General features: G+C 62.2%; 49 protein-coding genes and 2 pseudogenes (2 of these 51 cut by a window edge). 23 read left to right on the top strand and 28 right to left on the bottom strand.

The window, feature by feature from the left end:
- From pta to pdxR, 5 genes are all read left to right on the top strand, one after another.
- On the top strand, nt 1–122 hold the final stretch of the coding sequence (gene pta, locus AWB83_RS13740) for a phosphate acetyltransferase (RefSeq protein WP_087046104.1). Its footprint begins 892 nt before the window's first position; only the last 122 of its 1014 coding nucleotides appear in the window; its start codon lies beyond the left edge, outside the window; the stop codon is at nt 120–122.
- 8 nt (nt 123–130) lie between these two features.
- Nucleotides 131–961, top strand: a complete 831-nt coding sequence (locus tag AWB83_RS13735) for an IclR family transcriptional regulator (RefSeq protein ID WP_087046103.1) — start codon at nt 131–133, stop codon at nt 959–961.
- A 218-nt stretch (nt 962–1179) separates the two neighbouring features.
- A complete protein-coding gene (locus tag AWB83_RS13730; RefSeq protein ID WP_087046102.1) occupies nt 1180–2853 on the top strand; it encodes a GMC family oxidoreductase in 1674 nt (557 codons plus the stop codon).
- Between the two features lie 41 nt (nt 2854–2894).
- Nucleotides 2895–4217 (top strand): MFS transporter, encoded by a 1323-nt coding sequence (locus AWB83_RS13725; RefSeq protein ID WP_087046101.1) that lies wholly within the window; start codon nt 2895–2897, stop codon nt 4215–4217.
- 133 nt (nt 4218–4350) lie between these two features.
- Complete coding sequence (gene pdxR / locus AWB83_RS13720) at nt 4351–5868, top strand: MocR-like pyridoxine biosynthesis transcription factor PdxR (protein WP_087046100.1); 1518 nt, start codon at nt 4351–4353, stop codon at nt 5866–5868.
- Nucleotides 5869–5878: 10 nt separating this feature from the next.
- Here pdxR and AWB83_RS13715 read toward each other — a convergent pair whose 3' ends face one another.
- Complete coding sequence (locus tag AWB83_RS13715) at nt 5879–6412, bottom strand: cytochrome b (RefSeq protein WP_087046099.1); 534 nt, start codon at nt 6410–6412, stop codon at nt 5879–5881.
- Nucleotides 6409–7470, bottom strand: coding sequence for a catalase family peroxidase (locus AWB83_RS13710; RefSeq protein WP_087046098.1), 1062 nt, complete (start codon nt 7468–7470; stop codon nt 6409–6411). Before AWB83_RS13710 ends, AWB83_RS13715 begins: the two co-directional genes overlap by 4 nt.
- 110 nt (nt 7471–7580) lie before the next feature.
- Between AWB83_RS13710 and AWB83_RS13705 the strand changes: the two genes are divergently transcribed.
- A complete protein-coding gene (locus tag AWB83_RS13705; RefSeq protein ID WP_087046097.1) occupies nt 7581–8309 on the top strand; it encodes a class I SAM-dependent methyltransferase in 729 nt (242 codons plus the stop codon).
- A gap of 297 nt (nt 8310–8606) precedes the next feature.
- Here AWB83_RS13705 and AWB83_RS13695 read toward each other — a convergent pair whose 3' ends face one another.
- Entirely contained in the window at nt 8607–9896 is a 1290-nt protein-coding gene (locus AWB83_RS13695; protein WP_087046095.1) for an aminotransferase class V-fold PLP-dependent enzyme, read from the bottom strand.
- 35 nt (nt 9897–9931) lie between these two features.
- The gene (locus AWB83_RS13690; RefSeq protein ID WP_087046094.1) at nt 9932–11257 is read right to left on the bottom strand and encodes a cation:dicarboxylate symporter family transporter; all 1326 of its coding nucleotides are present in this window, start codon (nt 11255–11257) and stop codon (nt 9932–9934) included.
- Between the two features lie 172 nt (nt 11258–11429).
- Here AWB83_RS13690 and AWB83_RS13685 point away from each other — a divergent pair, with 172 nt between their 5' ends.
- Together AWB83_RS13685 and AWB83_RS13680 are read left to right on the top strand one after the other, a co-directional pair.
- Complete coding sequence (locus tag AWB83_RS13685) at nt 11430–12350, top strand: LysR family transcriptional regulator (RefSeq protein WP_087046093.1); 921 nt, start codon at nt 11430–11432, stop codon at nt 12348–12350.
- Nucleotides 12351–12409: 59 nt separating this feature from the next.
- Nucleotides 12410–13663, top strand: a complete 1254-nt coding sequence (locus tag AWB83_RS13680; protein ID WP_087046092.1) for a cation:proton antiporter — start codon at nt 12410–12412, stop codon at nt 13661–13663.
- Nucleotides 13664–13707: 44 nt separating this feature from the next.
- Here AWB83_RS13680 and AWB83_RS13675 read toward each other — a convergent pair whose 3' ends face one another.
- The 3 genes from AWB83_RS13675 to AWB83_RS13665 form a co-directional block, all read right to left on the bottom strand.
- A complete protein-coding gene (locus tag AWB83_RS13675; RefSeq protein WP_087046091.1) occupies nt 13708–14619 on the bottom strand; it encodes a LysR family transcriptional regulator in 912 nt (303 codons plus the stop codon).
- Between the two features lie 68 nt (nt 14620–14687).
- Nucleotides 14688–16022 carry an MFS transporter gene (locus AWB83_RS13670; protein ID WP_087046090.1) on the bottom strand — a complete coding sequence of 445 codons (1335 nt, stop codon included), beginning with the start codon at nt 16020–16022 and terminating at the stop codon, nt 14688–14690.
- 123 nt (nt 16023–16145) lie between these two features.
- Entirely contained in the window at nt 16146–16832 is a 687-nt protein-coding gene (locus AWB83_RS13665) for an isochorismatase family protein (protein WP_087046089.1), read from the bottom strand.
- 247 nt (nt 16833–17079) lie between these two features.
- Between AWB83_RS13665 and AWB83_RS13660 the strand changes: the two genes are divergently transcribed.
- The 4 genes and pseudogenes from AWB83_RS13660 to dld all read left to right on the top strand — a co-directional run bounded on the left by AWB83_RS13660 (nt 17080) and on the right by dld (nt 20187).
- Entirely contained in the window at nt 17080–17691 is a 612-nt protein-coding gene (locus tag AWB83_RS13660; RefSeq protein WP_087046088.1) for a helix-turn-helix domain-containing protein, read from the top strand.
- A gap of 62 nt (nt 17692–17753) precedes the next feature.
- Nucleotides 17754–18302 (top strand): GNAT family N-acetyltransferase, encoded by a 549-nt coding sequence (locus AWB83_RS13655; protein ID WP_087046086.1) that lies wholly within the window; start codon nt 17754–17756, stop codon nt 18300–18302.
- A gap of 98 nt (nt 18303–18400) precedes the next feature.
- Nucleotides 18401–18703 (top strand): hypothetical protein, encoded by a 303-nt coding sequence (locus AWB83_RS13650; RefSeq protein ID WP_374729112.1) that lies wholly within the window; start codon nt 18401–18403, stop codon nt 18701–18703.
- A gap of 7 nt (nt 18704–18710) precedes the next feature.
- Nucleotides 18711–20187, top strand: a pseudogene (gene dld / locus AWB83_RS13645) (D-lactate dehydrogenase).
- 29 nt (nt 20188–20216) lie between these two features.
- Here dld and AWB83_RS13640 read toward each other — a convergent pair.
- From AWB83_RS13640 to AWB83_RS13595, 10 genes are all read right to left on the bottom strand, one after another.
- The gene (locus tag AWB83_RS13640; RefSeq protein WP_087046083.1) at nt 20217–21278 is read right to left on the bottom strand and encodes a maleylacetate reductase; all 1062 of its coding nucleotides are present in this window, start codon (nt 21276–21278) and stop codon (nt 20217–20219) included.
- 38 nt (nt 21279–21316) lie between these two features.
- Nucleotides 21317–21613 (bottom strand): Dabb family protein, encoded by a 297-nt coding sequence (locus tag AWB83_RS13635; protein WP_087046199.1) that lies wholly within the window; start codon nt 21611–21613, stop codon nt 21317–21319.
- Between the two features lie 138 nt (nt 21614–21751).
- On the bottom strand, nt 21752–22960 hold the full coding sequence (gene mmsB / locus AWB83_RS13630) for a multiple monosaccharide ABC transporter permease (protein WP_087046081.1): 1209 nt from the start codon (nt 22958–22960) through the stop codon (nt 21752–21754).
- Nucleotides 22953–24491, bottom strand: coding sequence for a multiple monosaccharide ABC transporter ATP-binding protein (mmsA, locus tag AWB83_RS13625; protein WP_087046079.1), 1539 nt, complete (start codon nt 24489–24491; stop codon nt 22953–22955). Before mmsA ends, mmsB begins: the two co-directional genes overlap by 8 nt.
- A gap of 90 nt (nt 24492–24581) precedes the next feature.
- A complete protein-coding gene (chvE, locus tag AWB83_RS13620; RefSeq protein WP_087046077.1) occupies nt 24582–25652 on the bottom strand; it encodes a multiple monosaccharide ABC transporter substrate-binding protein in 1071 nt (356 codons plus the stop codon).
- A gap of 96 nt (nt 25653–25748) precedes the next feature.
- Nucleotides 25749–26837 carry a Gfo/Idh/MocA family protein gene (locus AWB83_RS13615; protein WP_087046075.1) on the bottom strand — a complete coding sequence of 363 codons (1089 nt, stop codon included), beginning with the start codon at nt 26835–26837 and terminating at the stop codon, nt 25749–25751.
- A gap of 24 nt (nt 26838–26861) precedes the next feature.
- A complete protein-coding gene (gene iolG, locus AWB83_RS13610) occupies nt 26862–27854 on the bottom strand; it encodes an inositol 2-dehydrogenase (RefSeq protein ID WP_087046198.1) in 993 nt (330 codons plus the stop codon).
- A 41-nt stretch (nt 27855–27895) separates the two neighbouring features.
- Nucleotides 27896–28777: a sugar phosphate isomerase/epimerase family protein gene (locus AWB83_RS13605; RefSeq protein ID WP_087046073.1), complete on the bottom strand. Its 882-nt coding sequence runs from the start codon at nt 28775–28777 to the stop codon at nt 27896–27898.
- A 68-nt stretch (nt 28778–28845) separates the two neighbouring features.
- Nucleotides 28846–29766 (bottom strand): intradiol ring-cleavage dioxygenase, encoded by a 921-nt coding sequence (locus AWB83_RS13600; protein ID WP_087046071.1) that lies wholly within the window; start codon nt 29764–29766, stop codon nt 28846–28848.
- Between the two features lie 132 nt (nt 29767–29898).
- Nucleotides 29899–30813 (bottom strand): LysR family transcriptional regulator, encoded by a 915-nt coding sequence (locus AWB83_RS13595; RefSeq protein WP_087046069.1) that lies wholly within the window; start codon nt 30811–30813, stop codon nt 29899–29901.
- Nucleotides 30814–31195: 382 nt separating this feature from the next.
- Here AWB83_RS13595 and AWB83_RS13590 point away from each other — a divergent pair, with 382 nt between their 5' ends.
- Complete coding sequence (locus tag AWB83_RS13590) at nt 31196–32239, top strand: LacI family DNA-binding transcriptional regulator (protein WP_087046067.1); 1044 nt, start codon at nt 31196–31198, stop codon at nt 32237–32239.
- Between the two features lie 148 nt (nt 32240–32387).
- Here AWB83_RS13590 and AWB83_RS13585 read toward each other — a convergent pair whose 3' ends face one another.
- Nucleotides 32388–33572, bottom strand: a complete 1185-nt coding sequence (locus AWB83_RS13585) for a porin (protein ID WP_087046197.1) — start codon at nt 33570–33572, stop codon at nt 32388–32390.
- Nucleotides 33573–34061: 489 nt separating this feature from the next.
- Here AWB83_RS13585 and AWB83_RS13580 point away from each other — a divergent pair.
- Nucleotides 34062–34241 (top strand): annotated as a pseudogene (locus AWB83_RS13580) (methyl-accepting chemotaxis protein); the annotation flags it as partial.
- Nucleotides 34242–34394: 153 nt separating this feature from the next.
- Here AWB83_RS13580 and AWB83_RS13575 read toward each other — a convergent pair.
- On the bottom strand, nt 34395–36218 hold the full coding sequence (locus AWB83_RS13575) for an alpha/beta fold hydrolase (protein WP_087046065.1): 1824 nt from the start codon (nt 36216–36218) through the stop codon (nt 34395–34397).
- Between the two features lie 388 nt (nt 36219–36606).
- The gene (locus tag AWB83_RS13570; RefSeq protein ID WP_208636751.1) at nt 36607–38859 is read right to left on the bottom strand and encodes a beta-glucosidase; all 2253 of its coding nucleotides are present in this window, start codon (nt 38857–38859) and stop codon (nt 36607–36609) included.
- A gap of 207 nt (nt 38860–39066) precedes the next feature.
- Between AWB83_RS13570 and AWB83_RS13565 the strand changes: the two genes are divergently transcribed.
- On the top strand, nt 39067–40074 hold the full coding sequence (locus AWB83_RS13565) for a LacI family DNA-binding transcriptional regulator (RefSeq protein WP_087046064.1): 1008 nt from the start codon (nt 39067–39069) through the stop codon (nt 40072–40074).
- Between the two features lie 877 nt (nt 40075–40951).
- On the opposite strand, the gene AWB83_RS13555 is transcribed toward AWB83_RS13565, so the two are convergent.
- Nucleotides 40952–42190: an MFS transporter gene (locus AWB83_RS13555; protein ID WP_087046060.1), complete on the bottom strand. Its 1239-nt coding sequence runs from the start codon at nt 42188–42190 to the stop codon at nt 40952–40954.
- Between the two features lie 344 nt (nt 42191–42534).
- Entirely contained in the window at nt 42535–44097 is a 1563-nt protein-coding gene (locus AWB83_RS13550) for a glycerol-3-phosphate dehydrogenase/oxidase (RefSeq protein ID WP_087046195.1), read from the bottom strand.
- 260 nt (nt 44098–44357) lie between these two features.
- Between AWB83_RS13550 and AWB83_RS13545 the strand changes: the two genes are divergently transcribed.
- Nucleotides 44358–45131, top strand: a complete 774-nt coding sequence (locus tag AWB83_RS13545) for a DeoR/GlpR family DNA-binding transcription regulator (protein ID WP_087046058.1) — start codon at nt 44358–44360, stop codon at nt 45129–45131.
- A 116-nt stretch (nt 45132–45247) separates the two neighbouring features.
- Here AWB83_RS13545 and AWB83_RS13540 read toward each other — a convergent pair whose 3' ends face one another.
- A complete protein-coding gene (locus tag AWB83_RS13540; RefSeq protein ID WP_087046056.1) occupies nt 45248–46108 on the bottom strand; it encodes a class I SAM-dependent methyltransferase in 861 nt (286 codons plus the stop codon).
- A 189-nt stretch (nt 46109–46297) separates the two neighbouring features.
- On the opposite strand from AWB83_RS13540, the gene AWB83_RS13535 reads away from it, so the two are divergent.
- The gene (locus AWB83_RS13535; protein ID WP_087046054.1) at nt 46298–47224 is read left to right on the top strand and encodes a DMT family transporter; all 927 of its coding nucleotides are present in this window, start codon (nt 46298–46300) and stop codon (nt 47222–47224) included.
- Nucleotides 47225–47226: 2 nt separating this feature from the next.
- On the opposite strand, the gene AWB83_RS13530 is transcribed toward AWB83_RS13535, so the two are convergent.
- Nucleotides 47227–48969, bottom strand: a complete 1743-nt coding sequence (locus AWB83_RS13530; protein WP_087046052.1) for an IlvD/Edd family dehydratase — start codon at nt 48967–48969, stop codon at nt 47227–47229.
- A 328-nt stretch (nt 48970–49297) separates the two neighbouring features.
- Between AWB83_RS13530 and AWB83_RS13525 the strand changes: the two genes are divergently transcribed.
- The 6 genes from AWB83_RS13525 to AWB83_RS36485 all read left to right on the top strand — a co-directional run bounded on the left by AWB83_RS13525 (nt 49298) and on the right by AWB83_RS36485 (nt 54995).
- Nucleotides 49298–50407 (top strand): sugar ABC transporter substrate-binding protein, encoded by a 1110-nt coding sequence (locus AWB83_RS13525; protein WP_087046194.1) that lies wholly within the window; start codon nt 49298–49300, stop codon nt 50405–50407.
- Complete coding sequence (locus AWB83_RS13520) at nt 50407–51417, top strand: ABC transporter permease (RefSeq protein ID WP_087046050.1); 1011 nt, start codon at nt 50407–50409, stop codon at nt 51415–51417. The genes AWB83_RS13525 and AWB83_RS13520 overlap by 1 nt, the downstream gene beginning before the upstream one ends.
- Complete coding sequence (locus tag AWB83_RS13515; RefSeq protein WP_087046048.1) at nt 51417–52205, top strand: ATP-binding cassette domain-containing protein; 789 nt, start codon at nt 51417–51419, stop codon at nt 52203–52205. The genes AWB83_RS13520 and AWB83_RS13515 overlap by 1 nt, the downstream gene beginning before the upstream one ends.
- A 48-nt stretch (nt 52206–52253) precedes the next feature.
- Nucleotides 52254–52997, top strand: coding sequence for a FadR/GntR family transcriptional regulator (locus AWB83_RS13510; RefSeq protein WP_087046046.1), 744 nt, complete (start codon nt 52254–52256; stop codon nt 52995–52997).
- A 306-nt stretch (nt 52998–53303) separates the two neighbouring features.
- Entirely contained in the window at nt 53304–54683 is a 1380-nt protein-coding gene (locus AWB83_RS13500) for a glycoside hydrolase family protein (protein ID WP_244197720.1), read from the top strand.
- Nucleotides 54684–54842: 159 nt separating this feature from the next.
- On the top strand, nt 54843–54995 hold the full coding sequence (locus AWB83_RS36485) for a hypothetical protein (RefSeq protein ID WP_159463052.1): 153 nt from the start codon (nt 54843–54845) through the stop codon (nt 54993–54995).
- Nucleotides 54996–55025: 30 nt separating this feature from the next.
- On the opposite strand, the gene AWB83_RS13495 is transcribed toward AWB83_RS36485, so the two are convergent.
- The 4 genes in view from AWB83_RS13495 to AWB83_RS13480 are tightly spaced (at most 13 nt apart) and all read right to left on the bottom strand, a layout consistent with a single transcriptional unit that may run on beyond the window.
- Entirely contained in the window at nt 55026–55346 is a 321-nt protein-coding gene (locus AWB83_RS13495; protein WP_087046041.1) for a Rieske (2Fe-2S) protein, read from the bottom strand.
- 8 nt (nt 55347–55354) lie between these two features.
- Nucleotides 55355–56185 carry an intradiol ring-cleavage dioxygenase gene (locus AWB83_RS13490; RefSeq protein ID WP_087046193.1) on the bottom strand — a complete coding sequence of 277 codons (831 nt, stop codon included), beginning with the start codon at nt 56183–56185 and terminating at the stop codon, nt 55355–55357.
- A gap of 5 nt (nt 56186–56190) precedes the next feature.
- The gene (locus AWB83_RS13485) at nt 56191–57255 is read right to left on the bottom strand and encodes a maleylacetate reductase (protein ID WP_087046039.1); all 1065 of its coding nucleotides are present in this window, start codon (nt 57253–57255) and stop codon (nt 56191–56193) included.
- A 13-nt stretch (nt 57256–57268) separates the two neighbouring features.
- On the bottom strand, nt 57269–57671 hold the 3' portion of the coding sequence (locus tag AWB83_RS13480) for an aldehyde dehydrogenase family protein (protein WP_087046037.1). Its footprint extends 1061 nt past the window's final position; the window shows 403 of its 1464 coding nt (coding positions 1062–1464); its start codon lies beyond the right edge, outside the window; its stop codon occupies nt 57269–57271.

Here is a 57671-nt window from a genome sequence, read left to right as displayed (position 1 = left end):
TGCTGCAGGGGCTCGCGAAGCCCGCCAACGATCTGTCGCGCGGCTGCAGCGCCGACGACATCTACCACGTGATCGCCGTGACCTGCGTGCAGGCGCAGGCGGCGCGGCATCAGGTGGCGTGAGCCGCATCATGGATACGCGAGTCGAAACCGGAGCGCTCGTCCAGCCTGAACCGGCGGAAAGCGCGCCGCTCAGCGAAAGCGCCTCGTCCACACGCAGCGATACGCCCACGCTGCGCGCCTTCAGCGTGCTCGAACATCTGGTCGCGGCGAAGGGCGCGCTCTCGCTTGCGGATCTCGCGAGCATCATCGAGCAGCCGAAGGCCTCGCTGCACCGGATGCTGCAATCGCTCGAAGCGGGCGGCTTCGTCGCGCGCGAGCCGGGCCAGAAGAACGCCTACGTCATCGGCCCGCGGCTGGAGCGCCTCGGCGTCGACGTGATGATGCACAGCGGCGCGCGCCGCCAGCGCCATGCGATTCTGGAGCACCTCGTCGCCGATCTCGGCGAGACCTGCAATCTGAGCATGCTGCACGACACGCAGGTGCTCTATCTCGACCGCTGCGAATCGCCGTGGGCGTTGCGGCTCGAGCTCGAACCCGGCTCGCACGTGCCCGCGCATTGCAGCGCGAGCGGCAAGCTGCTTCTCGCGATGATGCCGCGCGACGAACGAGCGGCGCTGATCCGCGCGATGCGGCTCGAACGCTTCACGCCCAACACGCTCGCCGACCCCAGTCTGCTCGAAGGCGAGCTGGATCGCATCGCCCACAAGGGCATCGCCGTCGACAACGAGGAATTCGTGCTGGGCATCGCCTGCGTGGCCGTGCCGGTGCTCGACCCGCGCGGCAGGTGCATCGCGGCAATCGCCGTTCACGGGCCGGTGTCGCGCATGGCGCTGTCGCGCGCGCTGACTTTCGTACCGCGTCTTCAGCATGCGGCAGCCGAACTCGCGGCGACTTTCTGACGCATCGCAGCATATTTCATTCGGATGTCGAATCATATGACGCGGCGTCCGGAACAACCCGAACAGGCCTTCCACTTCTGAATCGGATTTCGCATTTTCCGTTTCATTTTCGCGAGCTTCCGCGCTTTTCTCTTGGCTTCCTTGGCCGCTTCTTTCACATTGAACGAAAGACAGGCGGAACGATTCGTTCCAGAAGAAGAATCCAGGAGACAAGTCTCATGCAGCAGGAAGTCGATTACGTCATCGTCGGTGCGGGCTCGGCAGGCTGCGTGCTCGCCAACCGCCTGAGCGCCGATCCGTCCAATACGGTGCTGCTGCTCGAAGCGGGCGGACCCGATGCGAGCCCGTGGATCCATATCCCCGTCGGTTACTTCAAGACGATGCACGACCCCAGGCTCGACTGGTGCTACCGCACCGAGCCCGACGATGCGGTCGCCGGACGCAGCATCGACTGGCCGCGCGGCAAGGTGCTGGGCGGCTCCAGTTCGCTCAACGGACTGCTCTACGTGCGCGGCCAGCACGAGGACTACGATCGCTGGGCCGAACTCGGGAATGCCGGATGGGCTTTCAAGGAGGTACTGCCCTACTTCAGGAAGTCGGAAGATCAGGAGCACGGCGCTAGCGAATATCACGGCGCCGGCGGTCCGCTCAAGGTGTCGGACCTGCGCCTGCGCCGCCCCATCGCCGAACACTTCATCGCGGCGGCGCAGGAAACCGGAATTCCGTTCAACGAGGACTACAACGGCGCGACGCAGGAAGGCGTCGGCTATTTTCAACAGACGGCCTACAAGGGCCTGCGCTGGAGCACGGCGAAGGGCTTTCTCAAGCCCGTGCGCGACCGCCGCAATCTGATCGTGCAGACGCGTGCGCAGACGCGCAAGGTGCTCCTCAGCGGCAAGGAAGCCGTCGGCATCGAATACATGCATGAAGGCACGGTGAAGACGGTTCGCGCGCGCGTCGAAGTGATCCTCGCGGCGGGTGCGATCGGATCGCCGCAGATTCTGCAGAATTCGGGCGTCGGCCCGTCCGACGTGCTCAGCAACGCGGGCGTGCAAGTGAGGCACGAACTGCCCGGCGTCGGCCGGAACCTGCAGGATCATCTGCAAGTGCGGCTCGTCTTCAAGACGCGCGAACGGACGCTGAACGACGAGATCAACAATCCGCTCAAGAAAGCGCTCATCGGCCTGCAATATGCGATCTCGCGTACGGGACCGCTGACGCTCGCGGCAAGCCAAGTCGTGATCTTCACGCGCTCGTCGCCGGAAGTCACGCGCCCCGACATCCAGTTTCACATGCAACCGCTTTCCGCCGACAAGCCCGGCCACGGCGCGCATCCGTTCTCGGCGTTCACGTCGTCGGTGTGCCAGCTGCGCCCGCACAGCCGCGGCAGCGTCGAGATCCGCTCGAACGATCCGCTGCAATACCCGGCGATTCACGCAAACTACTTGTCCGACGAACGCGATCACCCTGTCGTGATCGGCGGCATCAAGGTGGCGCGCCGCATCGCCGCCGCGCCGTCGCTCGCGAAGCACATCGTGTCGGAATTCATTCCCGGGCCCGAATATCGAACCGATGCCGATCTGCTCGAAGTCGCGCGCAAGTTCAGCCAGTCGATCTATCACCCGGCGGGCACGTGCAAGATGGGCGGCGATGCGCTCGCGGTCGTCGACGAACGCCTGAAGGTGCGCGGCATCGGACGCCTGCGCGTGGTCGATGCGTCGATCATGCCGGAGCTGGTGTCGGGCAATACGAATGCGCCCGTCATCATGATCGCCGAGAAGGCCGCCGACATGATCCTCGAAGACCAGCGCTATCAGCACGTCACGCGCGTGGAAGAGGTACCCGGAGCCGTTTTGAAAAAGCGCATGGCCCATGCAGGGCAAAGAGACTGAACACAAGTCTCACACACAGACCGAGACATACGGAGACAACCATGAACGCACTGCCCGGAACCGATGGCAAGCAGATGAGGAAAGTCGTCGTCGCCAGTTTGATTGGCGCGACGATCGAGTGGTACGACTTCTTTCTATACGGCGTGGTCGCCGGCATCGTCTTCAACAAGCTGTATTTCCCGAGCAGCGATCCGCTCATCTCGACGATGCTCGCCTACGGCACCTTCGCCGTCGGCTTCCTGAGCCGGCCGCTCGGCGGCGTGATCTTCGGCCACTTCGGTGATCGCATCGGCAGAAAGAGCATGCTCGTGATGACACTCACCATCATGGGCGTGGCGACCGTATTGATCGGCATGGTGCCCACCTACGCGCAGATCGGCATCTGGGCACCGTCGCTGCTGCTGTTCCTGCGCGTGCTGCAGGGCATCGGGCTCGGCGGCGAATGGGGCGGCGCGGTGCTGATGGCGTTCGAATACGCGCCCGCGAACAAGCGCGGCTACTACGCGAGCATTCCGCAGATCGGTCTCGCGCTCGGGCTGTGCCTGTCGTCGGGCGTGGTCGCGGCTCTGTCGCTCACCCTCACCGATGCGCAGTTCCTCGCGTGGGGCTGGCGCGTCGCGTTCTTCCTGTCGTTCGCGCTCGTCGCAATCGGCATGTATATCCGCCTGAACGTGATGGAGACGCCGGAGTTCGCGCGCATCCGGAAGACGGGCAGCGAGGCGCGCATGCCGATCGTCGACGTGCTCGTGAAGTATCCAGGCAACACGATCGCGGGCATGGGCGCACGCTTCATCGACGGTGTGTTCTTCAACGTGTTCGGCGTGTTCTCGATTTCGTATCTGACGGGCACGCTGCATCTGCAACGCACCGATGCGCTGCTGGGCGTCATGGTCGCCGCGTTCGTGATGATCTTCACGATTCCGTTCTTCGGGCGCCTTTCGGATCGCGTCGGCCGTGCGCGCATCTACTTCTGGGGCTCGCTCGCGACCGGGCTCTCGGCCTTCTTCGGCTTTTGGCTGATGAAGAACAGTGGCGGCAACACGATGCTCGCGTGGCTCGCGGTGGTGATTCCGCTCGGCGTAGTGTATGCGTCGGTCTACGGGCCGGAGGCCGCCCTCTTCTCCGAGCTCTTCGACGCGAAAGTGCGCTACTCGGGCATCTCGTTCGTGTATCAGTTCTCGGGCATCTTCGCGAGCGGCATCAGCCCGATCATCGCGACCTGGCTTTTGCAGCGCAACGGCGGCGATCCGTGGATGATCGCGGGGTATTGCCTTGCCGCGGGCATCATCAGCGCGCTGTCAGCCGCGTGGGTCGGATTGCGGCAGCGCCGTTCGCCCGCGTTTTCCGTAGGCGGCGCGAGTTGACCGCCGTATCCGCACGAAGAACCGGGAGCCGCCGCGCCGGACGTCCGGCGCGGCGGTTTTTTATCGCACTGGCCACGCGTGCAGGCCGCACGTAATATCTTGAGATCACCCATACTTTCGCAGGAGACATGCAATGCCGACCCGCCCAACTGCCACGCTTTGGGCGCAGCTCTTCGAGCGCTCGCGGGTCTCGGGGATGAGCTTGCAGAACCAGATCCGCCAGATGATCGTCAACGCGATCCTGAGCGGCCATATCGCGCCCGACACCGCGCTGCCTTCGAGCCGCGAGCTCGCGGATCAGCTGAACGTGTCGCGTAATACGGTGGTGCTCGCGTATCAGCAACTGGTCGAGGAAGGCTATCTCGTGTCGCGCGAACGCAGCGGCCATTTCGTCAATCCGGCAACCGAGGAATTGCAGCGCGGCTTTACCGCGGCGGGCGTGAGCGACGCGCCCGCCGTTCCGACGCAGCAAGACCATCCCGACTGGAGCGCGCGCATCAAGCACGCGCCTTCGAATCAGCGCAACATCGTCAAGCCGCCCAACTGGCAGAGCTACGAGTATCCGTTCATCTACGGGCAATTCGATACCGAGCTCTTTCCCACGAGCGACTGGCGCGAGAGCTGCATGCACGGCCTCTCGGTCATGGAGATACGCAACTGGGCACCCGATCTCATCGAGCGCGACGACGAGTCGCTCGTCGAGCAGATCCGCACGCGCGTGCTGCCGCGCCGCGGCGTGTTCGCCATGCCCGAAGAAATCGTCGTGACGAACGGCTGCCAGCAGGCGCTGTATCTGATCGCCGATCTGATGTGCGGTCCGCAGACGAATGTCGGCATGGAGAACCCCGGCTATCCGGATGCGCGCAACATCTTCCAGCATCACAACGCGCAGATTGTGCCGCTGAATGTCGATGACGAAGGCGCGGTCATCGACGACGAAAGCGTGATGTCGTCCTGCGACTACGTGTATGTGACGCCAAGCCATCAATGCCCGACCACGGTGACGATGCCGATCGAGCGGCGGCGCAAGCTGCTCGATCTGTCGGTAAAGCACGATTTCATCGTCATCGAGGACGACTACGAAAGCGAGAACACGTTTTCGGGCACGCCGCATCCGGCTTTGAAGAGCCTCGATACGGCGGAGCGCGTCGTGTATATCGGCTCATTGTCGAAGACGCTCGCGCCCGGCTTGCGACTGGGTTATATCGTCGCGCCGCGCACGCTGATCCGCGAATTGCGCGCGCTGCGCCGGCTGATGATCCGGCATCCGGCAGCGTACATTCAGCGCGCCTTCGCCACCTTCCTCGCGCTTGGTCACCATGACACGCTGTTGCGCAAGCTGGGGCGCGTCTACAAGGAGCGCGCCGAAGTGCTGATGGACGCGCTCGCGACGCATCTGCCGGAGCTGCGCGCATCGAAGGTGACGGGCGGCGCGTCCTGCTGGGTAGAAGGACCGCCATGGCTCGACGCCACGCGCCTCGCGAAGGACGCGCAGGCGCTCGGCGTGCTGATCGAACCCGGCAGCGTGTTCTTCGCCGATCCCGCCGATGGTCAGCGATGCTTTCGCATGGGCTTTTCAGCGATTCGCGCGGAACTGATCGAGCCGGGCGTGCGGGCGCTCGCGCAAGTCGTGCAGCAACGGCGGCCTTGAATCGCCTTGCCTATTTCCACGGCGCCATGGCGTGAAAAACGCCGTCGCGCCTGACGAGCGCATGAAACAGCGCCGCTGCCAGATGCACGACGATCAACGCGAAGAAGCACAAGGCAAGAAACCGGTGCGCATTCCACAGCAACGTGTGCAATGAATTGCTATGCGGCAGAAGCGAAGGCAGGCGCATGCCGCACAGCACGACCGGGTAGTCGGCCGCCGACAACATGCCATAGCCGAGCAGCGGCAGCGCGATCATCAATGCGTAGAACGCATAGTGCGACAGATAAGCCGCGAGCTTCATCGGCTGGGGCATGTTCGCAGGCAGCGGCGGCGCACCGCGCGTGATCCTCACGACGAGGCGAATCAGCGCCAGCACGAGTATCGTGACGCCGAGCGGCTTGTGGATCGACACGAGCGTCAGATAGTCGGGCTTGATCGTCGACACCATGCCGACGCCAATAAACAGCATCGCGAGGATGCATATGGCCATGATCCAGTGCAGGGCGCGTTGCAGCGGCGAGAACCGCTCGTTGATCGCGTTCATGGCCGGGCTCCTTGCGCTGGCGTGTGCGGGTAGTACTTGTCCTCCGCCGTGCGTCGATTGAACGACACCGAGTAGGCGGCCGAACGCGCGGCGGGGAACGGATCGTCGGACACGTGCATGCCCGATGGAAGCACGGTGGGGTCGAAGTTGAGGTCGCGGCATGGTCCATCGGGTTCGGGCTCGATGGCCTTGACCACGAGCGTGCCCACTTCGACCGTGCGGCGGTCTTCCGGCCAGGCCTTGCTCGGATCGGCGGTGGGGTCGCCCGGATTGGCGACGGTGACGACCATCGCCCAGCGCTGCGGTCCGCTCCGCACGCGCTGCGTGATGTCGGCATCGAGAAAATTCGCGCCGCGCTTCTTCAGTTCATCGGCGCTGACGTTGTCGGGCCCGGCCGCCGGAATGAAGGACCAGCGCACGGTCTGGTCCTGTCCTTCCGCATTCGTGAAGATGAAGCTGTTGAGACTGTTGTAGCGCTCCTCGGCGTAGGAAACCGTCCATGGCGCACTGCCCGCCCACGCGCCGAACGCCGCGATCTCCGGATGCGCGGCAGAGAACTTCTGCATCGACTCGGGATCGTCCTTGCTGGCGAGCGCGCGCTGCAGTTCATAGAAAGCCTGCGGCGTCGCGACGGGGAAGAACGGTGCATCGATCATCGCCGAGCGCCACTCGCTGCCGTCCGGCATGACGATGCGCAGGCTCAGGCCGCGCACGCGCGCCGTCGCATCCGATGCCTTCGGGTCCGGTGTGGCCAGATTGAAGCGGCCCGTGACGGGATAGGTACCGGGCGCGAACATTTTGGCTTTGGAGAGCATCGCGCCCGAGCCGTTGGATTCGAAATCGCCGGTGAAGCAGATGCCCTTCGCATGATTGCGCCTGAAGCCGGGCACCGCGCCGCCGGGCGGTGCGAGGCTGCCGACGATCTTCGCGGGCGTGAGGCGCTGGGGCGAAAGCCAGCCTGCCGTGTAGGCGAAGACCGCGACCAGCGCGACGACGATGGCCGCGATGAGGATCAACGAAGGGACAGCGGAGCGCGGGGGAGCGTTTTTGTCAGTCATCGAAGTCTCTCGATCAACGAATCTGCTGCACGAGTAATCTAGCAGCGTGAGCGAAATCGTGCCTGAAACGCGCAAAAATCTCAGATACCCCTCCAGCCGGAGACAACCGCATGACGCAGAACATCTACGACGACGAAGCCTTCTTCGAGGGCTACAGCCGTTTGAATCGCTCGGTTCACGGCCTCGACGGCGCGCCGGAATGGCCCGCGCTGCGCGCGCTGTTGCCGGATGTACGCAAGCTGAAGGTGCTCGATCTGGGATGCGGCTACGGCTGGTTCTGCCGTTGGGCCGCCGAGCAAGGCGCGGCGCGCGTGCTGGGCGTCGATGTCGCCGCGAAGATGCTCGAGCGCGCGGCGCAGTCGAATGCGCATCCTGCGATCACGTATCGTCGCGCCGATCTGGAGACGATCGACTTGCCCGAACGCGCCTTCGACTTGATCTACAGCTCGCTCGCGCTTCATTACGTCGAGAACCTGCAGACATTGATGGCCTCCGTCCATCGCGCGCTCGTGCCCGGTGGCAGCTTCGTGTTCTCGATCGAGCATCCCGTGTTCATGGCGCCGCGCCGCCCCGCATTCGACGTGGACGGCGACGGCAGAACATTCTGGCCGCTCGACGGCTATCAGAACGAAGGCCGACGCGTGACACACTGGCTGGCGGACGGCGTGGTCAAGCAGCATCGCACGATGGGCACGCTCGTCAACATGCTCATCGATTGCGGCCTCGTGCTCAGGCGGCTGATCGAATGGGGACCGACGCGGGAACAGGTCCGCGCCTTGCCCGCGCTGGCCGAGGAAGTCGAGCGTCCCATGATGCTTCTGGTTGCCGCGCAACGTTAAATCGTTTCGAATAATTCATACGAAAGCAAAAACGACGACGTGCAGATTGCCTGCCCGTAAAGGCGGACCGCTTGTTCTCCGTGTCGAAAACGATCTCTGTCGCTGCTGCGCTCGCCGCGAGCGTATTGCTCGCCGCATGCGGCGGCGGAGCCGGCGATGATGCTTCGTCCGGCGAAGGCGCGTATGGCCTCCTGAAGAACGAGCTTCGTTGCAAGCAATCCCCGTTAAGCCGCGCCTGCGCGTTCAATGAACAAGGCCCGGTTCAGAGAGTGAACCCGGCCTTCGTGCGTTTCGAGATCAGCCGCCTCGTCGGCCTGCGGATGCCACGTTCTCCGTCGCCGCAAGAAAGCGTGCGATATCGCGCGGCGCGTGGCAATGCAGCGGCGAGATCCGCACCGCGCCGTCCAGCTTGAACGACCGGAGCATGCGTCCCGAATAGAGGCTCGTTCCGATGCGTTCGTACACGATCACGCCGCGCTGCTCATACTCGCGCACCGCGGCCGCCGGTTCGAGACCGTCGAAGCCGATGCCGACGATCAGATCGCGCTGCGCCAGATCCGGGTGATCCCAGTACACCTGCACGCCTTCCATCGCTCTCAGCCCGCGTTGCCCGTCCACGCCGTCGAGCAGCATCGAGAGCAGCGCGCGCTCGTGATTCTCGATCCGCTGCATGCCTTGTACGAAGCGTTCCCGGCGATCCTCCGCATCGCTGAACTGCGCGCCGATCCACGCCACGTAATCGACGATCGCGCTCACGACCCCGAACTGCGCCGGCGCGGGACTGCCCAATTCCCACTCGCCCTTCTCTTTCGCCTCGAGCCGGTGATGCGGCAATTCCGCGAGCCGCTCCGACAGCCATGAAACGCCCGAGCCGCGGCAACCGAAGAACTTGTACGGCGCGAAATTGATGCCGTCGACCGGCGTCTTCTGCAAGTCGATCACTGCGTGCGGCGCGTGCTGAACCGCATCGACGATGATGAACAGGTCGGGCTTCTTCGCGCGCGCCGCTTCGACGATCGCGGCGATGTCGAGCTTCGCGCCCGATATGTTCGACGCATACATCACGCTCAGCAGCGCAGTGTTCTCGTCGATCAGCGAGACGATGGCGTCGGCGTCCACGCCGCCCGTCTGCGCGTTGCTCGGCGCGACTCGCAGTGTCTTGCCGGTGCGTTCGCTGTAGAGCTTCATCGCGTCGAACGACGAGGGGTGCTCGAGAATCGTCGTCACCGCGTTCGTGCCGGGCACGTTCTCCATCACCGCGCGCACCATCTCGAACATCGCGGCGGATGCAGTCAGCGAAAGATAGACGCTGCCGTCGCGCGCATTGAGGATGCGGCGAATATCGGCCTCGCCGCGCGCCTGAATGTCCTGCAGGTGGCGCGCGCGTTCGTGAATGCGCTCCGGGCAGTCGGGCAGCGCATCGATGCTCGCGAACGCTTCGGTGGCGGTCTTCAGCCGAAACGATCCGCCCGCGTTGTCGAAGAAGAGACGCTCGCGTCCGTCCACGTCGCGATCGACGAAATGAAAACGTTGCTTGAGCTGCTCCATGAGGGATTCGGAAAACAACTGCCCTTGCTTGCTGCTCATCTGACTTGCTCCTCGATGTGTTGCTTGATCGGCTCTCAGGCGTCGAGCGACGCGAGATAGGCCCTGCCTTTTTCCGCGTCGTACTGCCCTTCCCACTTCGCGATGACGAGCGGCGCGAGCGCATTGCCCACCACGTTCAGCGCGGTGCGTCCCATGTCCATGATGCGGTCCACGCCCGCGATGAACGCGAGCCCTTCGAGCGGCAGCCCGGCGCTCGCCAGCGTCGTCAGCAGGATCACGAACATGAATCCCGGCACGCCTGCCGCGCCCTTGGACGTGACGACCATCGTCAGGATCAGCACCACCTGCTCCTGCAAGCCGAGATGCACGCCGTAGAGCTGCGCGACGAACAACGTGCCGATGCCGAGATAGATCGACGCGCCGTCGAGATTGAACGTGTAGCCCGTCGGCACCACGAAGGTGGCGATGCTCTTGGGCACGCCGAAGTCCTCCATCTTCTTCATCAGTTGCGGCAGCACGGTGGCCGAACTGCACGTGGAGAACGCGATGACCAGCTCGTCCTTGATCACCTTGAGCAGCGTCAGAATCCTGAAGCCGAAGAGGCGCGCCGTGACGCCGAGCACGAACACCGCGAACAGGACGATGGCGAGGTAAGTCACCGCGACGAGCTTGACCAGCGGCAGCAGCGATCCGAAGCCGAAGCTCGCGACCGTCACCGCGATCAGGGCGCACACGCCGATCGGCGCGTAGCGCATCACCATGCCGGTGACCTTGAACATCGCGTCGCCGATGCCCTTGAACGTCGCGAGCACCGGCTTTCGGTATTCCGCGGGCACCGACTGCAGGCCCAGCCCGAACAGCACCGCGAAGAAGATGACGGGCAGCAGGTCGCCGCGTCCCATCGACGAGATGATGTTGTCAGGAATGATGCCGAGCAGGAGGGACATGAAGCCGTGATGCCCCTGCGTCTGCTGCGACGTCTGCGCGAAGCGCGAGATGTCCGTGTGACCGAGTTGCGACATGTCCGTGCCGACGCCGGGCTGCAGCACATTGCCGAGCACGAGCCCCAGCACGATGGCGATCGTCGTGACGACCTCGAAGTAGATGAGCGTCTTCAGGCCGATGCGACCGAGCGCACGTCCGTCGCCCACGCCCGCGATGCCGATCACCATGCTCGTGAACACGATCGGCACGACGACCATCTTGATGAGGCGGATGAAGATCTCGCCCGCGGGTTGAAGAAAGCCTCCGACCACCGTCTCGCGCGCCTGCGGAAAGCGGTTCAGCACGACGCCCACGGCAATGCCGATGACGAGCCCGATCAGGATCTGCCAGGCGAGCCCGATGCGCGGCTTGGGTTCCACGCGTTCGGCGGAAGGTGTTTCGATCACGGATTCCATGCGTTCTCCAGGTGCGGCTCGATTGATGGCGGGGTGCGCCCTCGTGGGAGCGCCGTCTACGTCGAGCCTCGTCGCAAGGCTCGGTGTCAAACCATATCCAGCCAAAAGAAGCAAAAAAAGCGATTTTTTTCTATGAGAAACTATCGCTTTAATTCATGCTTCCCGGGCACCAATGCTGACTTTCAAGCAGATGGAAGCGCTGTACTGGATCGTTCAGCTCGGCTCCTTCGAGGCCGCCGCGGTGCGCCTGAACACGACCCAGTCGGCGGTCTCCAAGCGCGTGCAGGAACTGGAACGCGCGTTCGGCATCTCGATGTTCGACCGGGCGAATCGCAGCGCCCGGCTCACCGAGAAGGGCACGGAATGCTTCGAATATGCGAAGGAGCTGCTGGAGCGGCGCGACCGGATCGTCGAGCGCATCAGCTCGAAGACATCGCTCGTGCGGCAGATTCGCATCGGCGTGACCGAGCTCACGGCGCTCACGTGGCTGCCGCGCCTGATCGCGGCGATCCAGGCCGAGTACCCGAAGGTCAACGTCGAGGCGGAAGTGGATCTGAACGCGACCTTGCGCGAGCGGCTCGCGGCGGCGACGATGGACGTGATCATCGTTCCGCAAACGCACGAGGTCGAATCCTTTGCGACGACGCCCGTCGGCCAGGTCGACAACGCGTGGATGTGCGCGGCCAGTCTCGCGCCGCGCAAGAGCGCCATTCCGCTCACGGAAGTCGCGAAGTTTCCGCTCATTCTGCAGGGCGGCCTCTCCGGCACGGGGTACGTATACAGCCGCTTTTTGCAGGAGCAGGGCGTGGCGCCGCAGAAGATCCTGGCGAGTAACAGCCTGATCGCGCAGATCGGTCTGGCGCTCTCGGGTCTCGGCGTCAGCTATCTGCCGAAGGCGTGCCTTTCGCGTATGCTGGAGCGGCGCGCGCTCGTCGTGGTGCAGACGCGGCCCGCGCTTCCGCCCGTGCGGTACATCGCGATGCATCGGGCCGATCAGGCTCATTCGCTGAGCGCGGCCGTCGCCCGGCTCGCTGCACAATCGTGCGATTTCACCGCCAATCTTCTCGATTCCGGAGATCGAGCGCCCGGTTGACGAACCGTCGTCTTCGACATCAGACTGCGGTCGTTCTTTTTTTTTTCGTTCCGCCGACAATGCCGACCGCCCAGTTGTCCGTCTACTTCTTCATACAGGCCGCCGTGATCGTGCTGGCGAGCCAGCTGGTCGGCCGACTCGCGCAACGCGCCGGCCAGCCTCAAGTGGTCGGCGAGATGATCGCCGGCGTCCTGCTCGGGCCATCGCTGTTCGGGCTGCTGCTGCCGCAGTGGCAGCAGGCGCTGTTTCCCAAGGCCACGATGGGCATGCTCTACGTCGCCGCGCAGCTCGGCGTCGGGCTCTACATGTTCCTCGTCGGCACCGAATTTCGCGCCGACCACTTTCGCGCGCGGGCGAAGAGCGCGATGAGCGTGTCGCTCGCCGGCATCGTCGCGCCCTTCGCGCTCGCGTTTGCGCTTGCGCCCTGGCTGCACACGATTCCCGGGCTGTTCGCCGAGAAAGTGCGGCTCTACGAGGCGTCGCTCTTTCTCGGCGCGGCGATCGCGATCACCGCATTTCCGATGCTCGCGCGCATCATCCACGAGCGCGGGCTGGCCGGCACCGCGCTCGGCACGCTCGCGCTGACCGCCGGCGCATTCGACGACGCGGCCGCATGGTGCATCCTCGCGATCGTGCTTGCGAGCTTCGGCGGCTCGTGGATGGGCGCGTACGCCGCCATCGGCGGCGGCGCGGCCTTCGCGCTGTTCATGATCCTCGCTGGCAACAAGCTGTTGCGCAGGCTCGCGGCCGGTCTGAATCCGGACATGCCGCTGCCCGCCAGCGTGCTCGCGACCGTCCTGGTGCTGTTCTCTCTTTGCGCCTTCGCGATGGACGCCATCGGCATCCATGCGGTGTTCGGCGGCTTCCTGCTCGGCGTCGCGCTGCCGCGCGGCCCGCTGACCGAGAAGCTGCGCGACATGCTGCAGCCGTTCGTCGTCGTGTTCCTCCTGCCGATGTTCTTCACTTATTCGGGGCTGAATACGCGGCTCGACGTGCTGACGGACCCGAGCATCATGGTCGCCGCCATCGTCATCCTGCTCGCGTCGTTCGGCGGCAAGGGCATCGCGTGCTGGGCGGCGGCGCGCCTGAACGGCGAGCCGTCCGGCGATGCCATGGCGATCGGCGCGCTGATGAACGCGCGCGGGTTGATGGAGCTGATCATCATCAACATCGGTCTCGCGGCCGGGGTGATCCTGCCCGGGTTGTTCTCGATCCTGGTGCTGATGGCCGTGCTGAGCACGCTGATGGCGACGCCGCTGTTCAACTGGATCGTGCGGCGGCAGGCGGCGTTGCGGTCCGCTGTGGCGCGGTAGGTAGCATCGGTCTCTCGCCGCAGTCTCCCGCTCCCCGCGCCTCACTACGCCTGCCGCCGCCCGCTCCGCTGGAACGCCGCGGTCTTCAGCTCGCCGACGAAGGTCTCGACCGACGGATTGCGCGTATCCGCGCGCCAGCACACGACCATTTCGATCTCGGTGCCTTTGTCCGCGAGCGGGCGCACGCACAAGCCGCTGCGCTGGATATTCCGGATGCATTCGGGATAGATGCTCACGCCGGTGTTCGCCGCGACCAGCCCGATGATGCCGTCGCTCGTCGACGCCTCCTGCGCGATCGACGGCGAAAACCCCACGCGATGGCAGATCGAGAAGAAGTGATGGCGAAACGCTTCCCACGAATGCGGCGTGCCGAGCACGAAGCGCTCGTCGGCGAGATCGGCGAGGCGCAGCGTCTTTTTCTCCGTGAGCGGGTGTGCAGCGGGCAGCAGCGCGACCATCGGCTCACGGCCGAAGATGCGCGTCTCGACGCCCGGCGCCGCGAACGGCCCGATCATGAAGCCCACGTCGATGGTCGCATCGAGCATCGCTTCCTTCTGCACCGTGCTCGGCATGTGCACGAGATCGATGTTGATCGACGGAAACTTCTTGCCGAAAGCCTCGATGATGGCCGGCAAGGTCCCGTTGATCGCGAAGTCCATGTAGGCGATGCGCAAATGCCCGATGTTGCCCGCCTCCGCGCGCTGCGCGAGCGTGATCGCCTGCTCGATATGCGTGAGCGCGAGCTGGCAATGCTCCGCGAACACACGGCCCGCATTCGTCAGTTCGACGCGCCGTGTCGTGCGCGCGAGCAGCGCTGCGCCCACCGATTCCTCGAGCGCCTTGATGATGCGGCTCAACGCCGGCTGCGTCATGTGCAATCGCTCGGCCGCGACGCTGAATTGCAGCGCGTCCGCGACCGCCAGAAAGGCTCGGATGTGATGAACGTCGATGCGCATGTCGCGTCGTAAACTTCTTTGGCGTCGGACGGGCCGGACGCAGCTTCATCGCGCTCCGGGCGTGTGCTCTATCTTACCGGTCGTCCGGCCCGGCGCAGCGTGATCAACGCGCCGGTCACGAGCAGCGCCGAGACGACATACAGCCCGTTGTTCAGGCTCCCCGTCACCGTCTTGACGAAGCCCAGCATGCTCGGGCTCGCAAAGCCGCCGAGCAGGCCGAGGCTGTTGATGAACGCGATCGTGCCCGCTGCCGCGCGCGTGCCCGCGAGAAAGTCGGTGGCGATCGCCCAGAAGAGCGGCTGCAAGGTGAAGATGCAGGCTGTCGCCACGCTGATGCATGCGAGCGCGAGCGTCAGATCGGAGCCCGTGCCGGCGATGGCCGACAGCGCCGCAGCACCGATCAGCGCGCAGGCCGCCGTGTGCCAGCGGCGCTCGCGCGTGCGGTCCGAGTGACGGCTCACGAGCACCATCGTGAGCACCGCGACGCCGTAGGGAATGGCGGACAGCATGCCGATCGAGTACGCATCGGTGACGCCCGCGCCGCGGATCAAGGCGGGCAGCCAGAAGCTGATCGCGTACACGCCGCAGATGAACGTGAACCAGACGAACGCCAGGGCATAGATGCGCCCGCTCTTCAGTGCACCGCCAAAGCCATGCCTGTCGAAGGGCGACCCGGCATCACGCTCCTTGTCGAGCTGATGCCGCACGATGGTCTTTTCTGCGTCGCTCAGCCAGCGCGCCTCGCGGGGATTATCGTCGAGATGGAAGTACGCGGCGATCCCGAGGAGACACGACGGCAGTCCTTCCACAAGGAAGAGCCACTGCCAGCCTTGCAGGCCGTGCAGGCCGTCGAGACGATTCAGCGCCCATCCCGACACCGGGCCGCCCAGCACGCCGGCCATCGCCACCGCGGTGAGGAAGAGCGCCATCACGCGGCCGCGACGCTCGGCCGGATACCAGTAGGTGAGGTAGAAGATCATGCCCGGAAAGAAGCCCGCCTCGAAGACACCGAGCATGAAACGCATGATATAGAACGTGGTGGGCGACTTCACGAACATCATGCCGGCCGACGTCAGGCCCCAGAGCAGCATGATCCGGATCAGGGTCTTGCGTGCGCCGATGCGCTCGAGGACGAGATTGCTCGGCACTTCGAAGAGGAAATACCCCGCGAAGAAGATGCCCGCGCCGAGCCCATACACGGCGTCGCTGAAACCGAGATCGTTGCGCATCTGAATCTGCGCGAAGCCGATGTTGATGCGGTCCAGATATGCCGCCACGTAGCACACGAAGAGAAACGGAATCAGACGCCACGTGATCCGGCGATAGGTGGCGTTCACCGTCGCCAGGGAATGCGGCGCGGCCTCGTCGGTCAGCACTGCGCCCGGTAGTGCACTTTCGCTCATCGCATTCTCTCCAAAGATGGGTGATGTCAAGCGTCGAACCGAAACCCTGTGGAAGCCAGAGGCGCTCGCACGGTCTAGCCATTTCCCGTGCGAACCCGTGTCGCCGGGCGGCCCGCGCGGCGCTCAGCCCTTCACCGATTGCAGATAGTCGACGCAGCGATCGACCGATTCGACGTCCGCGAACTTTGCATCGATATCGAAGAGGTTCCATTCGACCGCGCCCGGCACGCGATCGCCAATGCACTCGCGCACCGCGATCGTGCGGAAGCCTTCGGCGAGTCCGTCGCACAGCGTCGTGCGCACGCAGGCCGAAGCCGTGACTCCGGTCACGAGAATCGTGTCGACGCCCGCCGCGCGCAGATAGCCCGCGAGGTACGTTCCATGGAACGAGCTCGCGCGCTTCTTGATGAGCACCTGCTCGCCCTCGATCGGCGCGATGCGCGAATCGATCGCCCAGAGGTTTTCATCCGATTGCGCAACGACATCGACGGGAATCTTGTTGTGCCAGAGGCCCATGTCCGTATACGGGTTGTTGCGGTCGGTGACCTGATAGCACGTGGTCACGTGAATGACCGGATGACCGTTCTCGCGACATGCGGCGAGCAGGCGCTGCACGCCGGGAATGATCCGGTCGTCGATGTGCTCGCACGTGAAGGGATTGCCGGGCCGGGTCCATGCGTTCGCGAGATCGACGTTGACCAGCGCCGGCTTCCTGCCAAACCCGACGCGCCGCTGAAAGCCGCGTTGCTGATAGAGCTCGGTGGCTTCTGCAAAGGCTTTCGCCAACATCTCGTTCAATCCTGCATTCATCTCTTCAATCTCCGAAAGTTTCTCTGGGACGCGTGTGCCATGTGTGTCGGCAGAAAAACTATAGGATCGACATTATTGCGAGTCCAATTACTGTTTGGCCATGTTTATTACCTGATTCGGCATGAATCCGAGGCGCTCGCGGCGGTGAAAAAGTCACCTTCATTGCGAGCCAGCCGCGCCAGCCGGGACGAAAAGGCGCGATCTGTCGTTGACAAGAATTTCTTGTTTACTGGAAAATGGTTCCATTATGCTGGAAGAAGCCAAATCATCAGAGGAAGTCGCCGACTCCGGAATCAACCGGCGCATCGCCGACCGCGTGCGCGAGTTGCGGGCGACGCGCGGCTACACGCTCGACGCACTGGCGACCCGTTGCGGCGTGAGCCGGTCAATGATTTCGATGATCGAACGCGGCGCCGCGAGTCCGACGGCGGTCGTTCTGGAGAAACTCGCGGCCGGGCTCGACGTATCGCTCGCCAGCCTCTTCGGCGGCGAACAGGAAGGCACGCCTTCGGAACCGCTCGTCCGGCGCGCACAGCAATTGAAATGGCGCGATCCGGAGTCGGGTTATACGCGCCGGAATCTCTCTCCGCCGGGCTGGCCTTCTCCAATCCAGCTGGTGGAAGTGAACTTTCCGCCAGGCGCGCGCGTGGCCTATGAGACGGGTGGGCGCGAATCCACCGTGCATCAGCAGGTCTGGGTGATGAGCGGGCGCATCGACATCGTCCTCGGAACCGAGCTTCATGCGCTTCAGCAAGGCGATTGTCTGGCCATGCGGCTGAATCAGCCGCTGATCTTCAGCAACCCCACGTCCAGCGCCGCGCGCTACATCCTCGCTCTCTGTAACGTCCCGGGTGCATAGAACGCTTCGCATGCATCCGGACATCGCTCGATGAAGCTATTTCGATTTACATGGGATCACCAATGAACTCACCCGAACCACGCGATGACGTGCGCCTGATCGACTGCAACGAAGCCGAGCATGCTTCGGCCATACTCGAAATCCTGAACGAAGCCATCGTCAATTCGACTGCCTTGTACGACTACGCGCCACGTCCTCCACAGGCGATGTCGACATGGTTCGCAGCCAAGCGCGCAGGCGGCTTTCCGGTCGTGGGAGCGGTGGACGCCAAAGGAACGCTGCTCGGCTTCGCAAGCTGGGGCACGTTTCGCGCATTTCCTGCGTATAAATATTCGGTGGAACACAGCGTCTACGTGCATCGCGAACATCGTGGCCGTGGACTCGGCGAGCGCCTGTTGCGCGAAGTGATCCGGCGCGCGCGCGAAGCGCAGGTGCACGTTCTTGTCGGATGCGTCGACGCGGCGAATGGAGCGAGCATCGGACTGCACACCCGGCTGGGGTTCGTTCAAGCTGGAACCATCAAGGAAGCCGGATTCAAGTTCGGACGTTGGCTGGACGCGGCGTTCTATCAACTCAATCTCGAAACGCCGACGAATCCGGTCGATGGCTGAATGATGCATGCGCGTCGAAGGCAGGCGCGAGCGGACGCGCCGCCGCGGCAGCGGGCTTCTACGCGAGCACGCTCCATGCGGGCAATCTCGCGCTCGCCATGCTCACGCTGTCGCTCGGCACGGCCGGCGTGCTGTCGATGATGCCGGTCTTCTGGACCTATCCGAGCAGCGTACTGACCGGCACCGCCGCCGCTGCCGGAATCGCGATGATCAACTCAATCGGCAATCTCGCCGGGTTCGTCAGTCCGTCGATCATCGGCTGGATGAAGGACGTGACGCACAGCACGAACGCGGGTCTGGTCGTCGTCGCGGCGGCGCTGCTCCTCGGCGCGGTGCTGACGCTGACGCAACGTGCGATCTCGTCATCGGCGGCGGCGTCTTCGGAGCCGAGCCGCGTCTGAGGTCGCCATGTCCGATACAGCCCAGCCCGCCCTCTCGCACGGCAACGCAAATGGACCGTTGCTCGCGTCGCTCGGCGATATCGTCGGCGCGCGCAACGTGCTGACCGGCGACGCCCGGACGCGCCGCTACCGCAGGGGCTATCGCTTCGGCACGGGCCGCGTGCTGGCGGTCGTGCGTCCCGGCACACTGCTCGAGCAATGGCGCACGCTCGCCGCCTGCGTCGCTGCGCGCACGATCGTCATCACGCAGGCGTCGAATACCGGACTGACTGGCGGCTCGACGCCCGATGGCGATGACTACGGCCGCGACGTCGTGATCATCAGCACGACGCGCATCAGGCGTGTTCATCTGATCGAGCGCGGCCGTCAGGTGGTCTGCATCGGCGGCACGACGCTCGATCAGCTCGAACGCACGCTGAAGCCGCTCGGACGCGAGCCGCATTCGGTGATCGGATCCTCGTGTATCGGCGCGTCGGTGCTCGGCGGCATCAGCAACAATTCGGGCGGCTCGCTCGTGCATCGCGGACCGGCCTATACGGAGATGGCGCTGTTCGCCGCCGTCGATGCGTCGGGCGTGCACGTTCGCGGCGGAAAAGGGCGCGAAGGTGTTCTACATCGGCACGAACGATACGAGCGTGCTGACCGACATTCGACGCCGCGCGCTCGCGAATTTCGCGCATCTGCCGATCGCGGGTGAATATCTGCATCGCGATGCGTTCGACGTCGCGCGAAAGTATGGGAAGGACCTGTTCGTCATCATCGACAGGTTCGGCACGCACCGCCTGCCGCTGTTCTTCAATCTGAAGACGCGCTGCGATGCGTGGTTCGAGCGCCTCGGCTTCATGCCGAAGCATCTGACCGATCGCGTGCTGCAATGGATCAGCGAGCGTCTGCCGGAACATCTGCCCGCGCGTCTGATGGCCTATCGCGAGGAGTATGCGCATCACCTGATGCTGAAGGTGCCAGCGGCGGACATCGACGAAGCGCGCGCGTTTCTGTCGCAACGATTCGCGCAATCCGAAGGCGCGTATTTCGAATGCACCGATGAGGAAGGCCGCAAGGCATTCCTGCACCGCTTCGCGGCGGCGAGCGCGGCCGTGCGCTATCGCGCGGTGCATCATCGCGATGTGGAAGACATCGTCGCGCTCGATATCGCGCTACGACGCAACGACCGCGACTGGTTCGAGAGCTTGCCGCGGAACATCGAGCAGGAGATCGTACTGAAGCTTTACTACGGGCACTTCCTGTGTCACGTCTTTCACCAGGACTACATCGTCGTGAAGGGCAAGGACTGCATGGCGCTGAAGCACGAGATGCTGGAACTGCTCGACGATCGCGGCGCGGAGTATCCCGCCGAGCACAACGTGGGGCATCTGTACGAGGCGAAACCGCAACTCGCCGCGTTCTACAGGAAGCTCGATCCGTGCAATTGCTTCAACCCAGGCACCGGGAAGACGTCGAGGTTCGCTGCGTATCGCGAGTGAACGGTCCGCTGCCTCAAATTTGTCCAAATCTAAACGGCGGGACGGGCACCCTCCCAGGCACGCTGCAGCAGTGCTCTAAGCGGATCTTTCTCTATCTGTCGCGGGTTCCAGTATGGGTTTGACAAAGCAACCTCGCACGCGTGGTCCAGGTCGGCTTCGCCTAACCCGATCTCGCGAAGGCCTCGAGCTACCCCAAGTTCCTGGTTGAGCTGGTAGAGGCCATCAGGCGCAGACTCTACGTTCAGCGCCCTGGCAATTCGATCCATTGCCTCGCCCGCGACGGTACTGTTATAAGCGAGGGCATGAGGAAGAACGATTGCATGCGTCTCGGCGTGAGGAAGATTGAACGTTCCGCCCAAGGTATGACAAAGCTTGTGATGAAGGGCCATGCCGACATTGCCGAGCACCATTCCGCACAGCCACGCACCGTAGAGACACTCGCTGCGCGCCGCTTTATCCTTGCCGTTCTTCTTCACTCCACGCAGGCCATTGGCAAGAGAGCGAATGCCTTCCTCTGCCATCAGCGACATGATGGGATTCCCGTCCTTCGCATACAGCCCCTCCGCGGCATGCGCGATGGCGTTAAGACCGCTGACAATGGAGAGACGAACCGGAAGCCCGAGCGTCAGCTCCGGGTCGTAAAGAACAGTCTTCGGGATGACCTTGGTATCGCGACCCGTTTTCTTAAGACCGTTTTCGGTTATCCCGTAGATTGGCGTCATCTCCGACCCAGCGTAGGTCGTCGGTATTGCGATGATCGGCAGTGACGATTCGAGCGCAATCGCCTTGCCGAGTCCGATCGTGGAACCGCCGCCGATTGCCACCGCACAGTCCGCGTCGACAGACTTGGCGTGCTCGCGGGCGCGGCGGGCGTTCTCTATGGGAACATGCATTTGGGCGCCGTCGAAGACTCCAGCGCTCGAAGGACCGAGAAGAGACGAAACCACCTCGGCTTGCGCCTTCTGCTCGGGCGTACAGAGAACTAACGCACGACGTGCCCCCAAGGTCTCGACTTCCTGTTGAATCAGCTTCATGCTCCCAGCGCCGAACACGACTCTCGCCGCCGGCGTGGTGTAGGTGAACTCATACATGAGATTTGCTTCCTGTATCGTCGAACGATATAGCTCGCTTAGATGTAGTCGACCTGGTGGCGAGCGATGCGAACGTCACCCACGATTTGCTTCACTCGCAGATGCTCAGGATGCGATGCATACGCGTCGAGCAATTCCTGGTTTTCGAATTCCGTGTACAAGACGACGTCACAGGCATAGTCCACGGCGCTTACATCCAGCCCGACCTCCAGCTTGGTAAGCCCGGGAATCTTCCCGCTCAGGCTCTCGAACGCGGTCTTTACGAGCATCGCGGATTCCTTCTTTTGCTCGGAAGTCTCACCGCGAACGTTCCACATAACGATATGCTTGACCATATTTATTTCCATTAGTGATGCTTATGAACAGGCCAAATGTTCGAGATGCAATCCATGACTCAAGTATGCATGTCAGCGGGGCCTCGCCACTCGTCTTGCCCCGCTGAGTTCTAAATCTGGTCTGCCGTAAAGGAGCCGTTACGCCTTATTCTTGTTGTAGACGTCGACGAACACGGCTGCGAGCAGAACGATGCCTTTGATGACCTGCTGATAGTCCACGCCGATACCCATGATGGACATGCCGTTGTTCATCACGCCCATGATGAAGGCGCCCACGACCGCGCCGACAACCTTTCCGACACCACCGGATGCGGAGGCACCGCCAATGAAACACGCTGCGATGACGTCGAGCTCGAATCCGGTGCCGGCCTTCGGTGTTCCGCTATTCAGGCGCGCGGCGAAAATCAGACCTGCCAGCGCCGCAAGAACGCCCATGTTCACGAAGGTCAGGAAACTCACGGCCGGCACGCTGACACCCGACAATCTCGCCGCCTTTGCGTTGCCGCCAACCGCATAGATTCGACGACCGATTGTCGTGCGATTCATGATGAACGTATAGACGCCAATCAGCACACCCATGATGACGAGGACCGTAGGCAGGCCACGATACGATGCAAGCAGGTAACAGAAGAACACAATCAGCGCGGTGAGAACGACGTTCTTCGTTACGAACATGGCGAACGAACCGCTCTCGACTCCGTGCTTCGCAGCACCTGCGCGATGACGCAGTTCGATTACGAAGAACAGGGCGCCGACGAAAACGCCGAGCAATATCGAGGTGATGTGGAGCGCTTGCCCGTGAAAGAGGTCAGGGATGAAGCCCGAACTCACAGCGCCGAAAGCATCGGGGAACGGGCCGATGGATTGGCCCTGGAGCACGAGGTTCGTCATACCGCGGAAAACCAGCATGCCGGCCAGCGTCACGATGAACGACGGCATCCGCCAGAATGCAATCCAGTAGCCTTGCACGGCGCCAATCAGCGCGCCCGCCGCGATACAGATGATGGTCGCCCAGATGTAGTTGACGTCATACTGCACCATCAGCACCGCTGCCAACGCGCCCACCAAACCGGCTGTCGAGCCGACCGAGAGGTCGATATGGCCTGACACGATCACCATGAGCATGCCGAGCGCCATGATGACGATATAGCTGTTCTGAAGCACCAGGTTGGTCAGGTTGAGCGGCTGCATCAGCACGCCATTCGTCGAGACCTGGAAGAACACCATGATGATGACGAGCGAAAGGAGCAGGCCATATTCGCTGCCAATACGCTTGAGCGTTCCGAAAACTTCGCTTTTCTTGACCTCGGTGCCTTCGGCGGCCACCGGAGAGAGTGCCTTACGCATTTTCGATGCCTCCATTTCGCATAATCGCTCGCATGATTTTTTCCTGCGAGACTTCTTCTGCGGTGAATTCGCCGACAAACCGGCCTTCGTTCATGACATAAACACGGTCGCACATGCCAAGAAGTTCGGGCATTTCCGAGGAAATCATGACCACACACTTACCTGCCGCAACCGCCTGATTGATGATGTTGTAGATCTCGTACTTCGCCCCCACATCGATGCCTCGTGTGGGCTCGTCGAGAATCAGCACCTCGGGTTCGGAGAACAGCCACTTGCTCAGCACGACCTTCTGCTGGTTGCCGCCCGACAGGTTGCCAACGACGTGGGTGACGCCTTGCGCGCGGATTCGAAGCTTCTTGAGAAAATCCGTCGCGACCGTTATCTCTTCGTGCTCGTCGACAACGCCTAACCTGGAGACTCCGGACAGGTTCGCCAGCGTGATGTTTCGCTTGATGTTGTCGTCCAGGAGCAGACCGTTTCCTTTCCGGTCTTCGGTCACATACGCGATGCCCGCCTTGATGGCCTTCTGTACCGATGAGACGTCAACCTGCTTTCCGTGCATCAGCACGTGGCCGGAGATGCCCTGACCGTATGTGCCGCCGAAGACGCTCATCGCGAGTTCCGTGCGCCCGGAGCCCATCAGCCCTGCGATACCGACGATTTCGCCCTTGCGCGCCTTCAGATTTACCCCCTTGATAACAGCACGGTCCCGCTGCGTGGGATGCTGGACACGCCAATCCTTGACTTCAAAGATCACCTCGCCGATGTTCGGCGTACGCGGCGGATACCGGTCGGACATCTCCCGACCAACCATCGCCTTGATGATGCGGTCTTCACTGACACTTTCCGCACGGCAATCGAGTGTGTCGACCGTCGAGCCATCGCGAATGACGGTGATACTGTCCGCAACGCGCGAGATTTCGTTCAGCTTGTGCGAGATGATGATTGACGTGACACCACGCGATTTCAACTCGAGCAGCAGCGTGAGAAGCGTGTCACTGTCCTTCTCATTCAAGCTTGCCGTAGGCTCGTCGAGAATGAGCAAACGAACCTCTTTCGACAGTGCCTTCGCAATTTCAACAAGTTGCTGTTTGCCAATCCCGAGCGTGCCGACCGGTGCGTCCGGAGAGTCCGTGAGGCCTACCTTCGTCAACAGTTCCCGGGCTTTCGCGTGCGACACCTGCCAATCGATGACGCCGCGCCTGGACTGTTCGTTACCGAGAAAGATGTTCTCGGTAATCGAGAGCATAGGAACGAGGGCAAGCTCCTGGTGGATGATGATGATTCCGACGGCCTCGCTGTCGGAAATATCGGCGAATTTGCGTTCCTGACCGTCGTAAAGGACGTCGCCGGAATAGGAGCCGTGCGGGTAGACGCCACTGAGGATCTTCATCAGGGTCGATTTTCCCGCGCCATTCTCTCCACAAATGGCGTGAATCTCGCCCTGGCGCACCCTCATGTTCACGTTATTCAGCGCTTTGACAGGGCCAAAGCTTTTCTGAATCCCGCGCATCTCCAGAATGGTATCCATGGTCAAATTCCTCTGGTTGGTCACGCTCGGCGCGTGCCCGCGTGAGGCGGGGTTTTGCTGAGATCCCCGCCGCGCTGATGTGCAGTTGCCTTACTTGATTTGCGCCTGCGTGTAGTAGCCGCTGGAGACCAGCTCCGACTGATAGTTAGCCTTGTCCACCAGGACCGGCTTCACGAGGTAGGTGGGAACGATCTTCGCGCCGTTGTTGTAGCTCTTCGTGTCGTTGATGGTCACCTGCTTGCCCGTCAACGCGTTATCGACCATGTCGGCGGTCACGCCAGCGAGTTTGCGCGTGTCCTTGAACACGGTGGATGTCTGTTCCCCTCGAACGATGCTTTTGACGTTCTGAATATCGGCGTCCTGTCCCGTGATGATGGGCATAGCTTGCTGACCCGAACCGTATCCCACGCCCTTGAGAGACGAGATAATGCCGATCGCCAGCGCGTCATTCGGTGCCCAGACCGCATCGAGGTGGTCCTTGCCATAAAATGCGCTCAGCAAGTTGTCCATCCGGGCCTGAGCGGTCGCGCCATCCCAGTTGCGTGTCGCGACTTTTTCGAAGGCCATCTGTTTGCTGCGAATCACGAACTTGCCGCTGTCGATGTACGGTTTCAGAATCGACATGCCGCCCGCGTAGACCATGTGGGCGTTGTTATCGTCAGAGGAACCGCCGAACACTTCGATGTTGAACGGGGTCTTGCTGCCCGCTTTCTGCCAGGCGCTGACAATGCTCTGCGCTTGCAGGACGCCGACGCCGTAGTTGTCGAAGGTCGCGTAGTAGTCGACGTCCTTGGTCTGGCTGATCAGGCGGTCGTACGAGATGACCTTGATGCCTTTCTTCTGGGCGAGCGCCAGAGCGTCAGAAAAGGTCTTGCCGTCGATAGGCGCGATGACCAGTGCCTTGACGCCCTTCGCGAGCATGTTCTCGACCTGATTCACCTGCGTCGGAACGTCGTAGTTCGCGTACTGCAAGTCGGCCGAGTAGCCTTTCGCCTTCAGCGCGTCGACCATGCTTTTCCCGTCGGTAATCCAGCGAGATTCGGTCTTGTCGGGCAGCGAAATGCCAACGACACCCTTATCCTGGGCGAAAGCAGCACCCGACGTTGCCGAGAAAGCTGCCGAGGCGGCCATAATAGCCGCGACAGTCTTCAAAATCTTCATCACATCGTCTCCTGATTAGGAATGCGTATTTACGCTTCCGGTTTATAACCCGTGGAATCGTCGACTGACGCCCGAGGGTGCCAGCCGTTAAAGCGCTTAACCGATAAAGACTTCTGCACCAGCCTCTTTGGAAGAAGCGAACATGGCCTCGATGACGCGGCTGATGTTGTACGCCTGCGTGGCGGGCACGACCGACGGCGTTCCGTTGCGCAACGCGTCGAAGAACGCGTTCGACTCGCGGTCGAAGTACACCGGGTTGCCGATTTCAGCGATATCGGGCGAATACTCCGTCTTTTTCGTCGCCCAGATTTCCGGGAAGCTGGTCTCCTGCCACTCGGTCCAGCCCTCCGGATGGTCGCCTTTGCCCGCGTCATAAATCTTGTAGCTCGCGGGCAACGAGCGGGAAGACATGATGCCTTCCGTCCCGTACGCGGTGATGTCCCAGCTCTCCGTCCACGGCAGAACGTCCCAGGACATGAAGTCGACGGTGACGATCTTGTCTTTGTAGTTCAGCACCGCACCTGCCGCGTCCTCACGCGATTCGTCGCCGTGGAAGTTCGGGAACTTCGTGATGCGGGCGTTCACAGAGCGCGGCAAGCCGAAGTGCAGAAGAATGCGGTCGATGAGGTGGCAACCGATAACGAACACTGCGCCGCCGATGTCGCCTGGCTGAGTCATGTGAGGCGTACCCGCCTCATCGTGCGAGCAACCGCCGTGGGCGCGCACCTGCACGACTTTCCCGAGACGGCCACTCTTGAGCGCCGCTTGCATGGCGTCGACCGAAGGAGCGAAGCGCCAGCAGTAGCCGACCTGCACGAGGCCGCCGGTACGTTCCACAGCCTCGACGATGCGCTTCGCATCCGCCGAACTGCGGCCGGCCGGTTTTTCGCATAGCACGGCCTTGCCGGCTTCGAGCGCCTCAATGGTCAGGGCGGCCATCTTCTCGCTCTTGGAGTGGACGAGCACGACATGCACGTTCTCGTCTGCCAGGATGTCTTCCTTCGAGCGCGCCTCGAGACCGAGCGCGTCGACGAAGGGAGTGAGCAGCGGGCTCGTATCCCACGCACCGAGCATCTTCGCGTCCGTACGACGCTGGATTGCCTTGACTCGCCCGGAGGTATGCGGGTGAGTGATGCCAAGACATGCCACGCCGAGCGTTTCGTTGGGAGCAATCTTTCGCGTCATGACTTATCTCCTCCGGATTCCCAGTTACACTTTGACTGCTTTGCCCGCCAGCGCGGATTCGAGTGCAGCATCCGCCAGCCGCAACGCTTTCAGCCCGTCCTGAACGGATGTCGGCAGCGGCGAATTCGTGTTCAGTGCTTCGACGAAGGCTTCGAGCTCAGCCTTGTACGCTTCCACGTAGCGCTCGAGAAAGAAGTTGAGGAGCGGCTCCCGCGCGTCCGTGGCGTCCTTCGACCAGCGGCGAATCGTCGACGGACGGAGGTTCTCCTGCAGGAGCATGCCCTTCGAACCCGACACTTCCATGCGCTGGTCGTAGCCGTACACGGCTTCGCGGCAGCAGTTGATGTGGCATTGCTTTCCCGAAGCGGTGCGCAACTGAACCATCACCGTATCGAAGTCGGTCAGTTCCTCGAGCGACTCGTCAACGAGGCGGCTCGCCATGGCCATTACCTCAACCGGCTCTTCGCCGAGCAGCCAGCGAGCCATGTCCAGGTCATGGATGACCATGTCGCGGAAAATGCCACCCGAGTGCTCGACATAATCGCGGGGAGGCATGCCCGGGTCGCGGCTCGAAATGATGACCTGACGCACCTCGCCAACGTCGCCCGCGTCGATCGCCCTGCGAAAGGCCTGCGACGTCGGATCGAAACGTCGATTGAACGCGAGCATGACGCGACCGCCCAGGCGCTCGACTTCGTTTGCCGCGGCGAGCGACTTGTCCATGTCCAGGTCGATGGGCTTCTCGCACAGAACAGCCTTGCCGCGCTTGACGGCCTCGAGCATGAACGTAATGTGCGTGTCCGTCGGCGTACCGATGACCACTGCGTCGATGTCATTGCGCTCGAGGACGCCTGCGGGGTCCGTCGATGCTTCGCAGCCGAGGCGGCTAGCCAGCGCGTTGGCTGCACTTTCAACGGGGTCTGCCACGACGACCAGTTGTGCATTCGGGCTCGCGGCGACGTTGCCGGCGTGAATACGACCGATGCGGCCAGCACCGAGTACGGCGATTCGAATCATGTGAGTCTCCAGAAATACTTTATGGTTCAAGGTCAGAAGCATCAGGCGGCAGTGGCGGGTTTTGCCGAGAACTGCGCGATGGTGGTGTCGTAAGCACGCTTTGCCATCTCTTCGAGCGGAAGCTTCCGGTGCACCTCCGAGATGAGTTCCACGCCGTAGTAAGGAAGCGTGCAGCCCGCTCGTTTCAAGGCATCAATAAAGGCCGGACAGTCGCCTGCACCTTCGCCGCAAAGCTGGCGATTAAAGGTCGAATCCTCGAACAGCGTCCCCTTGACCCGCGCGCCCACGTCATCCAGCTCTACTCCCTTGATGAAGCGCGCCGGGATGCGGGCGACTTCGCTATACGGCGTGCTGGCGCGCGCGACGTGCCAATGGTCCACCATCAGTCCGCCATTGGGCTGATTCGCGCCTTCAGCAACCTTCAGCGCGTCTGCGACATTTCGGATGGGAGAAAAAGGCATGAACTCGATTGCGACCGTCGCGCCAACCGTCGCCACGTCTTCGCAAAGCTTCGCGAATTCGTCGGTCATGCGCGGAAAGTCGGCCGGACTTTCGTCGAAGGGGCTCGCGCCGATCTTCAGGTTGCGCATGCCGAGCTCGCTGCCCAGTTCGATGAAACGGCGGCGGCAACTATCCGATTTGGCGCGCGCCTCGCCGTCGAGGTACCAGTCCATGAGAATTTCGAGCTCGAAGTACTTCATGCCCGTGTCGTCCAGAACTTTCTTGACGCCGGAGAGCCCATACTTCTCGATGCTGTACTCGAGATCGTCGAGAATGAGTCCAATGCCGCTCCAGCCGGCACGCGACGCCGCTTCGCAGCGCTCACGCAGCGGGAACGGGCTGATCTCGGTCGGTGCACACGGATAAACGTCGCCGGCAAGGGTCCAGTACGCAGCCAGCAGTTCAGTATTCTTCGCGCTCATATGTAGGATTCCTGTGTTACATGATTTCATCAAATTCTTGACGACACGCGCTCCCGCGTGCCAAACGATTACGGGGTTGCCCGAGTGGGGGTGGTGGACGTCGCGAGAGTGAAGTCCCACGACACAGACCAGAACGGCGATGAGACTCCGACGCGCTTCGCTGCCTCTGTGTCGTCAATCTTGTTGAATTCGGCGATGAGTTCACGCTTGACGCCGAAGACTGCGTCCTCGGGGAGATATGGGCAGTCCGGCGTGAAGATGTGAGTGATGACCGGGTCGAATCCTGGGGCAGTCACGATAAAGTGCAAGTGAGCGGCACGGTTCGGGTGCCGCCCCATTGCGCCGAGGAGCTTTCCGACCGGGCCGTCCGACGGAATCGGATAGTGACGCGGCTTGACCGACCTGAACCAGTAGCGGCCTTCAGAATCCGACGTAAAAACGCCGCGAAGATTTGAATCAGGCTGAATGCCTTTTTGCTGCACGTCATAGAAGCCGTCGTCGTTGGTCTGCCACACTTCCAACTTCGCGTTCGGAATCGGGTTTCCCTCGATATCGGTTACGCGACCTTCGACAACCATGGGCTCGCCCTTTCCATCCAGGCAGATATTCGCGCCGTTCGGATACTCGGGTGCGTTCGCGATGTAGAACGGACCCAGAATCGTGTTCGGCGTAGCACCGCTCGGACGACGATGGTTGATTGCGTCGACCAGCATCGAGACGCCGAGGATGTCCGAGAGCAGGATGTACTCTTGCCGCCAGTCCGTACACATTTGACCCGTCTCGGTCAGGAAGCGGATGGCGGTGAACCACTCTTCGTGCGTCGGTTCGATTTCCTTCACCGCGGCATGAAGATGCCTAACCAGAACGGACATGACGTGGCGCAGACGAGCGTCGGCATCTTCGCTCATACGAGCATTGACGACATCTGCCGAGCGAGCTTCATCGAAGTACGGCAACTCGGACTGGACTGCAGAGGATGGGCTTTGCATTGAGTGTCTCCATCAATCTTTTCTGTAGCTTTGAGACGAGTCTATATTCGCCTTGGCTGGCAAAACAGAGCTGGAAAGGGAAAGTCTTTCGCGCTGAGTGGGAAGAAGCCTCAATTGCGATGAGCACGGGGCTCACGCCGTCCAATGCCGTTCGTAGTCGTTCTGCTGGAACCGCTCCACAAGCGCGTCAATGAACAACCGCACCTTCACCGGAAGATGCGAGCGGGTCTGAAATGCAATGTTCATGGTCAGCCGGGGAAGGTCCCAGTCGTCGAGCACCGGGACGAGGCGGCCGGCCTTGAGGTCGTCGTAGATAATGTATTTGGGCTGCACGAGAATGCCCATGTTGTCGAGTGCGGCGAGGCGCAATATCTGGCCGTCGTTTGACTCCACCAAAGGCTTCACCCTGACAACGACGTTCTCGCCACCACGTGTAAAAGCAAGCTCGCGTGGATTGTCGGCTAGTTGATAGTTGAGCAGCCTGTGCTTCGCAAGCTCCGCCGGGAAGCGAGGACGGCCGTTGACCTCGATATAGCCGGGCGATGCAGCCAGTATGCGACGTGTCGACGCCAGTCTTCTAATCGTGATGTTGCTATCCGGCTCAAGGACCTTGGTTCTTATCGCTACGTCGATGCCATTCTCAATGATGTCGTAGTAGCGGTTAGCGGCTACCACATCTACGGTGATCTCGGGATAACGCGCCGTGAAATCAGGAAGCATTGGCGCTATGTGCAGCATGCAGAACGATAACGAAGCGGTGACGCGGAGCACGCCGCTAGGACGTACGACCGCCTCCTTGATTACTGCTTCGGCTTCACCAAGGTCTGCGAGGATGGATTTGCAACGCCGGTGAAACTCGGCGCCGGCTTCTGTCAGGTAAAGATTGCGGGTGGTCCTGCGTACCAGTTGAATCCCGAGCCTTGTCTCCAACGAAATCAGATACCGACTTGCCGCCGAAATTGAAAGCTCGACGGCTTCCGCGGCTCGACTGATACTGCCCGTCTCAGCGACTTCGACGAACAGTTGCAACTCCTTGAACTGGTCCATAGCCTTGCACCGTCTCGCCCTTTTCTGCCCGCATTGAACTCAATGCAGGGCACGCGATATCGTCGAATTTTTTGTGGCACGCCGACATCATGATAGTTCAAGGCGTCTATCTTTAAACAACCAAAACACATCAACAATCCATCAGATGCCCAGGTGGACAGATAGTCTCGCCCGGGAAGCAGCATCGGCGGCCACGTACGGTCGTTCGCGTCTTACGCTCGCGCATCGGCCGCCACCATCACGGATTCCGACGATCTGGGCCCGAACACACGTTCCTGCGAGCAACCATGCGCGCACGCTCTTTTTCGATGTAGGATAGCTTGGGAGTCACCCAACGGCGCTTCAAAAACGCATCAGACCACATCAACGGAGGAGGGTCGAATTGGCTCACCGCTTTTTGATCAAGGAAATCGCGCTCCAGGCGGGTCTGGGCGTGGCGACCGTCGATAGAGTGCTGAACGGGCGTGCGCACGTCCGGGAGCACACGCGTAAGCGGGTCGAGCAGGCGATTAAAGAACTCGAGAGGCAGGAGTTGAACCTGGCCACCACTGGGCGGAAGCTCATCGTTGATGTGGTCGTGGAAGCTCCCTCGCGCTTTAGTGATGAAATTGCGAGTGCGCTCGACGCCGAACTCCCGATGTTGCATCCCGCAGTTGTTCGTCCGCGCTACTTGCTGCAGGAGACGATGACGACTTCCGAGGTCGTGGAGGTGCTGCGGTCAATCGCCCGCCGAGGAAGCCATGGCGTCCTCCTGAAGGCGCGCGACGTTCCGGAGATTGCGGACGCCGTGGGTGAGTTACACCGTCATGGCATCCCTGTCGTCACGGTCGTCACCGACATTCCGCTGTCGGCCCGCATTGCGTACGCGGGCCTCGACAATCGGGCGGCTGGCGCCACCGCCGCTTATCTCCTCGGGCAATGGCTTGGTTCCGGGCCTGCTAACGTCCTGATTACGATGAGCGATGAGCATTTCAGGGGCGAGGAGGAGCGCGAAATAAGTTTTCGTCGTGCCTTAAGGACACGTCATCCGCAGCTTCGGCTAATCGATGCGAGCGGTGGACGTGGTCTGGATTTGGCCACGGAGGAGAGAGTCAGAAATGTACTCAATGACGGAACCAGCGTCGCCGCCGTCTACTGCATGGGCGGGGGGAATAAAGCAATTCTTCGCGCATTGGACCTGCAACGGCAAGTCCCGGTCTGCTTCATCGCGCACGATCTGGACAGGGAAAACGTGCCTCTGCTGCGCGACGGAAGGATTCAAGCAATCTTGCATCATGACCTCCGTCAAGACATGCGGTCCGCGTGTCAGCACATCATGCACTATCACAAGCTCTTGCCTGCTTCAGCCGTATCGCCCTCTTCGTCCGTCGTGGTCGTTACGCCTGAAAACATACCGGACTACATAGCCAGTCGATTCCGCCCTTAGCGCAAGTTCTCGAATCTTTTTTCCTGCTGCTACGAGGCGTTGCCCTTACACACGCCTCTCGTCGGCACGCCAGTGACGCATATGTGGCCGAAGGCTCTCAGCACGGAAAATCCAGGAGAATACATTCTCCTGGATTTTCTGATGACCTCTAGAACCTCGTCGCGAGGCCCGCGATGACGCCGAACTGGCTCTTGCCGTAGTCGGGGTTGCTGCTCGACGCGCTACCGTTCGCCGGGTCGTCGTTGACGTTCGCACCATACAGGCCACTGTTGAGGCCGAGGTTCGACGTTGAACTGTTTCGGATGTAGCCCAGTTCAGTATAAAGGAGCGTCCGCTTGGAAAGCGAATAGTTCACACCCAATGTGTAAAGCGTAGCGTTTCCATTCCCCTTATTCGCGTTGGCATGATATACGGCCCCAGTGATAGCGAGTGCAGGAGTCGTCTGCCACGTCGCACCGATCCACTCATGATTGACGGTGGTCGGGAGGCTCGTTCCCGCCGGCAACACTGTTGGGGCAGCCGTGCCAAAATAGCCTGCATTGGACGCGTCAGGTGCACTCAAGTGTTGGTAGCCAACATAGGCCGTCACCGGGCCGAATGCATAGGTCAGGCCGGTCAGGATGGAACGTGACGCAAGATAGACATTGCTGAACTGCCCATTGCCGTCGCGAACCTCGTCGTACGTCGCCTGCCAAAAAAGCCCCTGGTTGGCATAGGACAATTTGATGCCGTCCGAGCGCCCCTGAGAACTTCCGAGTCCGCTGGAAGTACCGAGTTGACCAGGCGCGCTTCCAGGATTGCCGGCGTTCCACGTCGGCGAGTTCGTCAAGTCATACTGGCCTTGCAGGGTGAAACCGGCAATCGTCGGAGACAGGTACTCCACGCCGTTCGCTGCCTGCGAGAAGATGCGGCCGCGTACCAGCGTTCCAATCGCATACTTCTTGGTTTGCTGAGGGTCTACGTCGCCCGAGTACTGGCTAATCTCGGCTGAACCCATGTTCCCGAACTTAATCTGGCCCCATGTATCGTTGTGAAAACCGACAGTCGCCTGTCCTTCGAAGAAGCTACCGTTCGCAAAGCTTCCGTTCTGGGTATTCAAACGGGATTCAAGCTGGAAGATAGCCTGGGTGCCCCCGCCGAGGTCTTCAGCGCCTTTGAGACCAAATCTCGATTGCGCCCAGCCTCCACTCTGCGCGCCGAAGACATGTCCCTTCGGCAGATTCGTCTCGTAGACAATGCCATTGTCCACAATTCCATACAGCGTCACGCTGCTTTGCGCATTGACATATGCCGTTGCGGACGTCAGGACCAGTCCAAGCACGAGCCTCTTCATTTCCATCTCCATTTGCATAGTTATACTACGTATTTACATTTAGTTTGTAATTCGCCAGCGCATAAAGCATGCTTCCTTGATGCACTAGCGACGTTCTCCCAAGACATTCAACCGTTATCGCTCAACTCACCGAATTGGCGGCGCAATCGCTCCGAGCCTCACGTGACGATTGACATCGACTACTTCCTGGCTGCAATGAGCGATCTCCGGATGAACAGTCGCTAAAGGTGGGCGCATATCGGAAGGCATGATTTTCGTGAGGGTGCGTCTCCAACGCTTGCTCGTGTAGTTTTGCCGGAGTGTAGATTCCCCGTTCCCTTGAACAAAGAGCAGGACGAGGAATCTCTTTCGCAGATTTTGGGAAAGTGCACACTCCCGCGAGTGGCCGTGGGCGTTTCGGCGCAATCCTGTGTTGCGCAGTCGCGGTTAACCCCTGTTCCCTTCCACGCACGTCTTCTATTACGGTTCGTGCGTTCCTGATGCTTGATAGACATCATGGTTGAGATCGCGGCGACATCCAGCGAACAAAGCCGCGGCATCGAGCAGGTCGATCAGGCGATCACGTACATGGACGAAGTCACACGGCAGAATGCCGCGCTGGTGGAAGAGGCCGTAGCCGCTACCCGATCGCTCGAAGATCAGGAGTGGCAATCTGACTCGATGCCGTAGCGATCGTGTCGGGCGTAAAGATGCGGATGAGGAGGGCCGACTCGATGAGTCGGCCAAGCGCCCTGCAATTTTCAACGGTCACAAACGAAAAGCGGAAACTCCTTCGCTCAGGGCAGGCGGTATGCGTTTATGGCTGGCATCCCGCCGTCCGGTTCACAACTGCCGTGAAATACCCAGAGGCGAAACTGTGTCCATGACCGGCGAACTCTTGGGATGAAGATTCCTGAGGAAACTTTCGGATAGCGCCACGACCTTGGCCAATGCGCGCGGATCGTAGAGCGAGTGATCGATGTCCTCGCAAACCGTGGTCCGCACTTTCGTCAGGCGCGACAGTTTCTGTCCGTACCGGCCAAAATAAGCATTGAGTTGATCGAGGCCGTCGTCACCCACGCCGTACAGGAGAAGCGTGTCGACACCCTTGCGTTCGAGCCTCTGAACGACACCGTGCGGGTGCGTGAGTGGCTTTTCATCTGCGCCCAAGGCATCCCGGCGGGTCACACCGAACATTTGAGATTGCAGGCGCGCTGTGGCATTCGATGCGAAGGCCTTGGCGATTGGCCTGAACCCCCGTTTCCCACTCAGGACCAGCCACCATTTCGTTGGCTTCAGGATGGCCGGTCCGAGCCGCGCCATCGTGTTGCACATCTGGTTCCTGAGTTCCTGCAAACTCATCTTCTCGGATATGTAGAAGCGCTGAAGGTTGATGGCGATGACGGCTTCGATCGCAGGCTCGACGAGCGACGCACGCAAGGCGCTATACGCGCCCGAACAGATGCCAAACGTGACGATCGAGTCGTAGCCCTTGCGCTTGAGCCATGCAGCGGCAGTCGCAACGTCTTCGATTATCGTCTCCGCATGGATCGGTGTGATCGTGTTAGGCGCATGATCCAGCGGCAGCGGCGGACTATCGCCGATCCCGCGAGCGTCGATGCGCATCGATGCAATACCGCGTCGCGCCATTTCCCGCGCGATCCTCACCGACAGACGGCTGTCGCCATGATGCGCGTTGCCTGCCGTATTGGTGATGACGACAGCCGGACCACCCACGAGCCTGTCGCGCGGCTCGCATAGGATACCGAACAGGCCGGCCGCGCCGAAGACCACCGGGCGCTCGATCGCTTCCGGCGTCTCGATGATCGCATTGTCGCCCATACTCAGCCGCGCGGCCTTTCTCGTCCGAACCGAATTGAGGTCGCCGGGGGAGCTATCGATCACGCTCTCCGCTATCCATTGCGCAGTCTGCTTGAGCGTCTTCTCCGGCAAGACCGACGATGAAGTGTCCTGCATGAAGTCGAAGTAGTCGTCGAATGCATTCGTTTGTACCTCGACGCCCCGATCGCGTAGTGCGGCGTATAGCGGCTGGCTGGCTCCGGGCTGTATATCGGCCACGAACACGCGTTTTGGTATTGCGGGCTGACGTCTCATGGCCATGCCGAGATCGAACCCGCTCATTTGGCTGCGGAACGCTGCACTATACTTTTGCCCGAGTACGTTGAACGGCGAATCGATCTGCATCGTTCGCATGGGAAGGGGAAGCGTCTCGAGCCAGCTTTTGCGCAAGGCCGTCAGCTCGCGCAGGTAGTGGCGTCCGTTCACAACGGGTGCAAGCAACGCAAGCGATTCCACCGAGGCATGATGCGATGCAAGCGCTGCCAAGGTCCCACCTAGACGCAAGCCGCACAACGTAATCTTCGTTACGCCCGCTTCTTTCCGCAGACATTCGACAGCTTCAGTGATATCCGCGACGAAGTCATCCAGCCGATCGCCTTCGTGACCAATGCCTACTGAATCGCCCGTCCCGAGATAGTCAAAGCGCAAGACCGGAAGACCCTGCCGGGAAAGCTCGTCGGCCAGATAACGCATGGCCTTGTGCACCCAAGACTCCTCATGACCGAAGGGCTTGCACAGCACAACGCCGTGTTTGCCTTGGCCACCATGAAGCCACCCAAAACGCCCCTCAAAGACAATCGGCGTCATAAGTTGACTCGCCGCTCGAAATTACCTCTACGCAGCTGCGCTCCGACAACAAGCGATCTTGACAATGCCCTATCTCCCTGAGCCGCTGGATGTCTTTCTATTTTCGCTTATTTTCCAACTTTCTGGTCGCGTGTTCAGTCCTTAAACATTCTACTGATCCTTCCTTTCGTTGTGATGCCAGCGTAGCGGTGGTTGACTGGCGCCTCGGGTAAACGACTACGCGTGTCTTGCACTGACATAACCATCACCGGCTCTCCGGACTGCTTGGGAATGGAGCCGTCTTTCTTCTGACCTTTCCCGAGCTGACCCAGGAATCCTGTTTCGTCTTCGATGGTCGCGTACCATCAACCACGATCGATAACCAGGTCGATTGATGGTACGCAGCACGTCAGTTGGAAACGGACAGCGTCGAACTCAAGGACAGGCTATCCGAGCCATTTCCGACCAGTACCTGGAATTGGCCCGTCGCATTTGTCCATTGCTGCGTCGCGGTATCCCACGTGCCAAACGGATGGCTCGAAGAGGTTGGGTCGATGGTGATTTGCACCGTCTTCTTTTCTCCCGGAGCGAGCTGGACTTTCTGGAAACCGACCAGGCGTTTCGGCGGCTGCCCAAGTCCCGCGGGCAACGCAAGATAGACCTGCGGAACTTCCGCACCCGCCACCTTGCCGGTGTTTTCGACATCCACCTGCACGGTGATGGGCTTCTTTCCGTCGGATGCTTGCGGGGTCACCTGCAAGCTGGAGAGCTTGAACGTCGTGTACGACAGCCCGTGACCAAACGCGAACAGCGGCTTGACGTTACGAGCGTCATACCAGCGATAGCCGATCTGCAGGCCTTCGGAGTATGTAACGGTGGGCACACCGTTGACATTCACACCCGGAAATTGGGCAGGCGTGTTTGCAGGCCAATCTCCGGCGCTCTTCGGGAAGGTGACGGGTAGCTTGCCGGACGGATTCGCGATGCCGAACAAGAGATTCGCAACGATGTTCCCGTCTTCCTGCCCCGGGAACCACGTTTCCAGTACCGCCGGTACCTGGTCGATCCAGGGCATCAGCACGGACGCGTTGTCTTTCATGACGACCACGGTGTGCGGATTAGCTGCAGCAACCGCAGTAACGATCGCGTCCTGATTGTTCGACAACTCGATGCTCGGCCGGTCGGCACCTTCCTCCGCAATCGTACCGGCCAGCAGAATCACCACATCTGCCTGTTTGGCTGCGGCGACAGCATCCTGAAGATTGCTGTTGTCGTCCGCGACAACGGTGAGACTCGCTGTCGCACTCGAACCGAGTTGCTTGAGAGCGTTTTGCACGCCTTGGAGCGGCGTGACGGTGTACAGGGGAATGACGTCCGAACTTCCGCCACAACAACCCGACACCGCCTTGTTCGCATATGCGGATTGCCCGATGAGCGCGACAGTGTGGACCGCCTTCGCGTTCAAGGGCAGCACGTTGTTTTCATTCTTCAACAATACCGCCGACTGTTCGCCGATTGCGCGAGCGATGGCGCCGTCAGCGGCCTGGTCGATGGCGGTCTGCGCAACAGGCCGGTCGAAGATGCCCAGCTTGAACATCTGTTTGTAGCGGCGGCCAAGCGCTGTATCGACGTCGGATTGTTTGATCTGGCTGGCCGCAAGGGCGGCGTTTATCCTGTCCGCCGACCAGTACTTCACCAAGGGCCCCACTTCGATGCCGGGCATTTCGTTGTCGAGGCCCGCGAGCATCGAATTCACCGTGCTGTGGTTGGCAAAGAAGTCGGACTGAACGTAGCCCGTGAATCCCCACTGTCCCCGCAGTACGTCAGTGAGAATGTGCTTGTTCTCGCACATTTGGAAGCCGTTCACCGAGTTGTACGAGCACATGACCGAGGCAACACCGCCGTCCTTGACCGCCATCTCGAACGGCAGCAGGTACAGTTCATGTAGCGTCTTGTCGTCTATATTCTCGTTGATCGTCATGCGATTGGTCTCTTGCTCGTTCGCAACGAGATGCTTCGCCATTGCAATGACGCCGTGGGATTGAATCGCGTTTATCTCCGCGATGCCCATCGTTCCGCTCAGGACCGGATCCTCGCCGAAGTACTCGAAATTTCGTCCGAGCGTCGGATTGCGGGCGAGGTTCATCCCGGGTCCTTCCAGCACGTGTAGCGCAAGATTCCTGGACTCACGGCCAATCACGTCGCCGAATTGCGCGGCTACCGCGGTGTCGAACGATGCGGCTACGGCCATGCCAGACGGTAACGCCGTGGCCTTCGCCGACGCGGTGCTCGTCAGCGCTGCCGTTGGATTCGTCACCGAATCCGGAGGCACGCAATCGTTTTGTCCAACACCCACCGGCCCATTCGTCACCCGCAGGGTCGGGATCTGCAACTCCGGTATTCCCAGGATGTGCCGCCCGCCGTAACACGATGGAATTTCAGGTACCACGCCCGCCGACCCGCTGAGCTGAGCGACTTTCTGGGCTGGTGTCATTGCAGCCAACAACAGCGCCGTTCGTTGGTCCGGAGGTAAAGCCGTGTTCATCCATGCGTGAGCATTCGTTCCCGCAGGCGCGCCGTTGTCATCATGGCCCCCTCCGCAACCGGCGGCCACAATCATTGCAATCGCCGTGGATATCAAAGTCCGCTTCCTCATCAGCATCTTCCCCTCCTTATGATCAAGCATTCGCATCGAAATACGTAGTAGACCTTATTGATAAAACAATGAGAATCCAGCTTCAGGTCTTGTTGCGGGACGTTTGGCAAATCCGGATCAGTTGACTTGCAGCTTCTGACTCTTTATATCTATGGGAGTCTCCAACCCCCGATTTCCGGTTGACCCCGTCATGAAACAGTCACTGCCTCCAACATGAAGAAGCCTTCGCCGACCATCCGCGACGTCGCTGCTCTATCGGGCGTCTCCGTTGCGACCGTGTCCAAGTACATCAATGGCACCAAGCGATTTACCGAGCCGGTCGAAGCAAAACTCAAGGCCGCCATCGAACAGCTCGGTTACCAGTCGAATCCACTCGCGCGGTCGATGGTCACGAAGCAAACGCGCACCATCGGTCTCACGATTCTCGATATCAGCAATCCGCACTTCACGAACGTCGTGAAGGGCGCAAACCGCGTGGCGCTCAAGCACGACTACACCCTGCTGCTCGTCGACGTCGACGAGAACCAGGCTCGCGAGCGCCCGCTCGTCGAAGCGCTGGCGCGGCGGGTAGACGGACTCATACTCAGTTCGCGTTTGCCCGAGGAGCAATCAGAATGGCTGCTCGAACTCGACAAGCCGCTTGTTCTTCTGAGGCGTAGCGATCGGCTTCCCATTTCCAGCGTCGGCATCGACAATCGGCTCGCCACGTTCATGCTCACTCGGCACCTTCTGGATTTGGGACATCGCAACTTCGCGTATCTCGGCTTCGGGCAAGCGCGCATCAACGACGAACGAATCGCTGGGGTACGCGAGTGTCTGCACCAGGCCGGCTTGGAACTCGACGTGCACGATGTTCACGCGCCGACCAACCGCGCTGGCGAACAGGCCTGTTCTCGCGTGATGCTCGGTCCACGCCGCCCTCAAGCGGTAATCTGCTACAACGATCTCATTGCGCTCGGCTTCATCAAGGCAGCAACGGCGCTTGGTATCAACGTTCCGCGGGACGTGGCGGTGACCGGCATCGACAACGTCCCCTATGGTGAAATTTCTGCTCCAACGCTCACCAGCGTCGACACACAGAGCGAGGCGATGGGCGAGATTGCAATGCAAAAGCTCATCGATGTGCTAGCAGGCAACGAAGAGGTCGAGCATGTGACCATCGAGCCGTGTCTTATCGTGCGCGAGTCGACTGCTTGTAGCCCACGGATTGCGGAGCCCTGAAGCAGGGTGAGCGGCGGGCGTCACCACAGCGTGCGCGATTGCGCATCCTTGCATCGATGAAGCAACCGCGCATGCACTTGCGGCACGACGCTCACCGGACAATTTGCGAGATGCACAAGCGAGGCTACCGCGCGTGCGGACAAGCTCAGTCAGGCGCACGTCACGAGGGCCGTGCAACACTTCCAAGGCATGGACGCCAAATACGGTCACAAGCATCGAAACGCATTGGCGGGCAGCGTCGGCGATGACCGCGAACCGACGCAGGGTGCGAGTCGCCCAGTTGCAGCAATCTGTGCTCTGCAACATGCCAGGCATTGCTTTTCGCATGAGTGTCTCCGCCCGCCGCGCATCGGTGCGAAGCGGTTTTTTTGATGGGGAATCTAGCTTTCAGTCATCGTTGGGAAAACGGTTTCCCCAATTTAGCGAGTTTTGCGCTCGCTTACCAATCCTTTCTGATTAGGGGTTTCCCGTAACGATTTTGAAGGAGCATTCGCCCATATCTCGAACAATTGCACGGTCCTTTGGCTACGTTCAAGAAAACGCTCTCGGCGATCGACGAGTTGAAGAACAAGCGCTCAGGCGCTGGAGTGAGTTTGGATCTCGAGACTGTGAGTCCAATCACGGCGCTCTTCGGAGACTTTCACGGCCTCATGATTGCGAGTGCCATCTACGAGAACGTGTGCCGCAGCCATGGAGCGATGGGAACTCGCGGAGGGCGAGAAGGATGAGAACGTCGTGCCCGAATTCAAGCGCGAATACGGGCGGACTGGATTTGGCGGCGCCGCATGCAATTCTCGATGACAGGGACCGCCCGTACTACGAACACCGCCTTGGCAGCCTGGCAAGCGAAGGAATCGATGCCTCGTCGATAAAGCAATCAATCCGGCGACGCGTCGCAAGTCGGTTGAAAAGAAGACTCGCGGGCAGGCCGTTCCAGCGCAGCCAGGCGCTGAAGTATCACCAGGCCGAGCACGGCGAGCCCACAACCCATCGTGAAGTCGGCACTTACCCCGGCACGGTCGACAATCGCGCCTCCCACTGCCGAACCCGCGGCAATCGCGACCTGAATGATGCTGACGAACATAGCCGAACCCGCTTCGGGCAAGTCTGCTGTGCCGCGCTGAATCCATACGCTAAAACAAAGCGGAAGCGCACCGAAAGCGACTCCCCAGATCAGCATCCCCACGGTCTCGCCGATGCTCGAATGGTCGAGCAGCAACATTGACGCCATTGCGCTCAGGAGGAGCAACGTCATTACGGCGACCGACTTCTTGAGATGGTCCGAGACGACCGCGGACATCAATGCATTCGAGAAAAAGCCGACCAGCCCAAACCCGAAGAGCAGGAGCGTAATCGCGCTTAGCGAGAACTCCTGCTCGAGCAGCGGCGCAATGTAGGTATAAGTCGAGAAGTGTGCTCCGAAAACGAGCGCGACCATCAGCATGCTCAAGCGAGTGTGAGGCCGTCCGAGCAGCGTCTTGAAATCGGCGACGCGCAACGCCGAGGCCGACGGAAGCGAGGGTACAAGAAGCCCTTGTGCAAGCAGGGCCAGCGCCACCAAGCCCGCAGTGGCGGCGAACGACAGACGCCACGACGCGAACGATGCGATAAACGTTCCGAGCGGCACGCCAATGACCGTTGCACAGGTAACACCCGTCAGGATGGTGGCCGTCGCCTTCGCGGCATCCTTGGGTTGCACAAGTCGCGGGGCAGCAGCAGTCGCCAGAGTCCAGAAACCACCTAACGCGGCACCGAGCAGGGCCCGTCCCACTAGCACGACCGGGAAACTCGCAGCGATTGCACACACGATGTTGGATATCAGCAATATTGCGGTCAGAAGCAGGAAGACGTACCGACGATCCGTACGTCCGGCGCCGACTATGAGCGTTGGCGCGAATATCGCGGCCATGACGCCCGGCGTCGTTACCATGAGACCTGCAACGCCGGGTTTGACACCAAGGTCATGCGCGATTTGCGGCAGCAATCCGACAGGCAGAAACTCGGCCGTGACGAAAGCAAACGCGCTGACAGCTACAGCAATGACGGAGAGCCATTGACGGACCGACGTTGAGCTTCCTTGCAACGACGCTGGGCTTGCAGACGAATCTATGTGCATGACGACACTGGTGCCAGATTGAAGGCACACACTCTAGGCCGGGTCCCGCTCGGGAAAAAGTATCGTGCTTTGAACAGAGTTAACGGCGTGGCCGAACAATGCGGTACGGCCCTGCTGAGTTCGTCACGAGCAGGGTAAGGAGGGCGAGCAGCCTGCGGATGCCGCCGCTCGAGAGGGGTTTTCGAAGCCGCTCTTTGGCTGCGCCCACGGAATCATGATTGTGGGCGCCTTCTACGAGAACTTGAGCGCACCGGCAAGGCCTTCCCATGCGAGGCGGTCGTGACCAGGATGCGACGACACGCGATACCCTGCGCAGGGAATACGGTCACGTGCTACCTCTGCCGCTACGACAGCATCCAGGTTCGCGCAAAGGTGTCGAAGCGCTCGACCTCATCGGCTTGCCAATGCGATGACTTCCCGAGCTCCTCCGCCACGATCCGCGCAACTTCCGGCGCGGCGTCGCGAGCGGCCGCGGCGTCGAGAAACAGCGCGCGATTGCGCCGCGCCAGCACATCCTCTACGCAGCGCGCGAGTTCCGCGCGCACCGCGAAACGCGTCTGCGCCTCGGTCAGGCCGCTCGCCTGCACCAGGACGTTATCCGCGCCCGGCAGCCGCTCGATCAGTGCCGCATCGGAACCGTAATAGCCACCCTGCTCCGCCGTCGATCCGTGCAGCGGCAAGGACGCCGTGCGGCACGGCGCGTCGGGCAGCAGTCCCTTCGTCACCGCGAGATCGATCACCTGCTGCGCCATGAGGCGATACGTCGTCCACTTGCCGCCCGTCACGGTGATCATGCCGGTCGCGCTCATTTCGATCGTATGCTCACGCGACAGCGCCGCGGTCGACGCGTTGGCGTCGCCTTTCACGAGCGGACGAAGCCCGGCCCAGACGCTCAGGACATCGTCGCGCGTCGGCTTGACGGACAGATAATTCGCCGCCGTCGCGAGAATGAAGTCGACATCCTCGTCGCTCGCGCGGGGATCGAGCGGCAGATCGTGGCGCGGCGTGTCCGTCGTGCCGACGATCGCGTGGCCGTGCCACGGCACGATGAACAGCACGCGGCCGTCTTTGGTCCTCGGCACGAGAATCGCGTCATCGCTTTGCAGGAAGCGGCCGGGCAAGGTCAGATGAACACCCTGGCTCGGCGCCACGATCGGGCGCGCGCCGGGGTCCGCCATCGCCCTGATCGAATCGACCCAGACGCCCGTCGCGTTGACGACGCAGCGCGCGCTCACCGTGAACCGGTCGCCGGTTTCGACGTCCTCCACCGTAAGCCGATGATGTCCCGCCGCGCGATCGAAGTCCACGCCGCGCACGGCGGCATTGTTCAGTGCGTGGCCGCCGAGATCGAACAGCGTGCGCATCAGCGTGACGGCGAGACGCGCATCGTCGAACTGGCCGTCGCAATAGAGCGTGCCGCCGCGCAGCGCATGGCCGTCGAGGCTGTCGGCGAGCATCGGCGATTTCGCGCGCGTCTCCGCGAGGCCGAGACTGCGGCTTGCGCCAAGGTTCAGCGAGCCCGCCAGCCAGTCGTACATCTTCAGTCCCGCGCCGTAGATAAGCTTGTCGCCGAAGCGATACGCAGGAACGATGAACCCGAGCGGATGCACCAGATGCGGCGCGTTGCGCGCGAGCAGTCCACGCTCGCGCAGCGCCTCGCGTACGAGCGGGATGTTGCCTTGCGCGAGATAGCGCACGCCGCCGTGCACGAGCTTCGTGGCCTTGCTCGACGTGCCCTTCGCGAAGTCGCGCGCCTCCAGCAGCAAGGTTCGATAACCGCGCGACGCCGCATCGACTCCCGCGCCGAGACCGCTCGCGCCGCCGCCGATCACGACGACATCGAAGAGCGGTGTCTTGTCCAGTTCGCGCAAGAGCGATGCGCGGTCGGAAGGAGTCTTGTTTTGCATGTCGGACCGTGATGCAGGTGGCTCGATCGATCGCGCGATGCCATCGCTTGACACGTGCCTCGCGGCTTGTTCGAAAACGAAGTTCCACATTCGATTTCGAACATCTTAACACCCTGCGCCGACGACGAAAAGACGGAGCGAACACCTGCAGGACGAGCAAGCAAGCCGCCCAAGACGAGATCTCTTTGGCCGGCAACGCTTCTTCGTCGTACACTTGCGCATCCGATGATCTTCATTTTTTTGCGATTCCGCGCGCTCCGATGACATCCGACCACGCACTCAACGGCAGGCAGCGGGCGCTGCTCGACCGTGTCGCCCGCGACGGCTTCGCCACCATCGAGGACCTCGCCGCGCAATTTCAGGTCACGCCGCAGACCGTGCGCCGCGACGTCAACTGGCTGTCCGACCGCAACCTGCTGCGCCGCTATCATGGCGGCGCGAGCGCGCTCACGAGTTCGGAGAACACGGCCTACACGGCGCGCCAGCAGATGTATCTCGAGGAAAAACGGCGCATCGCGAAGCTCGTCGCATCCGAGATTCCGAACCAGGCGACGCTCTTCATCAACCTCGGCACGACGACCGAGGAAGTCGCGCGCGCGCTGCGTCAGCACACGGGCTTGCGCGTCATCACGAACAACCTGAATGTCGCCAATATTTTCGCGGACGAAACGGACGCCGAGCTGCTGGTCGCCGGCGGAAAGGTGCGCGCGCGCGACAAGGGCGTCGTGGGCGAGCAGGCCGTCGACTTCATCCGGATGTTCAAGGTGGACTTCGGGATCATCGGCATTTCGAGCATCGAGGAGGACGGCACGCTCCGGGACTTCGATATCGCCGAAGTGCGCGTGGCGCAGGCGATCGTCGAGCAGTCACGCACGGTGTTTCTCGTCGCGGATCATTCGAAGTTCGGCCGCGCCGCGCTCGTGAAGCTCGGGCATCTCAGTCAGATCGATGCGCTCTTCACCGATGCCCCGCCACCGGAATGGATGACCGAAACGCTCGCCGCCGCGGATGTCGCCGTTCGCGTGGCGGACTGAGACTATCGGCCTCGTCCGGCATTTTCGCGTCATCCGCGAGTCATCGAACCGCGGCCTCCTTCAGACGCGGCACAGCGGCGATGTCGATTCGGGGCATGACGAATTTCCGCCGTCGTTCATGTGTTCGCAATCAGCAGTTCTTCCGCATTGCCGGGCGGACGCAAGCCGTCGGGCCTGTTCGCGAAGTAGCGCCGGGTCAGATCCGCCGCCGAAACATGCCGCGCCTCCTTGAAGCCCGCTTCACGCGCCAGCGCCTGAATCTCCGATGGCGTAAAGAAGCTGATGAACGGCGTCCCGCTCGCACGCGCGCCCTTCTCCGCCATCTCGAGTCCCGGACGCACATCGGGGTCCGCGAGTTCCAGCGGAAGCAGGAACGTCATCGCGAATATCGACCCGGGAGCGAAGGCTGCGACTTCGCGCAGCGTGGCCGCATTCGCCTCCCTCGTGAGATACATGCTGACGCCCGTCGAAACGACGATGGCGGGCCTGCTCGCATCGAATCCCGACGTCACGAGCTTCTCGCGCCACGACTCGCCCGCTTCGAAATCGACGGGTACGAAGCGCAGCCAGTCCGGCACGCCGAAGCCGAGTTCGATCAGCCGTCGACGCTTCCACGCCTGCGGCCCGGGCGGATCGACTTCGAACACCGTGAGCCGCGACGCGATCTCCGGCCTGCGCTGCGCGAAACTGTCGAGGCCCGCGCCGAGAATGACATATTGCGTCACCCCGCGATCTGCCTGTTCGACCACGAGATCGTCGATGAAACGCGCACGCGCGACGATCGACGCGCGAAACGGCCGCGTGAATTGCGGGTTCATGTCGCCGCGCTCGCGCCAGTCGTCATCGGGAGCCAGAAGCGCGAGGCCGACCGTGTCTTCCAGCACGTGCGGCGGCGCGTCGGCTTCGACGTGCAGCGCCCGCCACATCGCGACGCGCGCCGCCGTGCTGTCGGGTGCTGCGCGTTGATCGTCCGTCATGATGTCCCTTTCCATTGATCCGTACATTCGTACATCCAGCACGCAGAGCATGTCTCAAAGCGCGTCGAAATTGCAACCGCCAGCAAGAAACTCACCTGCGCGCGGAACGTTCGCACTTGCCATCCGGCTCCCGCTGCGTTGCAATCACATACTTCGGCTGCAATAACCGACACGCACAAGGACGCGAACATGGCGCAGGCGCCGCAGGTCGACCGGGAGCAACGCGCGACAACTACGCAGAGCGAGCGCCGCTGGCTCACGATCGGCGGTCCCATCGTGTTTCTGCTGCTCTGGTCCGCGGGATTCCCGATTGCGAAAACCGGCCTGCACTATGCGTCGCCGCTGACCTTCCTCGCGATTCGCTTCGCGCTGAGCGTGGGCGTGCTCCTCGCCGCGTGCGCGATCAGGCGCCCGCAATGGCCGCGCGATGCGCGCGCGTGGCGCCATCTCGTCGTAGTCGGCTTTCTCGTGCAGGTGATGTACTTCGGGCTCAGCTATCTGGCGATGACGGCGGGCATCGCCACGTCGGTGCTCGCGCTGATCGTGTCGCTGCAACCGATTCTCGTCGGCGTGCTCGCGCCCAAGTTCGTCGGCGAAAGCATCGGTGCGCGGCGCTGGACCGGCTTGCTGCTCGGCCTCGCCGGCGCGGCAGGCGTGATCCTCGCGCGCGGGCCGCTCCAGGCGTCGTCGCTCGGGCCGGTGTTGCTCTCGATCGGCGCGCTCATCGGCATCACGGGCGCGATGCTCTATGAAAAGCGCCTCGGCACGGCGCAGGATCCGCTGACGTCGAACCTCGTGCAGTACAGCGTCGGCTTCGTGTTCTGCGCGCCCATGGCGCTGCTGTTCGAACACACGCAGGTGCAATGGACACCCACGTTCATCGCAACGCTCGCGTATCTCGTGATCGGCAATTCGCTGATCGCGATCACGCTGCTGCTAGCGATGACCCGCGCGGGCAAGGTATCGCAAGTGGCGTCGCTGTTCTTTTTCGTGCCGCCGGCAGCCGCGGTGATGTCATACCTGTTTCTCGGCGAAGTCCTGCCGATGGCCGCATGGTGGGCGATGGGCGTCGCCGTGCTGGGCGTCGCCATCGCCACATGGAACCCGCGCAAGTAACGTCAATGCGAGTGCCTCGGCACCTCCGCGCCCCGGCAACCGACGAGGAAATCGAAGTCACAGCCTTCATCCGCCTGGAGCACGTGTTCCACGTAAAGCTTGCGATAGCCGGTTCGATCCTCGGGAATCTCGCGGCGCGAAGCCGCCCATTCGTCGAGACGCGTGCGGATTTCATCATCGTCGATATCGATGCGCAGCACGCCCTTGTCGCAGTCGAGTTCGATCCAGTCGCCGTCGCGCACGATCGCGAGCGGACCGCCCGCGCGCGCCTCGGGTGCGACATGCAGCACGACGGTGCCGTATGCCGTGCCGCTCATGCGCGCATCCGAGACCCGCACCATGTCGGTCACGCCTTGCGCCAGCAGCTTCGGCGGCAACCCCATGTTGCCGACTTCGGCCATGCCCGGATAGCCCTTCGGCCCGCAGTTCTTCATCACGAGCACGGAGTCCGGCGTGACGTCGAGATCCGGATCGACGATGCGGCGCTTGTAGTCGTCGAAGTCCTCGAACACGACCGCGCGGCCGCGATGCTTCAGGAGCGCGGGCGTCGCCGCCGACGGCTTCAGCACCGCGCCGTTGGGCGCGAGATTGCCGCGCAGCACGCACAATCCGCCATCGGCGACGAGCGGCTTCGCGAGCGGGCGGATCACTTCGTCGTTGTGAATGGGCGCGTCCTTGCAGTTGTCCCAGAGCGAGCGGCCGTTGGCCGTGAGCGCATCCGGATGCGGCAGCAGCTTCGCCTCGCCCAGACGGCGCAACACGGCGGGCAAGCCGCCCGCGTAGTAAAACTCTTCCATCAGAAAGCGCCCCGAAGGCTGCAGGTCGACGAGCGTGGGCGTGCCGCGCCCGATGCGCGTCCAGTCGTCGAGCTCGAGCCTCACGCCGATGCGTCCGGCAATCGCCTTCAGGTGAATGGCTGCATTCGTCGATCCGCCAATCGCGGCGTTCGTGCGGATCGCATTCTCGAAAGCCTCGCGCGTGAGCAGCTTCGACAGGCGTAGATCCTCCAACGCCATCTCCACGATGCGCATGCCCGACAGATGCGCGAGCACGTAGCGGCGCGCGTCGACCGCGGGAATCGCGGCATTGTGCGGCAGCGTGACGCCGAGCGCCTCGGCCATGCAGGCCATCGTGGACGCGGTGCCCATCGTGTTGCATGTGCCGGTCGAGCGCGACATGCCCGCTTCGGCCGACATGAACTCGTGGATCGAGATCCTGCCCGCCTTCACCTGCTCGCTCAGTTGCCACACGACAGTGCCGGAGCCGATGTCGCGCCCTTCGTGCTTGCCGTTCAGCATCGGGCCGCCCGAGACGACGATGGCCGGAACATCGCAGCTCGCCGCGCCCATCAGCAGCGCGGGCGTGGTCTTGTCGCAGCCGACGAGCAGCACGACCGCATCGACGGGATTGCCGCGTATCGCTTCCTCGACGTCCATGCTGGCGAGATTGCGCGTGAACATCGCGGTCGGCCGCAGATTCGATTCGCCGTTCGAGAACACGGGAAACTCGACGGGAAATCCGCCCGCCTCATACACGCCGCGCTTCACGTGTTCGGCAAGCTTGCGAAAGTGCGAATTGCACGGCGTTAGTTCGGACCACGTATTACATATGCCGATGATCGGCTTGCCCTCGAACTCATGATCCGGAATGCCCTGATTCTTCATCCAGCTCCGGTACATGAAGCCGTTCTTGTCAGCGGTGCCGAACCACGCTGCCGAACGAAGCCTGGATTTTGGGGCGCTCATGGCTTCACCCACTCTGTGAGAAAAACCCATAAATAGCATGACTATATGCCAGCCGCGCACCGGGAAAACGCTAATCGCAACGGCGAATGACGCTGCATATAGTTTGTCTATTGAAGCCGGGGCGCGGGCTTCGCATATCCCAACTATTAGTTCAAAACACCGCGCTTTCGAACGACCCTCTCGCGCACTGCTCGTATCGTCATCCGCAACTGTCTCGTCTTTCGGTCATGAAAGCCGCATGTGAATGACGTGCCGTGAAACCCAGTATCTGAACGTGATCGACGACGAGTCGACCCATCGACCAACGAAGAAGAGACCGGAGGAAGACATGGCGCAAAATCGGGATGAAGACGCAAAGGACGGCAACAGCCTCATCAGTTCGGGCCGGCGCGGGCTCATGCAGGGCGCGGGCCTGGGCGCCGCGCTATCGTTGCTGGGCGGCGTGAGCGGCGCGGGCGGCTTGATTTCGACCGCGCAGGCGGCTGAAGCGGCGTTCCCGCAGCACAAGAAATGGAGGATCGTGTTCGTCAATCACGTGACGACCAATCCATTCTTCGTGCCGACGCAATACGGCATTCAGGACGCCTGCGCCATGTTCGGCATGGACTACCAGTGGACCGGCTCGGCCACGTCCGATGCGGGCGAGATGGTGCGCGCCGTGAACTCCGCGATCGCCGCGAAAGCCGATGCGATCGCCGTGCCGATCGTCGATCCGAACGCATTCGACAAGCCGATCCAGGCCGCGCTCGACGCCGGCATTCCGGTGTTCGCCTACAACGCCGACGCGCCGCGCGGCAAGAGCAATCCGCGTCTCGCGTATATCGGCCAGGACCTGTATCTGTCCGGTTATCAGATGGGCGAGCGCATCGCGAGCCTGATCGATAGCGGCATGGTCGCGCTGTTCATCGCGACGCCGGGGCAGCTCAACATCCAGCCGCGCCTCGACGGCGCGAGCGACGCGATCAAGAAGTCGGGCAAGAAGATCGACATCCAGACGGTCGCGACCGGCGCGACCGTCAACGAAGAGCTTTCGAAGATCAAGGCGTTCTATCTCGGCCACCAGGATCTGAAAGGCATGTTCGCCGTCGATGCGGGCAGCACGCAGGGCGTCGCGCAGGTGATGAAGGAGTCGAACCTGCCTTCGAAGGGCGTGCATGGCGGCGGCTTCGACCTGCTGCCGCAGACCATCCAGCTCATTCATGAAGGCTTCCTCGATTTCACCATCGACCAGCAGCCGTACGTGCAGGGCTTCTATACGGTGATGGAAGCGTTCGTGTTCCTGGCGTCAGGCGGGCTCGTCGGGCCGGCGAACATCAACACGGGTCTGAAGTTCGTGACGAAGGACACGGTCGAACCGTACCTCAACACGTCGACGCGTTACGAAGGCAAGACCACCAAGCCGCAAATCGTGCCGATGAAGGGCGCGATCAAGTCGTGATGAACACGGTGAACGAACCTCGCAAGGCGGAAGCGCCCGCGCGGACACCACCTCCGCGCGGTGCGTGGATGTCCCACTGGGCGCCCGAGCTGCGCATCCTGCTCGTGGCCGCGCTGCTCGCGGCCTACTTCCAGTTCGTCAATCACGACTTCCTGCTGAGCAATGCGAGCCTCGTCAATCTCTCGCAGTTCGTCGCTCCGGTGGCGATCATCGCGTTCGGCGAAATCATGCTGATGATCGGCGGCGACATCGATCTGTCGGCGGGCATGGTGTTCGCGTTCGCGCCTTTCATGATGGTGTTCGCTAACGACGCGGGCGCGCCGATGTGGCTCGCGATGATCGCGGGACTCGTCGCCGCCGCGATCATCGGCTTGGTGAACGGCGCGGTCACGGTCTATCTTCGCCTGCCCTCGTTCGTGACGACGCTCGGCACGCTCTTTCTGATCAACGGCATCACGCTCACCGTGTCGCGCGGCACGCCCGTCGCGACGCCAGGCTCGCCGGAGTTCGCCGCGGTCATGGGCGCCTGGGGCTATAGCGAAATCATCTGGACCGTGGGGATCGCCTTCGTCATGCACACGCTCTTGCGGCATACGCGCTGGGGCCTGCATACACAGGCGGCGGGCGCCAATTCGCTCGGCGCGAGCGAGGCGGGCATACACGTGAACCGGTTGCGCCTCGGCAACTTCATACTGGCCGCGATGCTCGCGGGCTTCACGGGCATGCTCGAAGGCTTTCGCATCACCTCGATCGATCCGCAGGCGGGCGGCAACCAGATCATGTTCCTCGCGGTCGCCGCCGCGGTGATCGGCGGCACGCCGCTGACGGGCGGCTCGGGCACGATCGTCGGCGGCCTGCTCGGCGCGGCGGTGCTCGGCATCCTGAGCGACGGCTTCACGCTCATCGGCATCAACGCGTTCACGTTCAACATCATTCTCGGCGCCGCGATTCTCGCCGCGATGATCTTCAATATTCACGTCGGGCGCATTCGCCTCAGAGGAGGCCGGTGATGGCAGAACCGCAAGCGGCTTCCGCCGAACTCGCGCTGCGCGGCGACGATCTCGTCAAGCGCTTCGGCGCGGTGACGGCGCTCGACGGCGTCTCGCTCACGCTCGGCCGTGGCGAAATTCTCGGCATTCTCGGCGACAACGGCGCGGGCAAGTCCACGCTCGTCAAGATCCTCACGGGCTTTCATCAGCAGACGAGCGGCACGCTGCACGTGCACGGCGAGGAGACGCTGCTCAAGTCGGTCGATCACGCGCGCGCGCTCGGCATCGAATGCGTGTATCAGGATCTCGCGCTCGCGAATTCGCTGTCGATCTATCACAACATGTTCCTCAATCGCGAGATCGTGCGGCGCGGACCGTTCCGTCTTCTCGATCACAAGCAGATGCGCGAGCGCGCGGCGCAATGTCTCGACGACATCGGCGTGCATGTGCCGTCCGTCGACCTGCCGGTCGAGCGCCTGTCGGGCGGCCAGCGGCAGGCCATCGCGGTCGCGCGCGCAGTGCATTCGAACGCGAGGATCCTGCTGCTCGACGAACCGCTCGCCGCGATGGGCGCGCGCGAGGCGGCGCTCATCATCGATCTCGTCATGCGGCTGAAGGAGAAAGGCGGCCTCTCCATCATCATGATCATGCACAACTATGCGCAGACGCTCGACATCGCGGATCGCATCATGCTGATGCAGCGCGGGCGCGTGACGTACGAGCAGCGCAGCGCGAACACGTCGGTGGCGGAGTTGATGGACATCGTGAGGCGGGAATATCGGGCGATGCGCGCAACGACGACGCATTGAAGCTAGTCGATTGAGCCAGTTGCGGTGAACTGGCGTGGCCGGACAATCATGGATTACCGCAACCCCAAGCAACGCAAGAGCATGCACGGGCGCATCGTGCAGGAGCTCGGCATGCAGATCGTGAGCGGCGTATTCGCGCCGGGCCAGCGTCTGCCCGCCGAGCCCACGCTCTGCGAGGCCTATGGCGTGAGCCGTCCGGTGCTGCGCGAGGCGACGCGCGTGCTCGTGGCGAAGGGGTTGGTCGTCTCCAAGCCGCGCGTGGGCAGCGTCGTGCGCGCGCGCGATCAGTGGCACATGCTCGACCCCGACGTGCTCGTGTGGACCATCAGCCGTCTTCCGGAAGGCGAGTTCTTTCGCTCGCTCATGACCGTGCGTCAGATCATCGAGCCGGCCGCCGCCGCGCTCGCGGCGATCTCCGCCACGGACGACGACATCGCGCGCATCGGCACCGCCTATGAACGCATGGAGGGCGCAACGACGGCGGCGGAGCTGCTCGATCCCGACCTCGAGTTTCATCGCGCGATCATGGCGGCGACGCACAACGACATGCTCGCGTACATCGGCAACATGCTGTCGCTCGCGCTCACCGAGTCGATCAAGCTCACGAGCCGCCATCCGAATACCCACGCGCTCTCGCTGCCGCGCCATAAGGCGATCTTCACGGCGATCGCCAACCGCGATGCGCTCGCCGCGCGCCAGGCAAGCGTCGTGCAGCTCGACAACGCGCGCGCCGATGCCAACTCGATACTCGGCGGCTCGGCGCTGGAGCCCGAGCGACCGCTGTCGAAGTAGAAATTTCCTGATCCGGCAGGACTCCGCTTTCCTTCGCGCCACGCGCCCCTCAAGTCTCCCGCTTCCCCGCCGTAAACCCAATTGAGACCGGCTCCTGCACGGTCTCTTCTCCGCCCCTTCCTTCCCCGCAGCACCTGTCGTGGAATGGCTCACTGGGGCTCTTGCGACGAGCATTCCACACGTCCTCGCGTTCCATCCGACGCGGGATAAAGGTCCGTCATCGGTCCGTCCGCTTTCCGGACGACTCGCGGAACGCGCACCTACTTCGTGGACAAGAAATCTGACCATCCAGTAGCGCGCTTTGACATGACGATCTTCGTACACATCCGTACTCGTGCTTTCCGCTTTTTCCTGATTCCCTTGCCGCGCGGTTCGGCCGCGTTCGCTGCGGCGGTCGCTGCGAGCGTGCTGCTCGCCGCATGTGGTGGCGGTGGTGGTGGCGGTGGCGGCGGCGACAGCGGGAGCAACGCTTCGGCTGCCAACACGACGCGTAGCGGCACCTCGTCCGCTTCCGTGACTGCTCCGGCGGCGGCCACCGCTGCCTCCGGCGTCGATCCTTCGCAGACCAGCACCACGAGCCCGACGTCATCGTCGAGCTTCGCGGCCGCGCCCGCGACGACCGCCACGGTCGCGAGCGACAGCGCACCCGCCAGCGGTACTACTTCTTCCGCAAGCGGCACGTCTTCCCCAAGCGCAGCCTCGCCCGCGAGCGCCGCTTCTTCGACGACCGGCGACACGACGCCTCCTGTCGCGCCCGCCCCGGCAGCGAAGATCTTCTACGGCGTGAACGGCCACAACAACGAAGGCGGCGCGTACGACATCTCCAGCCCGGCGCTTCAACTCTCGCAACTGCAGGACCTCGGCGCGAAGTTCTATCGCAACGAGGTGTATAGCCAGGGAACGGCGATCAAACTCGCTGGCATCGCCCAGTTGATGGCGGCCGGCGGCGTGACGGTGTATCCCGTCATGCTGATGGGCATCGACGACTTCAACGACGAGAACGAAGCGTACAGCGCCGGCTTCGCGCTCGGACAGCAGACGGCGAGCTCGCGCCGCTACCCGTACTACGAGGTCACGAACGAGATGGAAGCCGAAGCGCTCGTCGGCAACGTGGACGGCGTCTATCCGCAGGACTACGACAACGAGAAGTTCAAGAAGCTGCGCGGCGTGATTCGCGGCATGATCGCGGGCATCAAGTCGGTGGATCCGTCCGGCAAGATCATCATGGGCGGCGGCACCTGGCTGCACTACGCATTCGACCAGATGCTCGCAGCCGGCACGCAGCCCGACGGCAGCATCGGTCATCCGGTCGTCGAATGGGACATCACCGCATGGCACTGGTATTCGGACCAGGGCGACATCACGCACGCGTGCGGCGGCACCGGATGCCATAACGTGCTCGACACGCTCCACGCGTTCGGCAAGCCGATCTGGATCAACGAGTTCGGCGTGCGCCCGACCTACGGCACCGATCAGCAGATCGCCGCATATCTGATCGGCAACCGCATGATGGCGCAGTTCGTGGCGCTCGCTTCGACCTACGACATCGAGTCGATTCAAAGCTACGAGCTCTACGACGATCCGCCCGGCGGCGAAGGCGCGTATGGCCTCATCAAGAACGACGGCCTCACGCCGAAGCCCGCCTATACCGCTTACAAGAACTTCGTCGCGGCAAATCCCATGTGAGCGGTGCGCCGCTCGCCCGACGCGACGCAATCGGGTGTCCGCGTTCTTGTCCAAATCCCGCAGGGTTCCTGCATTGATTCCATGTGGTCGCCGCGCCGGTTGAACGGCGCGAACACAGCGACCGCATAAATCAGCCCTTTGCCGCCGGGAGACAGCGCCATGCAATGCGTGCAATTCAGGAACCGGAATCTCAAACTGGCGGGAAACCTCTATCTTCCGGAAGGTTTCGACGAGCGCGAGCGCCACGCGGCTATCGTCGCGTTTCATCCGGGCGGCGCCGTCAGGCTAACGCAGTTCGGGTATGTGGGCTAGCCACGGAAGACAGTTAGTTGCGCCCGAGGATCAAGCAGGATTCTCGTCGTCGATCAGGACGTGCCCATTCTCGATCCGGATCGGAACGCGCACGAGACTCGCGCCGAGACAAGGCCCGTCGATGCACGCGCCATCCTCGAAGCGAAACATCGCGCTGTGATGCGCGCACATCAGAAGCCCGCCGTCGTAGGTCCAGAATGCATCCGGCTCGTAGTTGAGCGGAATCGAGAAATGCGGGCACATGTTGCGATAGGCCCATGCTTCGTCACCGCGACGCAGCACGAGAATCGCGGGCGCCGCTTCGAGGCCGCCGCCATCGGGCACGTCGGCGAGCGCGCAGATCGATTGCATGGAACCGCTCACGTCCGCTCCTTCGCGATCAGCGTGAAATCGCGCGCCACATCGAAGCCCGTGTCGCCCGGCACATACTCGATCACGAGCGAGGGCTTCACGCCGAACACCGCATCGGAGCGCACGTAGGGATCGTCGGCGGAATAGAGCGCGGTCGTGAGCTGCTCGTAGCCCGGCGCATCGATGAGGAAGTGGATGTGCGCGGGACGCATCGGATGACGTCCCGTCGCGACGAGCATCCGGCCCACGGGACCATCCGTCGGAATCGGATAGCTCGTCGGCTTGATCGAATGAAACGCATACGCCCCTTCCGCATTCGTGCGAAAACGGCCGCGCAGGTTGCCTTCCGGCTGATCGGGGTCCTGACCTTCGTACATGCCGTTCGGCGCGGTCTGCCAGACCTCGATCGTCGCGCCTTCAACCGGCTTGCCGTTCAGATCGCGCACGACGCCATGAAAGAACACCGGCTCGCCGTCGCTCTGCGCGATGTTCGCGCCGAACGCCGATTCCCTCACCCCATCGCGATAGAACGGGCCGAGCAGGCTGCTCTCGGTGGCCGCGTCCTCGTGATGCTGGTTGATGTCGTCGAGTACGATCGAAAGCCCCAGCGTATCCGACAGCAGGATGAACTCCTGCCGAATGCCGTCGCACTTCTTCCCGGTCGCGGTGAGGAACTCGATGCCGCGTCGCCATTCGTCGTGCGTGAGGCGCACTTCGCGCGCGAAATCGTGCAGGTGCCGCACGAGCGCGGTGACGATTTCCTTCGTGCGCGCATCGGCACACGCGCCGAAGGAATCGGTCACGGATTGCGTCAGCGTTTCGTTCGTCGGATGAGTCATGATCATCACTCCCGGTTGGGCGCGCGGCCTTCGTATGCCGCTTCGATGAGCGCACGCAGCGGTGCGCGTTCGACCGGCCGCGGGTTCCAGTACGGACTCTTCAACGCGACATCGACGGCGATATCGATATCGCCTTCCTTCATGCCGATGTCTTTCAGCGCCGTCGGTGCGCCGTTCGCGCGCGCGAGTTCGAACGCGCCTTGCGCGGCATCGCCCGAGCCGAGCGCGCGCGCGATACGCTTCATCGCGTCCGGCGCGGCTTCGCGGTTATAGGCGAGCGCGTGCGGCAGAACGATCGTATGCGTCTCCGCGTGCGGCAGATTGAACGTGCCGCCGAGCGTATGACACAACTTGTGATGCAGCGACATGCCGACGCTGCCGAGCACCGCGCCGCACAGCCACGCGCCGTAGAGACAATCGCCGCGCGCATCGGGATCGTCCGGTTGCGCGACCACCTTGCCGATGCCTTGCGCCAGCGCGCGAATGCCCTCTTCCGCCATCAGGCTCACCACCGGATTCGCGTCCTCGGCATAGAGCCCTTCGGCAGCGTGCGCGATTGCGTTGATGCCGCTCGTTACCGACAGCGAGGCGGGCAGCGAGACGGTGAGCAGCGGATCGTAGATCACGGTCTTCGGCAGCACGCGCATGTCGCGGCCCGTCTTCTTCAGGCCCGCTTCGGTGAGGCCGTAGATGGGCGTCATCTCCGAGCCGGCGTACGTGGTCGGCACCGCGAGTATCGGCAGCGAAGAGGTCAAGGCGATCGCCTTGCCGAGACCCGTCGTCGAGCCGCCGCCGATGGCGATCGCGCAATCCGCGCCGACGCGCTCCGCATAGTCGCGCGCTTCTCGCGCGGTTTCGACCGGCACGTGCATCACGGCCTTCGCGAACACGCCTGCCGCGCGAGGCCCGATGCGTTCGGCAAGCGCTTCGGCCTGAACACGCTGCTGCGGCGTCGAGAGGACGAGCGCGCGATGCGCGCCCAGAAGTTCGATCTCGCGTTCGAGATGTTCGATGCTCCCCGCACCGAACACCACACGCGACGGCATGCCCTGATAGACGAACGATTGCATGACTTTGAGGCGCTCAGCGCGGATAGTAAGGCGGAATATTGGCGTCGACGTTCACCCACACGGACTTGGCCTGAGTATATTCGCGCATCACCTCGAAGCCCATCTCGCGGCCATAGCCGCTCGCGCCGACGCCGCCGAACGGCGATGCCGGGCTCACGCGCTTGTAGCAGTTGATCCACACCATGCCGCTCTTCAGTTGCCGCGCGAAGAGATGCGCGCGTTGCAGGTCGCGGGTCCAGAGTCCCGCGCCGAGGCCATATTCGGTGCCGTTCGCAATCGCAAGCGCTTCTTCGTCGGTCTTGAACGTGCTCACCGTGACGAACGGGCCGAATACCTCCTCCTGCGCAACGCGATCCGTCGGCTTCGCCTGCACGATGGTCGGCTCGACATAGCAGCCCTTTGCAAGCGCTGCGCCA

Origin of the sequence: Caballeronia ptereochthonis, assembly GCF_001545075.1 — a bacterium.
In the GTDB taxonomy this organism is placed as follows: Bacteria; Pseudomonadota; Gammaproteobacteria; order Burkholderiales; family Burkholderiaceae; genus Caballeronia; species Caballeronia ptereochthonis.
This window is presented reverse-complemented; position numbering and strand designations above follow the sequence as displayed.

Bases quoted from the DNA above. Each gene is read 5' to 3' on its own strand.
- AWB83_RS13635 (WP_087046199.1), bottom strand. From the start codon at position 21,613: ATGGTCAAGCATATCGTTATGTGGAACGTTCGCGGTGAGACTTCCGAG.
- AWB83_RS13650 (WP_374729112.1), top strand. From the start codon at position 18,401: ATGCTCACGCTGTCGCTCGGCACGGCCGGCGTGCTGTCGATGATGCCG.
- AWB83_RS13485 (WP_087046039.1), bottom strand. From the start codon at position 57,255: ATGCAATCGTTCGTCTATCAGGGCATGCCGTCGCGTGTGGTGTTCGGT.
- AWB83_RS13600 (WP_087046071.1), bottom strand. From the start codon at position 29,766: ATGCAAAGCCCATCCTCTGCAGTCCAGTCCGAGTTGCCGTACTTCGAT.
- AWB83_RS13670 (WP_087046090.1), bottom strand. From the start codon at position 16,022: ATGAGCGAAAGTGCACTACCGGGCGCAGTGCTGACCGACGAGGCCGCG.
- AWB83_RS13535 (WP_087046054.1), top strand. From the start codon at position 46,298: ATGGCGCAGGCGCCGCAGGTCGACCGGGAGCAACGCGCGACAACTACG.
- AWB83_RS13500 (WP_244197720.1), top strand. From the start codon at position 53,304: ATGACGATCTTCGTACACATCCGTACTCGTGCTTTCCGCTTTTTCCTG.
- chvE (WP_087046077.1), bottom strand. From the start codon at position 25,652: ATGAAGATTTTGAAGACTGTCGCGGCTATTATGGCCGCCTCGGCAGCT.
- mmsA (WP_087046079.1), bottom strand. From the start codon at position 24,491: ATGGATACCATTCTGGAGATGCGCGGGATTCAGAAAAGCTTTGGCCCT.
- AWB83_RS13660 (WP_087046088.1), top strand. From the start codon at position 17,080: ATGCTGGAAGAAGCCAAATCATCAGAGGAAGTCGCCGACTCCGGAATC.
- AWB83_RS13540 (WP_087046056.1), bottom strand. From the start codon at position 46,108: ATGACGGACGATCAACGCGCAGCACCCGACAGCACGGCGGCGCGCGTC.
- AWB83_RS13680 (WP_087046092.1), top strand. From the start codon at position 12,410: ATGCCGACCGCCCAGTTGTCCGTCTACTTCTTCATACAGGCCGCCGTG.
- AWB83_RS13690 (WP_087046094.1), bottom strand. From the start codon at position 11,257: ATGGAATCCGTGATCGAAACACCTTCCGCCGAACGCGTGGAACCCAAG.
- AWB83_RS13615 (WP_087046075.1), bottom strand. From the start codon at position 26,837: ATGACGCGAAAGATTGCTCCCAACGAAACGCTCGGCGTGGCATGTCTT.
- AWB83_RS13495 (WP_087046041.1), bottom strand. From the start codon at position 55,346: ATGCAATCGATCTGCGCGCTCGCCGACGTGCCCGATGGCGGCGGCCTC.
- AWB83_RS13555 (WP_087046060.1), bottom strand. From the start codon at position 42,190: ATGCACATAGATTCGTCTGCAAGCCCAGCGTCGTTGCAAGGAAGCTCA.
- AWB83_RS13655 (WP_087046086.1), top strand. From the start codon at position 17,754: ATGAACTCACCCGAACCACGCGATGACGTGCGCCTGATCGACTGCAAC.
- AWB83_RS13550 (WP_087046195.1), bottom strand. From the start codon at position 44,097: ATGCAAAACAAGACTCCTTCCGACCGCGCATCGCTCTTGCGCGAACTG.
- AWB83_RS13575 (WP_087046065.1), bottom strand. From the start codon at position 36,218: ATGACGCCGATTGTCTTTGAGGGGCGTTTTGGGTGGCTTCATGGTGGC.
- AWB83_RS13685 (WP_087046093.1), top strand. From the start codon at position 11,430: ATGCTGACTTTCAAGCAGATGGAAGCGCTGTACTGGATCGTTCAGCTC.
- AWB83_RS13725 (WP_087046101.1), top strand. From the start codon at position 2,895: ATGAACGCACTGCCCGGAACCGATGGCAAGCAGATGAGGAAAGTCGTC.
- AWB83_RS13515 (WP_087046048.1), top strand. From the start codon at position 51,417: ATGGCAGAACCGCAAGCGGCTTCCGCCGAACTCGCGCTGCGCGGCGAC.
- AWB83_RS13605 (WP_087046073.1), bottom strand. From the start codon at position 28,777: ATGAGCGCGAAGAATACTGAACTGCTGGCTGCGTACTGGACCCTTGCC.
- AWB83_RS13595 (WP_087046069.1), bottom strand. From the start codon at position 30,813: ATGGACCAGTTCAAGGAGTTGCAACTGTTCGTCGAAGTCGCTGAGACG.
- AWB83_RS13525 (WP_087046194.1), top strand. From the start codon at position 49,298: ATGGCGCAAAATCGGGATGAAGACGCAAAGGACGGCAACAGCCTCATC.
- AWB83_RS13510 (WP_087046046.1), top strand. From the start codon at position 52,254: ATGGATTACCGCAACCCCAAGCAACGCAAGAGCATGCACGGGCGCATC.
- AWB83_RS13565 (WP_087046064.1), top strand. From the start codon at position 39,067: ATGAAGAAGCCTTCGCCGACCATCCGCGACGTCGCTGCTCTATCGGGC.
- iolG (WP_087046198.1), bottom strand. From the start codon at position 27,854: ATGATTCGAATCGCCGTACTCGGTGCTGGCCGCATCGGTCGTATTCAC.
- pdxR (WP_087046100.1), top strand. From the start codon at position 4,351: ATGCCGACCCGCCCAACTGCCACGCTTTGGGCGCAGCTCTTCGAGCGC.
- AWB83_RS13715 (WP_087046099.1), bottom strand. From the start codon at position 6,412: ATGAACGCGATCAACGAGCGGTTCTCGCCGCTGCAACGCGCCCTGCAC.
- AWB83_RS13585 (WP_087046197.1), bottom strand. From the start codon at position 33,572: ATGAAGAGGCTCGTGCTTGGACTGGTCCTGACGTCCGCAACGGCATAT.
- AWB83_RS13570 (WP_208636751.1), bottom strand. From the start codon at position 38,859: ATGCTGATGAGGAAGCGGACTTTGATATCCACGGCGATTGCAATGATT.
- AWB83_RS13530 (WP_087046052.1), bottom strand. From the start codon at position 48,969: ATGAGCGCCCCAAAATCCAGGCTTCGTTCGGCAGCGTGGTTCGGCACC.
- AWB83_RS13490 (WP_087046193.1), bottom strand. From the start codon at position 56,185: ATGACTCATCCGACGAACGAAACGCTGACGCAATCCGTGACCGATTCC.
- AWB83_RS13665 (WP_087046089.1), bottom strand. From the start codon at position 16,832: ATGAATGCAGGATTGAACGAGATGTTGGCGAAAGCCTTTGCAGAAGCC.
- AWB83_RS13545 (WP_087046058.1), top strand. From the start codon at position 44,358: ATGACATCCGACCACGCACTCAACGGCAGGCAGCGGGCGCTGCTCGAC.
- AWB83_RS13705 (WP_087046097.1), top strand. From the start codon at position 7,581: ATGACGCAGAACATCTACGACGACGAAGCCTTCTTCGAGGGCTACAGC.
- AWB83_RS13640 (WP_087046083.1), bottom strand. From the start codon at position 21,278: ATGTATGAGTTCACCTACACCACGCCGGCGGCGAGAGTCGTGTTCGGC.
- mmsB (WP_087046081.1), bottom strand. From the start codon at position 22,960: ATGCGTAAGGCACTCTCTCCGGTGGCCGCCGAAGGCACCGAGGTCAAG.
- AWB83_RS13735 (WP_087046103.1), top strand. From the start codon at position 131: ATGGATACGCGAGTCGAAACCGGAGCGCTCGTCCAGCCTGAACCGGCG.
- AWB83_RS13710 (WP_087046098.1), bottom strand. From the start codon at position 7,470: ATGACTGACAAAAACGCTCCCCCGCGCTCCGCTGTCCCTTCGTTGATC.
- AWB83_RS36485 (WP_159463052.1), top strand. From the start codon at position 54,843: ATGCAATGCGTGCAATTCAGGAACCGGAATCTCAAACTGGCGGGAAAC.
- AWB83_RS13695 (WP_087046095.1), bottom strand. From the start codon at position 9,896: ATGAGCAGCAAGCAAGGGCAGTTGTTTTCCGAATCCCTCATGGAGCAG.
- AWB83_RS13675 (WP_087046091.1), bottom strand. From the start codon at position 14,619: ATGCGCATCGACGTTCATCACATCCGAGCCTTTCTGGCGGTCGCGGAC.
- AWB83_RS13730 (WP_087046102.1), top strand. From the start codon at position 1,180: ATGCAGCAGGAAGTCGATTACGTCATCGTCGGTGCGGGCTCGGCAGGC.
- AWB83_RS13520 (WP_087046050.1), top strand. From the start codon at position 50,407: ATGAACACGGTGAACGAACCTCGCAAGGCGGAAGCGCCCGCGCGGACA.